Source organism: Gelidibacter pelagius (assembly GCF_017581925.1).
In the GTDB taxonomy this organism is placed as follows: Bacteria; Bacteroidota; Bacteroidia; order Flavobacteriales; family Flavobacteriaceae; genus Gelidibacter; species Gelidibacter pelagius.
This window is the reverse complement of the sequence record NZ_JAGEVG010000014.1, coordinates 1-57671: the sequence shown is the minus strand read 5'-3', so window position 1 is coordinate 57671 and position 57671 is coordinate 1. Positions and strand designations below refer to the sequence as shown.

52 protein-coding genes (1 of these 52 running past the window's edge) are annotated in these 57671 nt (G+C 37.8%); 24 read left to right on the top strand and 28 right to left on the bottom strand.

What is annotated here, in order from left to right; translation table 11 throughout:
* On the bottom strand, positions 1-256 hold the 5' portion of the coding sequence (locus J4051_RS12590) for a DUF423 domain-containing protein (protein ID WP_208234232.1). Its footprint begins 140 nt before the window's first position; only the first 256 of its 396 coding nucleotides appear in the window; the start codon lies at positions 254-256; the stop codon falls past the left edge of the window.
* A gap of 86 nt (positions 257-342) precedes the next feature.
* Here J4051_RS12590 and J4051_RS12585 point away from each other — a divergent pair, with 86 nt between their 5' ends.
* Positions 343-1707: a saccharopine dehydrogenase family protein gene (locus J4051_RS12585; RefSeq protein ID WP_208234231.1), complete on the top strand. Its 1365-nt coding sequence runs from the start codon at positions 343-345 to the stop codon at positions 1705-1707.
* Positions 1708-1870: 163 nt separating this feature from the next.
* Positions 1871-2341, top strand: a complete 471-nt coding sequence (locus J4051_RS12580; RefSeq protein WP_208234230.1) for an Lrp/AsnC ligand binding domain-containing protein — start codon at positions 1871-1873, stop codon at positions 2339-2341.
* A gap of 68 nt (positions 2342-2409) precedes the next feature.
* On the opposite strand, the gene J4051_RS12575 is transcribed toward J4051_RS12580, so the two are convergent.
* Positions 2410-3132, bottom strand: a complete 723-nt coding sequence (locus tag J4051_RS12575; protein WP_208234229.1) for a Bax inhibitor-1/YccA family protein — start codon at positions 3130-3132, stop codon at positions 2410-2412.
* A 349-nt stretch (positions 3133-3481) separates the two neighbouring features.
* On the opposite strand from J4051_RS12575, the gene J4051_RS12570 reads away from it, so the two are divergent.
* Positions 3482-3997, top strand: coding sequence for a hypothetical protein (locus tag J4051_RS12570; RefSeq protein ID WP_208234228.1), 516 nt, complete (start codon positions 3482-3484; stop codon positions 3995-3997).
* A gap of 89 nt (positions 3998-4086) precedes the next feature.
* Here J4051_RS12570 and J4051_RS12565 read toward each other — a convergent pair whose 3' ends face one another.
* Complete coding sequence (locus J4051_RS12565) at positions 4087-4794, bottom strand: zinc metallopeptidase (protein ID WP_236027421.1); 708 nt, start codon at positions 4792-4794, stop codon at positions 4087-4089.
* Between the two features lie 171 nt (positions 4795-4965).
* Entirely contained in the window at positions 4966-8025 is a 3060-nt protein-coding gene (locus J4051_RS12560; RefSeq protein WP_208234227.1) for a leucine--tRNA ligase, read from the bottom strand.
* 137 nt (positions 8026-8162) lie between these two features.
* Here J4051_RS12560 and J4051_RS12555 point away from each other — a divergent pair, with 137 nt between their 5' ends.
* From J4051_RS12555 to J4051_RS12525, 7 genes are all read left to right on the top strand, one after another.
* Positions 8163-9041 (top strand): cell division protein FtsX, encoded by an 879-nt coding sequence (locus J4051_RS12555; protein ID WP_208234226.1) that lies wholly within the window; start codon positions 8163-8165, stop codon positions 9039-9041.
* A 204-nt stretch (positions 9042-9245) separates the two neighbouring features.
* On the top strand, positions 9246-9761 hold the full coding sequence (locus J4051_RS12550; protein ID WP_208234225.1) for a hypothetical protein: 516 nt from the start codon (positions 9246-9248) through the stop codon (positions 9759-9761).
* Positions 9762-9871: 110 nt separating this feature from the next.
* On the top strand, positions 9872-10141 hold the full coding sequence (locus J4051_RS12545) for a DUF3098 domain-containing protein (protein ID WP_208234305.1): 270 nt from the start codon (positions 9872-9874) through the stop codon (positions 10139-10141).
* 86 nt (positions 10142-10227) lie between these two features.
* Entirely contained in the window at positions 10228-11040 is an 813-nt protein-coding gene (locus J4051_RS12540; protein WP_208234224.1) for an undecaprenyl-diphosphate phosphatase, read from the top strand.
* Positions 11041-11736 carry a tRNA pseudouridine(55) synthase TruB gene (gene truB, locus J4051_RS12535; RefSeq protein WP_208234223.1) on the top strand — a complete coding sequence of 232 codons (696 nt, stop codon included), beginning with the start codon at positions 11041-11043 and terminating at the stop codon, positions 11734-11736.
* A 34-nt stretch (positions 11737-11770) separates the two neighbouring features.
* The gene (locus J4051_RS12530; protein ID WP_208234222.1) at positions 11771-12313 is read left to right on the top strand and encodes a hypothetical protein; all 543 of its coding nucleotides are present in this window, start codon (positions 11771-11773) and stop codon (positions 12311-12313) included.
* Positions 12314-12382: 69 nt separating this feature from the next.
* Positions 12383-13168, top strand: coding sequence for an energy transducer TonB family protein (locus J4051_RS12525; RefSeq protein ID WP_208234221.1), 786 nt, complete (start codon positions 12383-12385; stop codon positions 13166-13168).
* A 101-nt stretch (positions 13169-13269) separates the two neighbouring features.
* On the opposite strand, the gene J4051_RS12520 is transcribed toward J4051_RS12525, so the two are convergent.
* Complete coding sequence (locus J4051_RS12520) at positions 13270-13893, bottom strand: thioredoxin family protein (protein WP_208234220.1); 624 nt, start codon at positions 13891-13893, stop codon at positions 13270-13272.
* An 87-nt stretch (positions 13894-13980) separates the two neighbouring features.
* Here J4051_RS12520 and J4051_RS12515 point away from each other — a divergent pair, with 87 nt between their 5' ends.
* Positions 13981-14547, top strand: coding sequence for a DNA-3-methyladenine glycosylase I (locus J4051_RS12515; RefSeq protein ID WP_208234219.1), 567 nt, complete (start codon positions 13981-13983; stop codon positions 14545-14547).
* 335 nt (positions 14548-14882) lie between these two features.
* On the opposite strand, the gene aat is transcribed toward J4051_RS12515, so the two are convergent.
* The 3 genes from aat to J4051_RS12500 all read right to left on the bottom strand — a co-directional run bounded on the left by aat (position 14883) and on the right by J4051_RS12500 (position 16996).
* A complete protein-coding gene (aat, locus tag J4051_RS12510; protein WP_208234218.1) occupies positions 14883-15518 on the bottom strand; it encodes a leucyl/phenylalanyl-tRNA--protein transferase in 636 nt (211 codons plus the stop codon).
* A 134-nt stretch (positions 15519-15652) separates the two neighbouring features.
* A complete protein-coding gene (locus J4051_RS12505) occupies positions 15653-16027 on the bottom strand; it encodes a DUF3127 domain-containing protein (protein WP_208234217.1) in 375 nt (124 codons plus the stop codon).
* 99 nt (positions 16028-16126) lie between these two features.
* A complete protein-coding gene (locus J4051_RS12500; RefSeq protein ID WP_208234216.1) occupies positions 16127-16996 on the bottom strand; it encodes a flavin reductase family protein in 870 nt (289 codons plus the stop codon).
* Positions 16997-17177: 181 nt separating this feature from the next.
* On the opposite strand from J4051_RS12500, the gene J4051_RS12495 reads away from it, so the two are divergent.
* The gene (locus J4051_RS12495) at positions 17178-18329 is read left to right on the top strand and encodes a sensor histidine kinase (RefSeq protein ID WP_208234304.1); all 1152 of its coding nucleotides are present in this window, start codon (positions 17178-17180) and stop codon (positions 18327-18329) included.
* Positions 18330-18338: 9 nt separating this feature from the next.
* Positions 18339-18686 (top strand): hypothetical protein, encoded by a 348-nt coding sequence (locus J4051_RS12490; RefSeq protein WP_208234215.1) that lies wholly within the window; start codon positions 18339-18341, stop codon positions 18684-18686.
* 141 nt (positions 18687-18827) lie between these two features.
* Here the strand turns inward: J4051_RS12490 and J4051_RS12485 are convergent, their stop codons facing one another.
* Positions 18828-19217 (bottom strand): HIT family protein, encoded by a 390-nt coding sequence (locus J4051_RS12485; protein WP_208234214.1) that lies wholly within the window; start codon positions 19215-19217, stop codon positions 18828-18830.
* A gap of 271 nt (positions 19218-19488) precedes the next feature.
* The gene (gene greA, locus J4051_RS12480; RefSeq protein ID WP_208234213.1) at positions 19489-19962 is read right to left on the bottom strand and encodes a transcription elongation factor GreA; all 474 of its coding nucleotides are present in this window, start codon (positions 19960-19962) and stop codon (positions 19489-19491) included.
* A 151-nt stretch (positions 19963-20113) separates the two neighbouring features.
* On the opposite strand from greA, the gene J4051_RS12475 reads away from it, so the two are divergent.
* Complete coding sequence (locus J4051_RS12475) at positions 20114-20536, top strand: Rieske (2Fe-2S) protein (protein ID WP_208234212.1); 423 nt, start codon at positions 20114-20116, stop codon at positions 20534-20536.
* On the opposite strand, the gene J4051_RS12470 is transcribed toward J4051_RS12475, so the two are convergent.
* From J4051_RS12470 to J4051_RS12435, 8 genes are all read right to left on the bottom strand, one after another.
* Positions 20533-22998 carry a TonB-dependent receptor gene (locus J4051_RS12470; RefSeq protein WP_208234211.1) on the bottom strand — a complete coding sequence of 822 codons (2466 nt, stop codon included), beginning with the start codon at positions 22996-22998 and terminating at the stop codon, positions 20533-20535. The two genes, J4051_RS12475 and J4051_RS12470, sit on opposite strands and share 4 nt — an antisense overlap.
* Positions 22999-23782: 784 nt before the next feature.
* Positions 23783-24187 carry an alternative ribosome rescue aminoacyl-tRNA hydrolase ArfB gene (gene arfB / locus J4051_RS12465; RefSeq protein ID WP_208234210.1) on the bottom strand — a complete coding sequence of 135 codons (405 nt, stop codon included), beginning with the start codon at positions 24185-24187 and terminating at the stop codon, positions 23783-23785.
* A gap of 100 nt (positions 24188-24287) precedes the next feature.
* Complete coding sequence (locus J4051_RS12460; RefSeq protein ID WP_208234209.1) at positions 24288-25841, bottom strand: DUF4301 family protein; 1554 nt, start codon at positions 25839-25841, stop codon at positions 24288-24290.
* Complete coding sequence (locus J4051_RS12455) at positions 25838-26404, bottom strand: AAA family ATPase (protein ID WP_208234208.1); 567 nt, start codon at positions 26402-26404, stop codon at positions 25838-25840. The genes J4051_RS12460 and J4051_RS12455 overlap by 4 nt, the downstream gene beginning before the upstream one ends.
* Positions 26365-26997 (bottom strand): nicotinamide riboside transporter PnuC, encoded by a 633-nt coding sequence (gene pnuC, locus J4051_RS12450; protein ID WP_208234207.1) that lies wholly within the window; start codon positions 26995-26997, stop codon positions 26365-26367. The genes J4051_RS12455 and pnuC overlap by 40 nt, the downstream gene beginning before the upstream one ends.
* Complete coding sequence (locus J4051_RS12445) at positions 26981-27241, bottom strand: hypothetical protein (RefSeq protein ID WP_208234206.1); 261 nt, start codon at positions 27239-27241, stop codon at positions 26981-26983. Before J4051_RS12445 ends, pnuC begins: the two co-directional genes overlap by 17 nt.
* A gap of 68 nt (positions 27242-27309) precedes the next feature.
* Complete coding sequence (locus J4051_RS12440) at positions 27310-28080, bottom strand: geranylgeranylglyceryl/heptaprenylglyceryl phosphate synthase (RefSeq protein ID WP_208234205.1); 771 nt, start codon at positions 28078-28080, stop codon at positions 27310-27312.
* 190 nt (positions 28081-28270) lie between these two features.
* Complete coding sequence (locus tag J4051_RS12435; protein ID WP_208234204.1) at positions 28271-28894, bottom strand: 4'-phosphopantetheinyl transferase family protein; 624 nt, start codon at positions 28892-28894, stop codon at positions 28271-28273.
* 157 nt (positions 28895-29051) lie between these two features.
* On the opposite strand from J4051_RS12435, the gene ahcY reads away from it, so the two are divergent.
* Together ahcY and J4051_RS12425 are read left to right on the top strand one after the other, a co-directional pair.
* On the top strand, positions 29052-30368 hold the full coding sequence (gene ahcY / locus J4051_RS12430; protein ID WP_208234203.1) for an adenosylhomocysteinase: 1317 nt from the start codon (positions 29052-29054) through the stop codon (positions 30366-30368).
* A gap of 198 nt (positions 30369-30566) precedes the next feature.
* Positions 30567-31037, top strand: coding sequence for a very short patch repair endonuclease (locus J4051_RS12425; protein ID WP_208234202.1), 471 nt, complete (start codon positions 30567-30569; stop codon positions 31035-31037).
* Between the two features lie 70 nt (positions 31038-31107).
* On the opposite strand, the gene J4051_RS12420 is transcribed toward J4051_RS12425, so the two are convergent.
* The gene (locus J4051_RS12420) at positions 31108-33240 is read right to left on the bottom strand and encodes a S46 family peptidase (RefSeq protein ID WP_208234201.1); all 2133 of its coding nucleotides are present in this window, start codon (positions 33238-33240) and stop codon (positions 31108-31110) included.
* Positions 33241-33638: 398 nt separating this feature from the next.
* Between J4051_RS12420 and J4051_RS12415 the strand changes: the two genes are divergently transcribed.
* The 3 genes from J4051_RS12415 to J4051_RS12405 all read left to right on the top strand — a co-directional run bounded on the left by J4051_RS12415 (position 33639) and on the right by J4051_RS12405 (position 36134).
* On the top strand, positions 33639-34781 hold the full coding sequence (locus J4051_RS12415; RefSeq protein WP_208234200.1) for a methionine aminotransferase: 1143 nt from the start codon (positions 33639-33641) through the stop codon (positions 34779-34781).
* 136 nt (positions 34782-34917) lie between these two features.
* Positions 34918-35355, top strand: a complete 438-nt coding sequence (locus J4051_RS12410) for a hypothetical protein (protein ID WP_208234199.1) — start codon at positions 34918-34920, stop codon at positions 35353-35355.
* Positions 35355-36134: an amidohydrolase gene (locus tag J4051_RS12405; RefSeq protein ID WP_208234198.1), complete on the top strand. Its 780-nt coding sequence runs from the start codon at positions 35355-35357 to the stop codon at positions 36132-36134. Before J4051_RS12410 ends, J4051_RS12405 begins: the two co-directional genes overlap by 1 nt.
* Here the strand turns inward: J4051_RS12405 and J4051_RS12400 are convergent.
* Positions 36094-37677: an Ig-like domain-containing protein gene (locus J4051_RS12400; protein WP_236027419.1), complete on the bottom strand. Its 1584-nt coding sequence runs from the start codon at positions 37675-37677 to the stop codon at positions 36094-36096. The genes J4051_RS12405 and J4051_RS12400 overlap by 41 nt on opposite strands.
* A 101-nt stretch (positions 37678-37778) precedes the next feature.
* Complete coding sequence (locus J4051_RS12395) at positions 37779-38459, bottom strand: ComF family protein (protein WP_208234196.1); 681 nt, start codon at positions 38457-38459, stop codon at positions 37779-37781.
* 89 nt (positions 38460-38548) lie between these two features.
* Between J4051_RS12395 and J4051_RS12390 the strand changes: the two genes are divergently transcribed.
* Together J4051_RS12390 and J4051_RS12385 are read left to right on the top strand one after the other, a co-directional pair.
* Positions 38549-39430: a hypothetical protein gene (locus tag J4051_RS12390; protein ID WP_208234195.1), complete on the top strand. Its 882-nt coding sequence runs from the start codon at positions 38549-38551 to the stop codon at positions 39428-39430.
* A gap of 62 nt (positions 39431-39492) precedes the next feature.
* Positions 39493-41034: a glycine--tRNA ligase gene (locus J4051_RS12385; RefSeq protein ID WP_208234194.1), complete on the top strand. Its 1542-nt coding sequence runs from the start codon at positions 39493-39495 to the stop codon at positions 41032-41034.
* A gap of 80 nt (positions 41035-41114) precedes the next feature.
* On the opposite strand, the gene J4051_RS12380 is transcribed toward J4051_RS12385, so the two are convergent.
* From J4051_RS12380 to J4051_RS12355, 6 genes are all read right to left on the bottom strand, one after another.
* Positions 41115-41672: a DUF3575 domain-containing protein gene (locus tag J4051_RS12380; RefSeq protein ID WP_208234193.1), complete on the bottom strand. Its 558-nt coding sequence runs from the start codon at positions 41670-41672 to the stop codon at positions 41115-41117.
* Positions 41673-41816: 144 nt separating this feature from the next.
* The gene (locus tag J4051_RS12375; protein WP_208234192.1) at positions 41817-43796 is read right to left on the bottom strand and encodes a heavy metal translocating P-type ATPase; all 1980 of its coding nucleotides are present in this window, start codon (positions 43794-43796) and stop codon (positions 41817-41819) included.
* A gap of 9 nt (positions 43797-43805) precedes the next feature.
* The gene (locus tag J4051_RS12370) at positions 43806-44951 is read right to left on the bottom strand and encodes an efflux RND transporter periplasmic adaptor subunit (RefSeq protein WP_208234191.1); all 1146 of its coding nucleotides are present in this window, start codon (positions 44949-44951) and stop codon (positions 43806-43808) included.
* The gene (locus J4051_RS12365) at positions 44951-49261 is read right to left on the bottom strand and encodes a CusA/CzcA family heavy metal efflux RND transporter (protein ID WP_208234190.1); all 4311 of its coding nucleotides are present in this window, start codon (positions 49259-49261) and stop codon (positions 44951-44953) included. The genes J4051_RS12370 and J4051_RS12365 overlap by 1 nt, the downstream gene beginning before the upstream one ends.
* Before the next feature lie 69 nt (positions 49262-49330).
* On the bottom strand, positions 49331-49720 hold the full coding sequence (locus J4051_RS12360; RefSeq protein ID WP_208234189.1) for a hypothetical protein: 390 nt from the start codon (positions 49718-49720) through the stop codon (positions 49331-49333).
* A 52-nt stretch (positions 49721-49772) separates the two neighbouring features.
* Positions 49773-53183, bottom strand: a complete 3411-nt coding sequence (locus J4051_RS12355) for a hypothetical protein (RefSeq protein WP_208234188.1) — start codon at positions 53181-53183, stop codon at positions 49773-49775.
* Positions 53184-53323: 140 nt separating this feature from the next.
* On the opposite strand from J4051_RS12355, the gene J4051_RS12350 reads away from it, so the two are divergent.
* The 3 genes from J4051_RS12350 to J4051_RS12340 all read left to right on the top strand — a co-directional run bounded on the left by J4051_RS12350 (position 53324) and on the right by J4051_RS12340 (position 56275).
* The gene (locus tag J4051_RS12350) at positions 53324-54088 is read left to right on the top strand and encodes an exodeoxyribonuclease III (RefSeq protein ID WP_208234187.1); all 765 of its coding nucleotides are present in this window, start codon (positions 53324-53326) and stop codon (positions 54086-54088) included.
* 89 nt (positions 54089-54177) lie between these two features.
* The gene (locus tag J4051_RS12345) at positions 54178-55134 is read left to right on the top strand and encodes an OmpA/MotB family protein (protein ID WP_208234186.1); all 957 of its coding nucleotides are present in this window, start codon (positions 54178-54180) and stop codon (positions 55132-55134) included.
* Between the two features lie 106 nt (positions 55135-55240).
* Positions 55241-56275: an aldo/keto reductase gene (locus J4051_RS12340; RefSeq protein WP_208234185.1), complete on the top strand. Its 1035-nt coding sequence runs from the start codon at positions 55241-55243 to the stop codon at positions 56273-56275.
* 70 nt (positions 56276-56345) lie between these two features.
* Here the strand turns inward: J4051_RS12340 and J4051_RS12335 are convergent, their stop codons facing one another.
* Positions 56346-56882, bottom strand: coding sequence for a DUF5004 domain-containing protein (locus tag J4051_RS12335; RefSeq protein ID WP_208234184.1), 537 nt, complete (start codon positions 56880-56882; stop codon positions 56346-56348).
* Between the last annotated feature and the right edge of the window lie 789 nt (positions 56883-57671).

Below are 57671 nucleotides of genomic sequence, written 5' to 3'. Positions count from 1 at the left end.
ATATGGAACCTGAAAAAAATACGACTCCTATAAGAACTAAATAATAAATCGTTTTCTTTGATTTAACGCTTAAAAACGTCGTCCCTCCAACAAACAACAGCATGATGGCATGATACATTTGATACCGTACTCCTGTTTCAAAGGTTTGCTGTGCTTCAATGGAGAGCACCTCTTTTAAACCATGTGCAGCAAAAGCGCCTAACGCGATGGCAATGATTCCTAAGACTGCTGCTGTAATCAATATAGTTCTATTCATTATATTTATATTTTTGGCTTCAATAACCGAGAGTTATTTAGTAAATTCGTCCTTACAAAAAACAAAATTACTCAACAATTCCCATTATGCGAAAGATTCTAGTCATAGGTTCAGGAAAATCATCATCTTATCTAATTAAATATTTATTGGACAAATCAATAGAAGAAGATCTACACATTATTGTTGGTGATATTGACATTCGAAATGCCCAAAAGCTCATCAATAATCATGAGCATGGACATGCTATTACCTTGGATGTTTTCAATCATCACTCCCGTAAAGAGGCCATAGAAAATGCTGATATAGTTGTGTCCATGCTTCCTGCCCGATATCATATTGAAGTGGCCAGAGACTGTATCACTCTTGGGAAAAACATGGTTACTGCTTCTTATGTGAGCAAAGAGATGGAAGACCTCGATACTGCAGCAAAAAACAAGGGATTGGTCTTTATGAATGAGATAGGTGTGGATCCAGGTATTGACCACATGAGCGCCATGAAAGTTATTGACAGCATTAGGGCAAAAGGAGGCAAGATGATATTGTTTGAATCTTTTGCTGGCGGCTTGGTAGCTCCGGAAAGTGATAACAATTTGTGGAATTACAAATTCACGTGGAACCCGCGAAATGTGGTGGTTGCCGGACAAGGAAGTGCTGCAAAATTCATTCAGGAAGGCAATTATAAGTACATCCCGTATCACCGATTATTCAGAAGAACAGAATTTTTGGAAGTAGATGGCTATGGACGCTTTGAGGCTTATGCCAACAGAGATTCGCTAAAATACCAGAGTGCTTATGGCTTGGACCAAATTAAAACATTATATCGAGGTACCATGCGCAGGGTTGGCTTTAGTAGAGCGTGGAATATCTTCGTTCAATTAGGAATGACAGATGACAGTTATACTATTGATGACAGCGAAAACATGAGCTACCGCGATTTTGTAAATGCTTTTTTACCTTACAGCCATACCGATTCTGTAGAACTTAAATTTAGATTGTCACTCAAAATTGATCAGGACGATATAGTTTGGGAAAAGCTCGAGGAATTGGATCTTTTCAATAGCAATAAAATGGTTGGACTCAAAAAAGCGACACCTGCCGAAATACTTCAAAAAATATTGATGGACAGCTGGATGCTTGAAGAGCATGAGAAAGATATGATCGTCATGTACCATAAATTTGGTTATAAACTGAATGACAAAATGCACCAAATTGAGTCCACCATGGTGACCCTTGGCGAAGATCAAACCTATACGGCAATGGCAAAAACAGTTGGACTTCCGGTAGCTATTGCGACATTAGCCATTTTAAATGAAAAAATAACAACCCCTGGGGTCCAAATCCCAATAACTAAAGAAGTCTATGGCCCGATTTTAAAAGAATTGGAAGATTTTGACATTATCTTTACTGAAAAAGAAGTACCTTATTTGGGATATAATCCATTGAACGTATAAGGTCAATTTCAAAATTCCAAAAATATAAAAACTTCTAAAGGATCAGAATAAAACGGTATACCGCACAACAAGTAAGTACAAAAGCTTGATGTTGAAAGTTGGTAATCTGATTTTGAGTATCAATATAAAGTCTAAGAGATTCCCGCTTTCGCGGGAAGTAAACATGAAAATAGTCAATCAAAATATTCAAATTGATGGTATCGATAAAAAGATACTTCGCGCATTAATGGCAGATGCCAGAACGCCCATTCTGGAAATTGCCAGAAATGTAGGTATTTCGGGAGCTGCAATCCATCAACGGTTAAGAAAATTAGAGAAATCAGGTTTAATATCTGGTTCAAAATTTATCATTAACCCGAAAGTTCTGGGCTATAGTACGATGGCTTTTGTTGGTATTTATTTGGACAAGGCCATGAGCAACCCTGAAGCGGTTAAGCAGCTCCAAAAAATCCCTGAAGTATTGGAGTGCCATTACACTACGGGAAATTGGAGTATCCTCATAAAAATCCTATGTAAGGACAATGAACATTTGATGCACTTGCTGAATAAGGAAATTCAATCCATCGCCGGGGTGTCTCGAACGGAGACCTTCATCTCCCTAAATCAACAGATTGATAGACAGATTCAGATTTAAGAACAACATATTTCCAAACAAAAAAACTCCTGAAATTATCAGGAGTTTTTTTATATCATTTGCTGATGTTAATCGCGAGACATAAAGATCTGAAGCACATACCAGAACAATAGCATTAAGGATGCGAATAATCCTAATGCTGCCGGAATATAATCCTCAGTTGAATATTTGTTCACTAAGTTGGACGTCTGGTACAAAATAGAGCCACCCGCCAAAAGGCACATGCCTACGGAAAACCATAGGCCCAAGTTAAATCCGAATAAAATCCCGGCTACAATCAGTCCAATGGCAATAAAAAACCCAACGGTCAAACCTGTCCTAAGGAATGAGAAATCCTTTTTGGTTAAAAATACTACGGCAGATAATCCCGTAAACAAAGCCAAAGTCACAATAGCAGCTTGATTCAAAATCTCAGGACCGGAATCCATATAATATGCCGCTATATAAATTAATGGCACAAAAATAAAAGCTTGGGCCAAAATATAAAGCCCAAAAGCGAAATACTGTTTATTCTTATCCGGAGACTTCATGGTCATCCTTTCCGCATAACTGGTTATAAACATAAAGCCGCCCAACATGATCAGCCATTTGTAACCTTCAGTCATTGACAAGGCAAAATTGACAACGGTTTCACTTTGCAGCAATAAGTATTCAAAAACGATAAAGACCAAAACACCGCCGGCAACGTGGCCATAGGTTTTTTTATAAAAATCAACACGCTCCGCATCAGAGGTGTGGGCCAATAGTTTAGCATCAAAACTATTAAAAGGGCTATCAGTAGGTTGTTCCATAAAATAGATGGGTTAAGTTTAGAGGTTAAAAATAAGGAAAATAATATACCAAACAACGGCTTGATAATTTATAAGCCATTTTTCCAAAAACTGGAACATTCGCTTTCATTATGTTTGAATAAATTCTTCTAAAAACTTTGAATTGGTATGTTGAACGTGAATTCCACGTTCAAAGACTATTATATATCCAAGCCAAAAAAAACATCAATTATTAAAGTTTTATGAAAATTCACTATTTTAGCCCTGATTCTCAAGCACTGAAGCTTCAGAATACACCCAAATCAACCTATAGAAAACATTGCCCTTACTGTAAAGAGGCGACGTTTTTGCTGAACTAAAAACCTACATTATGAAAAACCTACGCCTTATTTACATTCTATTCTTCTCATTGTCATTTATGTCCTGCAGCAGTGATGATGCTATTAATGATCCTTCTGAAGGTCCTCAATTTCAAGCCACAATCAATGGTGGCACATTTTCCAATTACAGTTTCAAACTTGGAGCTTATGAAGCGGTAAAGGGTTCCAATGGCAACACCCTAAGAATTACTATGGCCGATAAAAGCGGCAAACAGATTACTTTGTTCTTAAACAATACCGGAGGTTTCAACAAAGGTACTGTGAAACAGATGGGAGATGTTGATTCGGATAAGTTTAGAACTTATGTGGAGATTAAAGACAACCAACCATCAGCGCAGTATTTTTCACAAAGTGGCAACTTGAAAATCACTAACAACAGAGAACACACATCAAATTCACAAAAAAGTTTGATTTCTGGGGAGTTCGATATTGTAGCATCTACAATCGACGGCACTATTTCCGTAACGATGAAGGGTTCATTTAGTGATCTTGAATTTGTGAAATAAACCTATCAATAATGCGTTAATAACAAAAAACCGAATTTCACCTGATTATGGTAAAATTCGGTTTTGATATTTTTAGAATGGTCTTAAGCTTAATCTCTTCCGCCAAAGACTTGCATTGCCCAGTATAACAACGAAGCCAAAGCGCCAATGGCAGCAACCAAATAGGTTCTTGCAGCCCATTTCAGCGCATCTTCCGATCCTTTGTATTCTTCTGGAGTCAGCATATTTTTTCCTTTTAACCAAGCCAAGGCTCTATTACTTGCATCATATTCCACTGGTAAGGTAATAAAGCTGAATAGTGTTGCAAAACCCATGAACACCAACCCAGCGATAGCAATATAATAGCCAAATCCGGCACCTGCAGCGGCACCAAGAATCAGACCACCAATCACTAACCATTGTGACATTCCAGACGTCACACTCACCACGGGTACCAATGCCGAACGCATTTTCAAGGCACTATAAGCTTGCGCATGTTGCACGGCATGACCACATTCGTGGGCCGCAACCGCTGCGGCAGCTGCGTTACGTTGTGCATACACCGATTCACTCAAGTTAACAGTTTTATTTGCCGGATTGTAATGGTCTGTCAATTGCCCTTTTACGGAAATAACTTCCACATCAGTAATGCCATTATCGGCCAACATTTTCTCAGCAATTTCTTTCCCGCTCATCCCATTTCTTAAATGGACTTGCGAGTATTTTTTAAACTTTTGTTTTAATTGGTTGCTTACTAGCCAACTTACTAGCGCGATTCCACCAATTAAAATCCAATAGCCCATACCTATTCCTCCCATGTTTATTCTTTTTTTAAATTCTAATTAAATATAACAAAAAGTAAGCCAACTTAACAACAGGAAATTTTGTCAGTTCTTTCTCTAACTCCTTCGTAACTTTACGTTCAAAAGGCTACTAATTTCTCATATTACCTATCGGCGTATTCTCCTTTCAAAAACAGTAAAACCTGCTTATCCAACAATATTCACAATCTTCCCAGGAACTACAATCACTTTTTTAGGCGTACGTCCTTCCAATTGTGCTATGGTTTTCTCATGTGCCATCACTGCTTTTTCGATGTCATCCTTAGACATGTCCGTTGGCAGTTCCAATGTGAATTTTACTTTCCCATTGAAGGAAATTGGATACTTCTTACTGCTTTCTACCAAATGCTTCGCATCAAATTCTGGAAATGCTGCAGTAGATATGGATTCGTTATGTCCTAACTGATTCCATAATTCTTCAGAAATATGTGGCGCATAAGGCGATAATAGAATCAACAGAGGCTCCAAAATTTCTTTACTGGTACATTTTTGAGCCGTCAATTCGTTGACAGCAATCATAAATGTAGAAACAGAAGTATTAAATGAGAAGCTTTCGATATCCTCTTCTACCTTCTTAATGGTTTTATGAAGGGTTTTTAGAGCCTCCCCTAACCCCTCCGAAGGAGGGGAACTGTTGACGTAAAAACTGCCGTTCTCTCCTTGATGATACAATTTCCACAGTTTTTTTAAAAAACCATTGACACCTGAAATTCCCGCGGTGTTCCATGGTTTTGCTTGTTCCAATGGGCCGAGGAACATTTCGTACATACGAAGACTGTCAGCACCATATTGCTCACAAATGGCATCTGGATTAACGACATTCAACTTTGATTTTGACATTTTCTCTACTTCGCGGCCAACTTTAAAGGCCTCTCCTAAATCCTCTCCAAATGAGAGGACTTTGCCACTCTCTCCTATAAAAATACCGTCTTTAAAATCTTCACCAAATTCATTGTCATTTTTCAAACCCTGAATGTCTAATTCATCTGAAGCGTTTACATATTGAACTTTAACATGAATTGGAACAAGCCCAAATGACAAATCTTGACTGTCAAAACCTGAACTTTTCAAATCTTGAATTTTCATTATAACTGTTTGATAGAAACTGTTATCTTCCAATTTTCTATTCATTGAGCCAACTTCAATTACATGTGATTCGATATCATTTTTAACACCTTCACTTAAATATAATCCGAAAGGAAAATCTAAAACTTCTTGAGTCGATTTTGAGAAAGGTGTTACTCTATACACAAAAGCACTCGTCCCCAAAATCATCCCTTGATTGATCAGCTTTTTAAAAGGCTCTTCAATGTTGACAAAACCTCTATCTTTCATAAATTTCACCCAAAAACGAGAGTAAAGCAAATGGCCTGTGGCGTGTTCACTGCCACCAATGTACAAATCGACGTCTTTCCAATACTCTAAAGCTTCTTCACTGGCAAAAACCTCATCATTCTGGGCATCCATATATCTAAAGAAGTACCAAGAACTTCCCGCCCAACCCGGCATGGTGTTCAATTCAAGTGGAAAAACATTCACATGGTCAATATCTTCATTTTTCACCACCTCACCCTTTAGCGTGTCCCACGCCCAAACATCGGCGCGTCCTAAAGGCGGCTCACCCGTTTCGGTGGGTAAATATTTTTCTACTTCCGGCAAACGGATCGGCAAATATTTTTTGTCAATCATTTGTGGCATGCCGTTCACGTAATACACTGGGAAAGGTTCACCCCAATAGCGCTGACGGGAGAACACCGCATCACGTAATCGGTAATTTATTTTCCCTTCGCCTTGACCTAATTTTTCAAGTTCTGAAATGACTTTTTTAGTGGCTTCTTTATAAGGTAATCCGTTTAAAAAATCAGAATTGGCAATGACCACATTATCTTTTGACGCATACGCTTCTTCCGAGACATCAATTCCCTCAAAAATATTAGGAATGGGAATATTGAAGTGCTTCGCAAAATCGTAATCTCGTTGGTCGCCACAAGGTACAGACATCACTGCCCCTGTTCCGTAGCCCGCCAATACATAATCGCCAATCCAAATGGGAATGGGCTCTTTTGAAAATGGATGTTCGGCATAGGCGCCTGTAAACGCCCCCGTGATGGTTTTGACATCAGACATACGGTCGCGTTCGCTTCGTTTGGCAGTCGTTTTTATATAAGCCTCAATTTCCGATTTCTGATCATCCGTTACAATTTTCTCTACAAGTTCATGTTCCGGAGCCAGTGTCATAAAACTCACACCAAAGATAGTATCAGGTCTGGTCGTAAACACAGGAATCTTGAACTCTGAATTCTGAATATTAAACTCCACTTGGGCCCCAATGGATTTCCCAATCCAATTGCGCTGGCTTTCTTTTAGTGATTCTGTCCAATCAATATCATTTAAACCTTGAAGCAAGCGTTCGGCATAGGCTGAAATCCGCATGCTCCATTGGGTCATTTTTTTTCTAACTACAGAATGTCCACCACGTTCTGAAACGCCGTTGACAATTTCGTCATTGGCCAATACGGTTCCTAAAGCAGGACACCAATTCACTTCAGTTTCTGCCAAATAGGTCAGCCTGTATTTTAAAAGGATCTCTTGTTGTTTTTCTGGGGAGAAAGCATTCCATTCTGAAGAAGAGAATGCTTCAACATTATCATCGCATACAGCTTCTACTGCTTGGTTTCCTTCTTTAGAAAATACCTCAACTAATTCTGAAATCGGAAATGCTTTGTCAGCATGTCTACAATACCAAGATTCGAACAATTGGATGAAAATCCATTGCGTCCATTTATAATATGACGGATCAGAAGTTCGCACTTCCCTACTCCAATCGAATGAAAAGCCAATTTGATCCAACTGTCGGCGATAGGTTTTGATGTTTTCTTCGGTAGTAACTGCTGGATGTTGTCCAGTTTGAATCGCATACTGTTCCGCAGGCAGTCCAAAACTATCATAACCTTGAGGATGCAATACGTTGAAACCTTTATGGCGTTTATAACGCGCATAAATATCGCTGGCAATATATCCCAACGGATGTCCCACATGGAGTCCCGCACCACTTGGGTAGGGAAACATGTCCAAAACATAATAAGCCTCCCCCAACCCCTCCGAAGGAGGGGAGTTTTTGGTATCTGGATTTTTTGCCTGAAAAGTTTTATGGTCTTTCCAATATTTTTGCCATTTGGCCTCTATCTCGTTAAAATTATAAGTCATAAATCGTAGTATCGTTGTTCTCTCACATTATTCAGCCCGCAAATTTAAACTTATTATAACAATGTTGAAAGTTTAAACGTTGTAAACCTTAACAGATTAGATTTGTTTCATATTTTTACAGCTTCAATCAAAATTCTATGAGTTCATCTTTTGACAGATATCAAAAACGAAAGTTAATTTCGTCTTACTTTTCTGTGGTTATCAGTATTGCTTTAGTCCTTTTCCTATTGGGCTGTTTGGGGCTTTTGGTTTTAAATGCCAAAAAAGTTGCCGACCACTTTAAGGAGCAGGTTGTAGTGACCATTTATTTAAACGATTCTGCAAAAGAAGTTGAAGTCAAGCAGCTTGAAAAAAGTCTGGCCATGGCAGAATACACCAAAAGCACGGAATATGTTTCCAAAGAAGCGGCTGCCGAATCGATGAAAGCAGAAACAGGAGAGGATTTTATGGATTTTGTAGGTTATAATCCGCTGCAAAACTCCATTGATGTGCATTTGAAAGCCGATTTCGTTACCACAGAAACTCTGGCTTCCATCACCGAAGAATTGGCTACGAAAAAGTTTATTGAAGAAATCCGCTATGATAATGATTTGGTGGAATTGATGAATGATAACGTCAAAAAGATCACCTTTTGGGTCTTGATCATCAGCGCTATTTTTACGTTGATTGCAGTTTTATTAATCAACAGTTCTATCCGATTGGCAGTGTACTCCAAACGATTTATTATTAAAACCATGCAGATGGTGGGCGCGACCAAAACTTTTATCCGCAGGCCTTTTGTTTATAAAAGTGTGCAATTGGGAGTGATTGGGGCCATTATCGCTTTGATTGGAATGGGTGTAGTCCTATATTATCTCAATGAAACTTTTGTGGAACTACAACTCCTATCCAATCCCATATTGATTGGTGGTTTATTTCTTGCGATTTTCCTATTGGGGATTCTAATTACATGGATCAGTACTTTTATTGCTACGCAACGTTTCCTGAACTTGAAAACGGATGCGCTATATTACTAATAGATGATTTTGACATAAGAGTCAAGAGCGCTTCATTTTTAGAATATTGACGTTGAACTCATTTACGCTTATGCATACAGTCAGCACAAAAATTTACCCGCAAGGAACGTAAGATTTAAAAGTGAAAACAACAACGTATTGTGAACATTGCGGTAAAATACAGAGTCATTCCCTTTTAAGTCATTAATTATAGGCCTTTGTAACATGCACAGAAAAAAAGAGATATATTGGTTTATCGGAACAATTGTTCTGGTATTAATTTTGAACTTTGCCTTTTTTGGAAGTGATGCGTTTAGTGCAGATACAACTGTCGATTTAAATATCCATGATACTTATTTTGTAATTGCAAATATCCATTTTGTTTTACTTCTTTCCGTTTTCCTATTTTTTGGGATTTATCTTATAAGAACACTGCGCAGGAATTTTAAAAACTTGACTGCAAATATCATTTTGATGATTTCAATCATCCTTCTGATTTTGTTTTTTACAGCCACAAACTCAGTTATTGCTGTATTGATTCAACAAAGTGCTGGATGGACCATATATCCACCTTTAAGTGCTGGAGCTATTGAACATGAAATTGAGCCCGATGAGAGTTATTTAGGAGTTCTAAAAAATGTGATTTATGGGATCCAGATCTTACTTCTGATTTTACTGACTTTCTGCGGATTTAAGACTGGACGAAATTATAAGCAGAGCGAACCCAACCAATCGAACTAACTTTTCCCAAAACCATTCAAATCATCGCTTAATCCCAAGTATTTAGATACTATTAACGAAAAGGTTTAAATAAATCCGTTAATTTGCAGCCTAATATTATTGTAATCGTCATGGGAGAGAAAAAACGCAAAGAAAGCGCCAACAACAATTTTATTTTCGGCAAAAAAAACTACAAATTTATGCTCATTGGCTTGGGCATTATCGCACTGGGATTCATTTTAATGTCGGGTGGCGGTAGTGATGACCCAAATGTTTTCAATCCTGAAATCTTTAATTGGAGACGCATACGCTTGGCACCTACATTAGTGCTGATTGGTTTTGGTGTTCAGGTTTATGCCATTTTGTTAAATCCAGATAAAAGTAAAAACTCCAAATCTTAAGTTCCCTGCCTGACATCGGGCTGGCAAATTCCACTTTCACTCATTCTGTCATTCTTGGAATTTGAATCTTGATAATTAATTACCTTATGAATTTAATTGACGCCATTATTTTAGCCATTATTGAAGGCATTACAGAGTATTTACCAGTTTCTTCAACAGGCCACATGATCATCGCTTCTTCATTTATGAAAATTGCATCTGATGATTTTACAAAATTATTCACGATCGCAATCCAATTAGGTGCCATTTTAGCTGTTGTCGTATTGTATTGGAAACGCTTTTTTCAAAGTTTAGACTTTTACTTCAAACTATTGGTAGCTCTTCTTCCTGCGGTTGTTTTAGGTTTACTTTTAAGTGATATTATTGATGATCTTTTAGAAAGTCCTGTCACCGTAGCTATTTCACTAATTATAGGTGGTTTTATTTTATTGAAAGTTGACGAATGGTTTAAATCGAATGAAGTCTATGACGAAGCAAACCCGGAAGCACATACTAAAGTCAGCTATGCAACGGCCTTAAAAATTGGTTTTTTTCAATGTTTGGCAATGATACCTGGAACCTCACGAAGTGGTGCTTCCATTGTTGGTGGGATGACCCAAAAGTTAAATCGTAAAACGGCGGCCGAATTCTCATTTTTCCTTGCTGTTCCTACAATGTTCGGTGCAACGGCCAAAAAATCTTATGACTATTTTAAAGCAGGATTTGAATTGAGCAGTGATCAAGTCAATTATCTTATTATTGGTAATGTCATTGCTTTTATTGTGGCATTTATTGCTATTAAATCATTTATTGATTACTTGAGTAAACGTGGCTTCAAGATTTTCGGTTATTACAGAATCTTAATAGGAATTGCACTTTTAATCATCCATTATTTCATTTATCCATTAACAACAATCTAAATGCTTTCAGGCGACGATTATCTATCTGGTCAAGTTCTTTTAATTGACAAACCTTTGCATTGGACCTCCTTTCAGGTGGTGAACAAATTGCGTTGGGAAATACGTCGCGCCTTCAAGATCAAAAAGATTAAAGTAGGTCATGCCGGAACTTTAGATCCTTTGGCTACAGGTTTACTCGTCATCTGCACCGGAAAAATGACCAAAAATATTGATAGTTTTCAAGCACAAATCAAAGAATATACGGGCACCTTCGTTTTAGGAAGCTCAACACCATCTTACGATTTAGAAACTGAAATTGACCACACCTATCCTACTGAACATATTACCGAGGAATTAATTCGAGATGCCACACAGCAATTTATTGGTGAAATTGCTCAATTCCCTCCAGTATTTTCAGCTCTTAAAAAAGACGGTAAGCGACTGTACGAATTTGCAAGAGCCGGAGAAGCAGTAGACATTCCTTCAAGAAAAGTCCATATTTCAGAATTTGAAATCACACGGATCGACAAGTTAGAAGTCGATTTCAGGGTGATTTGCAGTAAAGGCACCTACATCCGATCCTTAGCCAACGATTTTGGGAAAGCCCTTAATTCTGGCGCGCATTTATCGGCTTTAAGACGGACTAAAATTGGCGATTTCGATGTTGACAATGCGGTAAGCATCGAAGACTTTATAAAAGCACTTCCTTCGGAATAGTTTTTGATAAAGTAATAGTTCCTAATACTGCTTTATGAAATCAATTGTGCTGAGTTGTGTTTTGTGCTGTTCTCTGTTAACACTATTTGCACAAGAAGATATCAAAACCAATGGCCTGTATTATAAGATTTCAGTAGCCACCACCTTGACCACCAATGAAGAATATACGCTCTTTAATGACGACGACGAGAGTTTTCTTGCGTTTAACGCTGTGTTTATAAACAATTCCATAGGCTATCAATTCGATAACCGCGCCAGTATTGATCTTAATGGTGAATACGATCATCACAGCCGAAAAAACTTGAATTTCTTACCCGTTTTTTTGGGGTTCAATTACAATATCCTTGACTTCGACGATGTTCTTTTTATACGAGGCGGTTATGGAAGACTCCTTAAGGCTGGAAAAAATTTTGAAAAGGGCACCATGTATAAAGTGGGGATTGGGTACAGAACCTTTGATGGGAATTTTAAAAACTCATGGTTGATAGGGCTCGATTTTAATAGAAAACGCTTCGGATACAAGCAGCAAGAGAAACTTTCAAGTGTGTCTGTTTTTCTTGAATTTATGGTATTTTAAACTATTTTACTTACTTTGACGTATATATTGATGCATAACGCCATTGGAAATCATTGAAAAAACAGATTTTTGGAATTTATAGATAAACATAAAGCCTTAATAATTACCACTTTAATCAGTGGCACATTGGTGCTTGCTATGTTTGCCATTGGTATCAAGCAGCAAACTGAAGTAATGGCGGAAAGCTATTATGAATTGCCGCCACCTCTAACACCAGAGGAACAGAAAATACTTGAGGAATTGGCATTGAGTGATCCCAACATTTCAGAAACCAATAAAGCCTACAACTCTGAAAATGAGTTTAAGGAGATTATGAAGAATTTCAAGACGGTTAATTCTGACGATCTTAACGAAAACGCAAAAAAAACAGAGACCGAAAACACTGAAACTCCAGAAGAAGTCACGGATGTAGAAAACCAACCTACAGCTGAAGATTATTCTCTTAATGAGAACGAATTGTCTTCCTATAGTAAAATCAACAACGTCATCGCGATGCGTTCAGCTGAAAAACGTCAATCCTCAATCTCAAACGGCAATAACTCTACCAATAACTTAGCTAATAATTCTGCATTGAACACTAATAGTAGCGTTTCTTATAGCTTGGTCAACAGAAAGGACAAACATTTGCCTCCTCCGGTATATCTCTGCGAAGAAAGCGGTAAAATAGTGATAAACATTACAGTGAATAATTTGGGAGAAGTCACTAATGCTTATGTCAACACCTCTTCCACTTCAAAAAACGTCTGTTTGATTGAAAGTGCGTTGCAATATGCCAATGAGGCACGCTTTAGCCCTGATGCTTCCAAGGCCAAGCAAATTGGCTCTATCACTTATCATTTTAAAGGGAAGAACTAATAGTAGCCCCTCCCTTTAATATAATAAAATACGTCTGATTTTTTTTAAGTGAAGGCTAACTCGTTTAAATGCGCCATCCCAGAATTTATGTGTTGAATCCTTTAGGAAAGTCCGATAAGATTCAACAAGTCAGCTATCGTATTTTGACCTTTATCTTTATTATACCACACCTGCATGTTTTCCTTCAAACCTTCCGTAACAACCCCGTGCTCCGCTAAGTAATCTTCAACCAATTTCGTAGCTCCAGCCGGTCTTGGACCAAAGGTGCCAAGAACTTCTCCAGAGGTATTATCTATCATAATCAACTTAGGAATTGATTTACCACCATTGGTTAAGAATTGCTGCATAAGTGCATCGTTCTCATCACGCAACACCAATTTCAAATCGATGTTAGCGTTCAATTCTGCTGCTTTATTGATAACAGGAATTACGTGTGCCGCATCACCACACCAACTTTCGGTAAGCACCAACCAGGTGATATTCCCTTTGAATGACGTGATTTTTTCTTGGGCTTCTTCTGAAACCTTAACCGTCTTGTCCCAACGTTTCATGCGCTGCTCATTCAAAACGGTATAAGCAACCATATCGACGCTTTTGTCCATTCCCGTTGTGGATTGGTTTTTAACCAATTCAGCCATTAACAGTCTGTATTCTTTATAGGACATACTTTTGTTCAAGCTTTCCTTAATTATTTTTTTTATTTCGTTGTGTGTGATTGTATCCATAAATATATTTTTCACAAATTTAATCCTATTTTATGTATTATTGGGTAACCCTAGTTACATTAGTAGTTCAGATCAAATTAGCAAAAAATGGAAAAACAAAGATGTGGTTGGTGTAAAGGTGATGCACTTTATGAACAGTATCACGATAGAGAATGGGGTGTTCCGGTAAAAGATGACGACACGCTTTTTGAGTTTTTAGTTTTAGAAACCTTTCAGGCAGGATTGAGCTGGATTACCATCTTGCGCAAGCGCGAGAATTTCAGAACTGCTTTTGATGGATTTGACTATAAGACAATAGCAAAGTACAAACAAAATAAAATTGACAGTCTGCTTCAAGATCCTGGTATTGTCAGAAACAAACTAAAAGCTCATGCAACGGTTACCAATGCGCAACTCTTCATGAAAGTTCAGGAGGAATTCGGTTCCTTTTCCAAATATATTTGGGGGTTTGTAGATGGTAAACCGATCAAAAACAACGTCAAGAACTATAAAGAAGCACCTCCAACTACAGCCCAAAGTGATGCTTTGAGCAAAGATTTAAAAAAGCGCGGCTTTAAGTTTGTGGGTTCTACAGTCATGTATGCCTATATGCAAGCGGTGGGCATGGTTAATGATCATGAGGTGGATTGTTTTAGATACGAGGAGATTCAATAATGCCGAGGGTGCTTTTTGATTGAAGATTTTGGATTAACCGTTTTTTGTACAGACGGTTTAACAATTTAGGAAAATAAAACAGCTGTTCCACAAAGGTCTCAATAAGTTAGATGACGAGTTAAGACTGACACTCCGGAGCGATAACTGAGGATTGAAACTGAGAACTGAAGACTAAAAACAGCTGTTCTACAAAGGTGCACAAAGAAGCACGAACTTTTACAAAGGTCGGAATAAGATAAATAGCGATTTACAATTAACGCAATTCTGGAATGTGGTATTTGGTATCTAAAATTAGAAAATTAGAACTTGGAACTCGAAACCAGAAACTTTAAAATCTAATCCTCTTTCAAATATTCCAAAAACTCACTTCGTTCTATCTCTTCAGCACCCAAACTTGCCAAATGATTGGTGTACACCTGACAATCGATAAGTTTATAGTTTGTGTTCTGAATAAAAGTGATGAAAGCCACTTTACTCGCGTTACTGACTTTAGCGAACATACTCTCACCGCAAAACACGCCATTGCCCAGATCAACACCATACAAACCACCTACCAACATCTCATTCTGCCATACTTCAACAGAGGTTGCATAACCCAAATAGTGAAGTTTTGTATAGGCTTTGATCATCTCATATGTGATCCAAGTACCAGCCTGTCCTTGACGTTTGGCTTTTGAACACTCCAAAATCACTGATTCAAAATCCTGATTAATGGTGACCGTAAAACCTTTATTTCGAAGTACCTGAGTCATGCTTTTAGAGACTTTCAAACGTTCAGGAAACAGAACAAATCGCGGATTTGGTGACCACCACAAGATGAAGGTATTATCGTCGTTGAACCATGGAAAAACACCGCTTTTATAGGCTAAAAGCAATCGCTTCACAGACAGATCGCCACCAACAGCCAACAGGCCATCGGGGTCGGCTTGAGTTGGGTCAGGAAATTCGATTTTATCTGTTAAAAGAATCATGAAATAGGTCTTTTTATCATTGTTAAATATCACAAAAAAACCTCAATGCTAGATACATTGAGGCTCTTTTATAAGATTCTCACTTCTGAACATTTCGACAAGCTCCATGTTCCAAAGCCGAAAATTCTGTTTACTTAAAACGGGAGATCATCGTGATCATCCTCTTTTAAATCGTTTGCTGGTTGAAACGCTTCAGCAGGAGCAGCAGGAGGCATACCTCCAGAAGATGCTTCTTGTAAATTCTCAATACGCCATCCTTGGATAGAGTTGAAGTATTTAGTTTCGCCTTGTGGATTCACCCATTCTCTTCCTCTCAAATTGATACTGATTTTCACATTTTGACCAACTTGATAATTATTTAACAAATCGGTCTTGTCCTGTACGAACTCAACCATAATATGCTGAGGGTATTGATCTTCTGTAGTCACTACCACTTCTCTTTTCCTAAACCCACCACTTCCGACAGTTTGAGTTTCTCCTACCATTTTGATTTTTCCTTGTACTTCCATTTGACTAATTTTTATTATTCCTATTTATTATTATTCTCTATTCTTTATTGATATTCGTTATTGCCGTGAATTTCAAGTTTTTAATCTTAAACTCAAAAATTAAGAAAGCAACAATTTCCAGGCACTGTCAACATCGCCATAGCTCAGATAATTCCTTGCCATTTTGTGCTTTTCGCGATGTGTCATTTCTTTGATATCGGCGTGATGTTCACCAACACTCTTTACAAAATCCGCAATCGCTTCATCTGTTGGGAACGCCTCGATATTGCCCAACATTCCTAAGTCATTTCCTGTAAAAATCATACTGTTTTTAATTGCTTCTGGCATTGCGTCAATACCAATACCCATCGTGCGCAAAGGTTTTGGTACTTTAAAAAAACCGCTCTTAGCACGGCTATAATGATCGCCACCTGCTCTAGCTACCAAATCCAACTTTTCTTGATCGATCATTTCGTTGTCATCCAAAACTTCCTTTGAAATATGAAGTTTTACCACCTCACAAATGACCAAATTACCCGCTCCGCCTTCTGTGCCCAATTTTATAATTTCCTTGACCTTACATTCTAATTGTATTGGCGATTCTGCCACCCTAAAGGGTTTTACAATATCTGATTTAAGCATGGTCAAACCGGCTTTATCAAATTCATTGATTCCTTTTTCGTATTCCGTACTGCTCAATGACGCTTGGTGTACCAGATCATAATTGACAACATTTATCACAACTTCCATCGTGGCTTCCACATTCTCTAAGGTATGTTTCACGGTATTATTCCTTACGCGTCTTGCAGGCGAAAAAACGAGTATTGGCGGATTCGCACTAAACACATTAAAGAAACTAAAAGGCGATAAGTTAGGATTCCCATCAACATCCACAGTACTCGCAAAAGCAATTGGTCGCGGTGCCACAGCACTTAACAAATAACCATGTAATTTGCCTGTAGACAGGTCTTTAGAATCAAAACTTACCATTTAAAAAAATTGTTAGTTGCAAATGTAACCATATTGTTAAACCTATAAAAATGAATTAGAACAAGAATCAAACAATAATATCAACATAATTGCATTAGTTAAGTAGTGCTTAAAAATTATCGGTATAAAGATTTTCTATTTGCTGTTTTCTTTAAGTATATTTAAAATCACAAATGTATTGATGCCTTACTCTATGAACCGAAATATTTTGCGGTGGATCATTATTGCTTCGTCTTTTATAATTATCTCTTTAATTTTATGGAATACGTATATTTTCTTTCAGAATTTCAAAGCTGAAGAGCGCATCAAAATGCAAAACTGGTCATTTGCCCAATCCGAACTCCTAAAATCTGACGCTGACGAGAATGTGGAACTTACGCTTAAGATTTTAGAAAGCAATCATACTACGCCTATGTTGGCCATTAATAAAGATGGAAGTTTAGGCACTTTCAAAAATATTGATAAAAAGAAAGTTGATAATCCCGCCTCAGTCCAAAATCTTATAGCAGCATTTGAAAGTGAAAACAAACCTATTGAGGTGTATTATGACAATGAAATTTATTACACCATTTATTATGGCAACTCACCGTTAATCAACAAACTCAAATACTATCCATTAGCATTACTCCTCATTATTGTGCTTTTTGCTGCCGTGGTTTACTTTTTCTATCGCAGTTCAAAAATTGCCGCACAGAACAAACTCTGGACGGGAATGGCAAAGGAAACTGCTCACCAAATTGGTACACCTCTATCTTCTTTAATAGGATGGACAGAAATTTTACGTTCTGAAGATATTAACCCATCTTATCTCATGGAAATTGAAAAGGACATCACACGTTTACAAACCATTACCGATCGTTTTAGTAAGATTGGTTCGATGCCAACTTTAAAAAGGTCGGATATCGTCAAAGAAACCGTCGATTCCTATGAATATCTGAAAGCGCGTTCCAGCAAATTAATAGGTTTTGAAATTGAAGCGCCAGATCATCCCATTTATGTCAATTTGAATCAGCAACTCTACAGTTGGACGATTGAAAATTTAGTGAAAAATGCCATAGATGCCATGCGAGGTAAAGGCCATTTAAAAGTGACCATCATTGAGGGTGAGAAGGATGTTAAAATTACAGTTACAGATTCTGGCAAGGGCCTTCCCAAAAGTTTGTTCAACCAGATCTTTGAACCAGGTTTTACCAGTAAGAAACGTGGTTGGGGCTTAGGACTTTCATTGGCAAAACGGATTGTAGAAGATTACCACGATGGAAAAATTAAAGTGCTTCATTCAGAAATTGACAAAGGAACTACCATGCAGATGTCATTAAAATTAATTCCGTAAATTTAGCTCATGGATAACAAGTATTTTACTTTAAGTGAAGTCGAATTAAATAATAACTGTCCTGAATGTTATTCAAGAGACGGACTGCAATTGACATTCAAGCAACGCTTTGTCGAAAACTTTTTTTACAAAGCCATTTCATCAGAGACCGTTCATTCATTATTTTGTAAGGTTTGTGAGACCATGATCTTCCCTGCACGGTGGACCGACGATATTGATAGAGTTTTTGAATATCAGCAACGTGCATCACCACCAAAACCAACGTCGTTCAAATTGAAAACTTCATCTTGGATTTTAATTCTAGTACTGGTATCACTATTAGTCGCAACTATACTCTTCTTTTTGGGAGTTTTTTAGGTATAGAATAAAAATTTGATTGTAACAAAATGATAACACCTATTATTTAAACAAGATGTTATTTTAAAAACAGCCTAACATCCTTCTCTTTAAATGGTTTGTTAACTTTTTATTATTCTACCGGACACTAATAAAATAGAATTATAGTCGGTCTGAGATCCGTTGAGCTATGGCTTCAAACTCTTCCTTTTCCAAGCTCACCTTATTTATAAACCGAATATCATCCATGCTATGGAGCGGAATCAAATGGACGTGTACATGAGGGACTTCCAATCCAACAACAGACATCCCGACACGTTTACATGGCACTGCCTTTTTTAATGCAATAGCAACACTTCTAGAAAACTCCATTAATCCTACATAGGTAGTTTCATCTAAATCAAAAAGTTGATCAACTTCAATTTTGGGAATACAAAGCGTGTGACCTTCTGTATTGGGGTTCACATCTAAAAAGGCCAAAAAATCTTTCGTTTCAGCAACTTTGTAACATGGAATTTCACCATTGACTATTTTAGTAAATATCGATGCCATTTTTTTCTTGTTTCTTATTTCCCGCCTCCGCAAAAGCTACGGACGGACAGGCTTGTTTCCCGCCTCCGCAAAAGCTGCGGACGGGCAAGCTTGTTTCTTGTTTCTTGTTTCTTGTTTCTTGTTTCTTGTTTCTTGTTTCTTGTTTCTTGTTTCTTAGAAAGTACTGTTTTTCTTGAAACTCTGAACTCTATAAATATAAAAAGAAAATTCCTGTTAGAATTGATCTTAACAGGAATGTTGTGTTTTTTAATTTAAAAAAATCTAAATCTGATTATCTGGAAATTTCCAAAATATCAAATTTCAAAATACCGTTGGGTACTTGAATGTCCGCAACCTCACCTACAGTCTTGCCTAAAAGGCCTCTTCCGATAGGGGAGTTGACCGAAATTTTACCTGAAGCTAAATCAGCTTCACCATCAGCCACCAAGGTATAGGTCACCTCCATGCCATTCGTTTGGTTTTTTATTTTCACTTTAGAAAGCACCAAAACTTTGGAACTATCCAATTGTGATTCATCAATCAAGCGGGCATTTGATAAGGTTTCCTCCAATTTGGAGATCTTCATTTCCAACATGCCCTGTGCCTCTTTGGCTGCATCATATTCGGCGTTCTCACTCAAATCACCCTTATCCCTCGCCTCACCAATCGCCCGAGAGGCATTTGGGCGCTCCACGTCTTTTAACTGACTGAGTTCTTCCCTTAACTTCTTTAAACCTTCAGCGGTATAATAAGATACTTTACTCATAATTCTTCGTTTTACTATATATAAAATATGCTGAAACCCCGTTTTGGAGAACAGCATAAAAAAATCCCGCTAGCACGAGATATGAAACAAATATACAAAATATTTACCACAACTTTGAGATTGTTGTAAATTGCATCATAATTTAAATCTGATGAAACAGTTTTTTTTACTTGTTAGCCTTATTTTTTTAACTGCTTGTAGCAGAAACAATAGCGATGAGAATTGCAAGTTCCTGGTCAATGCTTCTGTGAATGCTACTGTCAACATGAATTTGCCACAGTACAACCAGTTGCAATTTACCAGCAATTCAGTATATATCGCCAACCAAGGCAATAAAGGCATTATCGTAATAAATGTTGGTAGCGGTTTTCGTGCATGGGATGCTGCAGATCCCAACCACGAACAGACGTCCTGCTCTTTACTTACAATTACTGGCGCCAACGCGATTTGTGGTTGCGTTGACGCCAATACTTATAGCTTATTTACTGGAGGTTCCATCGGGACCCAATTACCTTGTGGACTCAAAGAATACCGCGTGTCCGTGTCTGGAAACTCCCTCCTTATTACCAATTAAAATTTTAAAGTCGCCCCAACCAGAAAATTAGTAGTGGCTTGAGGAAAATAACCAGCACCTTCTATGGTCGTTACTCGATTTGGATCGGTCCAGTTATCGTCATAGGTGTAATAAAACCCATTGGATATATATTTCTTATTGAAAATATTATTCACCAACCCAGAAAACAAAACCGATTTGAGAAAAGGTTTCTTCTGAGAGTCTTCTTTCGATTTTAAATGCCATTCGTAAGTGATGTTTAAATCATTCACAAAATAAGCGTCCAGTTTAGAAGCTGGAGAATCGGTGTTGCCCATAAACTGTTCCCCTACGTATTTGCTCAACAAGCTCATTTGAAAATGTTCTTTAGGTTGGAACACTAGCGCGTTTGACGCTACAAGTTCAGGAGAAAATGAAATATTCGTTTTACCCAAATCCACTAACTCACCATCACGCTCTATGACCGAATTTTTGGTTTTATTTGAACTCACGGTCACACTTGGCTGTAAACTCCATTGGGAAGTCAGCCTCACCGCCGCCTCAATTTCCAAACCTAAACGGTAGCTATCTCCACTGTTGGTCCGGATTGGATTCCCAGTAGTGTCAAGTTCACCTGTTAACACCAATTGCTCATTATACAACATATAATAAGCATTGGCATTGATACGAACCGCTGGATCATCAAATCTCCATCCCAACTCAAAATCATTAAGTTGCTCGGGCTTGACATCGGTATTATTTTGAAAATCCTTTCGACTTGGTTCTCTATTGGCTCTTGCATAAGAAAAGTACAAGGCATTTGCTGCGTTGAACTGATAGGTCAATCCTGCTTTGGGATTAAAGAAATTAAAAGTCTCGTCAATTTCCATGAGGTCCATATCTGAGTTGGTGCCGGTAGTTGAATAGGCCACATTACGAAATTGTAAATCGCCATAGAAACTCAGTTGTTCATCAAACTGATAGGTAGCTTTTACGAACGAATTGGCGTCGGTTTTCTTCCCGTTACCATCATAATAACGATGTCCTTTGGGTGAGTTCCCGGCATATTGGGCCCAAATCACCTCTCCATAATGATCGCCACTATACGTACTATATGATGTTCCAAATGAAAGATCCAAATCGTTCTTTTTATAATTGGCGTTGGCATTTACCACATAGAAATGGTTATCTAACCAGCGACGGCGCACCAAATCACTGCGAGTGATGCTTTCACCTCCCAATTCGATGTTTTCCATCCCATATTGAACCAATTTTTGATCTTCCTTATACTGCTCAAAAAACCCTAAACCACGTGTGTAGTTTAACCCCATAGTTGTGGACCAATTGTTGTTGATGCGCTCATTCCAATGCAGTTGGTAATGATCTTGCTTATAATCGTCAATTTCATTATCGTAAAACTGAATGTTTCCATCAACATCAGTATACATTCCGGCCGTATTAAAGGTTCTATCGTTCTTTAATACATCCAAGTCTTCCAATCCGTTCCACGCCTGATACGTGATTTCTTGACCTCCAAAAACAACTGCCTTTATCAATCTATTGGTATCAACATAAGCACCTTGCAAGAAGTACGATTTTAAATCAGAAGACGCACGATCAATATAGCCATCCGACTTAATATTTGACAGACGCCCTGAAATTTCGAAGTGGTCATTTAAGCGTCCAGTACTAAACTTAAGCGTGTGTTTGTGGGTATTATAACTCCCGAAACTATTGGCAATTTCAGCACTTGCTTCATTAGATACTCCTTCAGTAAGCACATTAATACTTGCACCAAATGCACCAGCGCCATTTGTTGAAGTTCCGACGCCACGTTGCAATTGCATACTTTCGGTTGACGAGGCAAAATCGCTCAGATTTACCCAGAAGGTTCCCATGGACTCCGCATCGTTATAAGGAATGCCATTAATGGTAATGTTGGTGGATTGCGCATTAATCCCACGCACCCGAATACCTGTATAGCCAACACCTGCTCCTGCATCAGTGGTCGTTACAACTGATGGCAAAAAGTTAAGAAGCATAGGAATGTCTTGGCCTAAATTGCGCTTTTCCAGATCTTCCTTTGAGATATTGGAGTGTGTAATTGGCGAACTTGACCCGACACGTACCGCATTGACCAATACCTCATCCAAAACTTCTGCAGTTTCATTAATGACGATATCCAGCACTAAATCCGAATTAAGGTCAAAAGTTCTTTCGATAGGCTTTGCTGTGAGATAACGAATTTCTAAAGTGTGTTTTCCTTTAGGCAAGTCCAAAGTGTAGTCTCCGTTAAGATCTGTTTGGGTCCAGATCGCGCTATGCTTCAATTGAATGCTCACACCTGCGAGCGGTTCAGAATTTTGTTGGGTAACGTGACCGGATACACGATAGTTTTGCGCAAAAGCAGTAACGCTTGAAAAAAGCAAAACATAAATAAAAATAAGTTTGAGAGATGGTTTGAATCGGCTCCTAACCGATAAATTTGAAAATAATGATTTCATTCGAATAAATAAATTTAGACGAATAAAAAGAGGTAATTATTCTTAGTTAAAAATTAAATGATTTTGTTAAGCTTTAAAACTTAGCGGTATCTTAATAAGATTTTTGCCGGCAACCGTTAATTAAGTCTTTAGACCTATTTTAAAACTTATATCCCTAAACGGCATTATCCGTTCTAGGTTCAATGGGTATGATCTCAGCCGATTTGATTGTTGATTTTTGATCTTTGATTTCTGATTTTTGAATCCTATTAATTCAACAATCATCAATCTCCAATCTTCGACCTTCAATCTATCAGGCACCCCTTTTTTGAGAACGGTGCAAAGATATAAAGGATTTACGATTTTTGAAGTATGAATTGCGATTAAATTTATTTTCGCTATAATTCAAAAAAACACTCTACATCTCTCGCAGATTATACAGAAAACATTTGCCTAAAAAATCAGTGAAATTCATAAGAAATCTGTGTGATCAGCGTTCCAAAAAGATCAAATTTCCGAATTATTTAAGCGAAAAATTATCTTGTAAATGGCAATTTGGAATTAGTGAAATTTCAAAATCCGTGATAATTTGAGTAATTCGTGTCTAAAAAAATAGGAAACCTAAATTCATTGAGTGGGCTGATACGCAGAGACGCGGAGACGCAGAGATAATAATTAATCGTAATAGTAATGGTTAAAAAATGATGTCAGAGGTATTGCGATGGAGACTGCCGACTGAGGACTGCCGACTGAGGACTGCCTACTGAGGACTACCTACTGAGGACTGAACACTGCCTTCTGAGCCCTATTCTATTTCCGGTGGTCTTCTACCCGCTTTTTTATCCGAAGTTTTTCGCTTTGCCTTCAATCGTTTTCTAACTACCGATCTTGGTGTTTTGGTGGGAATGCGTTTTTTTGGAATGATCAATCCTTCTTTGATAAGATCGAAAAAACGTTGCACCACAAGCGTTTTGTTTTTATGCTGACTCCTACTCTCTTCACATTGAAGCAAGAGGACATTTTCTTTGGTAAGTCGGGTCCTAAGGTTTTGTTTCAATAAAGCTTTTTCATCGTCAGTCAGTCCGTTTGAAGCTTCCAAATCAAAAATGAGTTCCACTTTTGAGGCCACTTTATTGACATTCTGCCCTCCAGCACCTGAACTTCTCACCGCTTTAAATTGCAATTCCGATTGTAGAATGTCTTTGTTCATGGTATTATTTTAAAAAAACTGTCCGAAGACTGCTGACCCGCCCGGATGCATTTTTTTCTAACCATACACACACAGGCCAATCGTACGGGCAGGCTGCTCACTACTCAATTTGATGCGTCGGTTTCAATAAATCAGTGACCGTTTTTACAGGATTAAAAGTTATTAATGGCACTTCAACAAAAATCGTATTCCAACTTGCCATACTGCCGTTCCAAAGTCCCGGCAATTCCAAAGCCATCAAATCCTTTCCGGCTTTAGTTTTCTTGGTGATAAAAGCGGTTTTTGGATCCACAAATTCTTGAAGGTTAAAAACTTCTCCTTTGAAATTTTTGATGCCACAAACCAAATCGACAGGATTGAAATGTGTAGCGTTCATTAAAATTTCATTTTGCTTTTTATTGTCTGTATCAATTTGTGCCGACTCCACAATTTGTAGCGAGATTTGCCCTTTTTCGTCCTTTACCCAAAATGGACCACCTCCAGGTTCGCCTTCGTTTTTAACCATCCCGCAGATTCGGATGGGCCTGTTCAATCTGTCAAATAAATATTCAATTTGATGTTTTGTGGAATATTTCTCGAACTCAGAGCTAATAACGACATTCAATTTATTAACTAAAAAATCAGAAATATTGAGAATATCCTCTTCTGAAACCTCTCCATTTTCAAGATGCTTCAAATGTTGAAATACCTCCTGCTGAATCTCGAGCAACATACCGCCCAACATTTTTTTGTACTCAGCCACCTCATCCTCATATTTATAGACCACGACATTATCAATATTCTTTATAAAAATGACATCTGAGTCCAATTGGTTCAAATTCTCCAACAGCGCACCATGTCCTGAGGGTCTAAAAGTTAATTGTCCATCGTCTTCCCGGAAAAGTTCGTTTTCGGGAGTGACAGCAATCGTATCGGTTGATTCCTTTTGATAAGAGAAAGAAATATTGAATTTGGTATTTGTTTTATGCTCTACGATGTCCTGAATGCGTGTAAATTCGTCATCAAACATTTCTTTATAGACTTCTGAGATTGTAAAATGTAGAAAAGCTATGTTGTTTGTGGATGCATATAACGATGCTTCAAATAGATGCTCTTCAAAGGCCGTAGCCAAATGATCTTTATACTCATGAAAGGGCAACAGTCCTTTTGGGTAGAACCCATAATTCATCTTATCCTCGTCCATCATCGTTTTGACGAATACCAGTTTTTGCCTATCCTTAGAAAATGAGGTGTAATCTGGATAAAAAGCTTTTAATTGCTCAAGGACCCTATCATAAAAAGGCAACTTTTCCATACCCACAAAAAACAAGGACAAATCAGCATCTTTATGTTTATTGACAAAAGAATTTATGGTTTCATCTTCTGGGACGTATTCATCAATAAACCGAAACAAGGTTTTGAACATTCGGGTAGCGGCACCAGATGCAGGAACAAATTTGGCGATGGAAAATCCATTTCTTTTGGCATCAAAATAATTGATATAGTGCGTTTTTGAAGCATCAGAACATTTTACAATACCATTATCTATAGTTGCTGCCGAATTAAGATTCACAAATGGCACCCCTGTTTCAAAAAGTTCAAGTTGCGAATGGATCTGAGCTAAAGTCAAGCCTTTTTTATCAATTTGTTGGATATCTTTTTCTGTAAATTTCACGCTTTCATTTTTATAAGTTCATCAATTTGATCTACCGCCAGCTTAAATCGCTCCTCAATAGATCCTTTCAATAAAATGTAGGGTTTGCTATATGTCTTTAACGCATTTTCAAAGGCCTCAAACATAGCTTCCCGGTCATGGGGGCGGTCTCTTAAATCGTCAGCTACCCATGGCATATCAATATAAGTCAAAAAGTAGAGATCGTAGGTGTTTTGTATGGCATATTTTTCCAGAACCGGATCACAGATCCCATCATAATAGGATTCTGAATAGACTTTGGTTTCCAATAAATCGGTGTCGCAAATAAGCACAGTGTTTGCTTTTGGAGCCAGTTCGTTTTCGAGTCGCATTTGACCTTCTGCAATTGGCAGCACATCATTTAAGGTCAATATTTTTCCGAAGCGTAGCTTCTCTTCAGCATAAATCCGGGAGTACTCAGGCACATAAACTGTGTTATAATGTTCGGCCAATTGCATCGCTAAAGTACTTTTCCCAGTTGACTCAGGGCCAAACAAGACTACTTTTATGCAATCTGAAGGGTCTTGTTTAAGCTTTTCTTCCATGCTATATATCCATAAATCGCTATAAAGGTAAATCCAAAATATTGAATGCTGGTAAAGGTAAAACCTTTATAGAAATAAAGTGGAATAGAAATTAGATCTCCAATAATCCAATAAATCCAATTCTCTACTTTACGTCTTGCCATAAGCCACATGCCCACAAAGAATATGGCCGTCGTAATCGTATCAACATAAGCCACCCAACTGGTCCATTTATCAAAGGTTTGATAAACGATGAAGACAAAGCCTAAGGTTACCATAAAAATGACGGCACTCATTTTATGCTCCCATGATGTCGTTCTTGAAATTGGAGTGACATGTGTGCTATCGACCTTTCTGGTCCAAATATACCATCCATAAATACTCATAATGAAATAGTACCCATTGATCATCATGTCTCCCAAAAGCTCCCACTTTAAGAGCAGATACACAAAAATCCCCGTACTGATCATTCCGGTAGGAAACACCCAAATATTATTTTCTTTAGAGCTCCAAACTGAAAGAAATCCGAAGATAACAGCTACAATTTCTAAAACAATATCTATGGTATCATAACCTGAATATTGGCCGAAAAGGAAATCAAAAATGTGACTCATAGTCGTGTCTATCAGATTTGACAATTTTCATATAGATCAAACCGCGTTCTATTAAGGTAAACGCCTCTTTTATCTCGGTCATCAAAAGCGGCATGACGGCATCATAATCGCCATAAACCTGCGTGCTTAAAGGGTTTTCCAAAACCGTAAGCCCTGAAGCTCTTAACTTTTTTATAAAATGAATGATGCTTGGTTCATAGTCATCATGCAAAGGCGTAAAGGTTAATTCTACTGATATTTTCATAACTCTTCCTGCGAAAGCAGGAATCTCTATTTAGTTAAACTTATTTTTTACTTAATACGAATGGTCATTTATTTTTCTTCGTTGCTCAAATGTTCAAATTCTATTGAAGCCTTTATCTCCTCAAAAAACAGTTCATTTTCTTCAAATGCCGTTCCAATTACCACCAAATCTGCCCCAGACTCATAAGCAGCATCCAGTTGTTTTTTAGATTTTATACCGCCCCCAACGATTAACGGAATTTGTAATTCCTGTTTTACAGCATGAATAATTTCAGAATTGACAGGATCAATCGCTCCACTTCCGGCTTCGAGATAAATACATTTCATTCCTAAAAGTTCCGCTGCTTTTGCGGTATCGACAATAGCCTGAATATTTAGTCTATTTAAAGGTTGGGTGTTGGTTACGCGTTGTACTGCCGTTTCCTTTCCATTTTCAATTAACAGGTAACCCGTTGGAATAATTTCAAGTTGCATAGTCCTCAACACTGGAACCGCTTCAACCTGTTTACCGATCAAATAATCAGGATTTCTACCCGAAACCAATGACAAAAACAACAAGCCATCGGCGTGGGATGATAATTGAGAGACATCTCCGGGGAAAATTAGGATTGGCAAATTGGTCCATCGTTTTAATTCCTGAATCAAAAGATCGGTTTGATTTTCTTCAACCGTACTTCCACCAACAAAAATATGAGTGGCCAGTGAGGCATTCAATTTGATCATAAAATCTGGAACTTTTTCCCATTTCATTTTGTCAGGATCAATCAAGACTGCCAGCAACCTTTCCTTTCGAGAAATAGCAGTTAATACATCTTGATATAAATTCTTCTTTTTAGCCACGAATACACGAATGTTTTTCTATAAATCTATTTGAAATTTTGATGTCAATATTTTTTTAGCCACGTCCCGATGGCTATCGAAGGTTTCTGTATATTTTCGTTTGAAATTTTCTGCCAATCGTGTACACTAAATCTCAACTACTATTCCCTCATACCTCATCCCTATTTACGTCTCGCCTAATCCCTCATGCCTAATAAACATAAGCACAGGTAAAACCTTCAAACTCAAAAAAATGGGTGTTATATCTGTATTTTCTATCTTCATAATCAATCCAAGCCACCGTCTCTTCATCTTTCACCATGAAGGGAATGACCAAAAAATGGTGTCTAAACATCATGCCTGGCGTGGCAAACAATTTGTACAAAGATTCTTTGATACACCAGATGACGGTCAATTTATTGATATAATCATCGGCAGTAGCCACTAAATAATCGAATTCATAACCAATAAATTTATGCGCGATTACCGCTATTTTCTCACGTTGTTTTTCAATGTCTATCCCAACTTCATGATCACTAACAATAACTCCTGAAAATGTAAAAGAATGGGTGATTGAGATGTACTTACCGTCTTTAAGGTGAGGTTTTCCATTTTCGTCATAATACAAATCATGGTCGGTGTAACCAAATTCTGCCAAGAGATGGCGCACGCTTAAAAATCCGCGTTGATGGAGTTCACTTTTCATCCCCAAAACACGTGTCATGCATTCATCTCTTAAGGTGATGGGCTGCATGAGCTCTTCGTAGGATTCCGTTATCTGCCAGATTTTAACAGTAGTTTGTGAATTTGGGGTAATGGTTTTATATAATGGCATTTAAGTTTCTCGAAGTTATTAATTATCTTTGCAGTCGCATAATAAATTATAGAAACAAATATACAATTATGTAATTCGCTACACAACATCGCTTGTTTAGAAAACATATTATTACAGGATTGTATAAATTCTATTGAAAACAATTAAAACATAACAGATGAATACTAAAACATTGCCTTACGTACCTTATAAAGTAAAAGACATATCGCTTGCGGAATGGGGAAGAAAAGAAATCGAACTGGCTGAAGCTGAAATGCCGGGATTAATGAGCCTTCGTGAAGAATATGGAGACTCGCAACCACTGAAAGGCGCTCGTATTGCAGGATGTTTACACATGACCATTCAAACGGCTGTGTTGATAGAAACTTTAATCGCTCTTGGTGCAGATGTAACTTGGAGCTCTTGTAATATTTTCTCAACACAGGATCAAGCTGCTGCTGCAATTGCCGCTGCTGGAATTCCGGTGTACGCATGGAAAGGAATGACCGAAGAGGAATTTAATTGGTGTATTGAACAAACCTTATTTTTTGGTGAAGACAGACAACCATTAAACATGATTTTGGACGATGGTGGCGATTTGACCAATATGGTTTTTGATCAATATCCAGAGTTAATGGCTGGAATCAACGGACTTTCTGAAGAAACAACTACAGGTGTCCACAGACTTTACGAGCGTATGAAAAACGGCACCTTATCTATGCCTGCAATCAACGTCAATGATTCTGTAACAAAATCGAAATTTGACAACAAATACGGCTGTAAAGAAAGTGCTGTTGATGCTGTACGTCGTGCAACTGACTTGATGCTGGCTGGAAAACGTGTGGTGGTTTGTGGTTATGGTGATGTTGGTAAAGGTACGGCAGCGTCCTTTAAAGGTGCTGGGAGTATTGTAACCGTTACCGAAATCGATCCAATTTGTGCATTACAAGCCGCAATGGATGGTTTTGAAGTTAAACGTCTTGAAACTGTTGTTGCCAATGCTGATATTGTAATTACAACTACTGGAAACAAGGATATCGTTCGTGCTGAACATTTTGAAGCAATGAAAGACAAAGCAGTAGTCTGTAACATCGGTCACTTTGATAACGAAATTCAAATGGATTGGTTAAATAAAAACCATGGTGCGTCAAAAGTCGAAATCAAACCTCAGGTTGACAAATACACGATTGATGGTAAGGATATTATTGTTTTAGCCGAAGGCCGATTGGTAAACTTAGGTTGCGCTACTGGGCACCCAAGTTTTGTAATGAGTAATTCATTCACCAACCAAACTTTAGCACAAATCGAATTGTGGACCAACAGAGACGCTTACAAAAATGAAGTATATATGTTGCCAAAACATTTAGATGAAAAAGTAGCCTTTTTACACTTATCTAAAATTGGTGTGGAATTGACTGAACTAAAAGACGATCAAGCTGAATATATTGGTGTTGCGGTTGAAGGGCCTTACAAACCGGAATATTACAGATATTAAAGTTCCAAGAATTAAATTCCAAATCCCAAGCAGTAATGTTTGGGATTTTTTTGTTTCTGAATACAGCCTAAAAATTATTATTGCGAATATCTACTTCAAAATAAAAGGTTAGGAAACCGTGAATCACTCCTCAAACTTTTGTTAAACCTCTAAATATCTTTCAATATAAACTTGAAATTCTCTAATTTAGAGAGTATCATGACTTACGAAGAACCCAACATAATCGTCCCAAGATTTAACGAAGCGTCAGGTTTTTACACCACCAAGAAACGCTCAAAAATGATGAGCAAGATCCGTGGAAAGAACACCAAACCTGAACTTTTGTTTAGAAAGGCCTTATGGCGTAAAAACGTCCGCTATCGGGTCGACAGCAGACAATTGCCCGGAAAACCTGATATCTCCATCAAAAAATACAATCTCGCGATTTTTATCGACGGCGAGTTTTGGCATGGCTATAATTGGGATGAACGAAAAGATGCTATAAAAAGTAATCGCAAATTCTGGCTTCCTAAGATTGAACGCAATATGCAACGGGACAGACAAGTCAATCAGGAACTTTCTGAAAAAGGCTTTACGGTTTTCAGGTTTTGGTCCAAAGAAATTCTGAATGATTTGGATCGATGTATTAATGACGTGCTGATGTTTATATCGACAGGGGAAAACACATAAATTAAACCTAGTCACAAAAAAACCCTTTCAAAATTAAATGAAAGGGCTTCGTCTTAGACTATTGATCTTATTATTTTTTGACTTTAGCTTTCTTAACTTTCTTGGTTTGCTTGTTTCCCGATTTCGGACGCACCAAGCTCATTTCATCAATTAAATGTTGGGCACCCGCATATTTATCAATAATGAAAAGTATGTAGCGCGCATCAACCATAATATTTCTACAAATTTCAGGATCATAATAGATGTCACTCATAGTACCTTCCCAGACACGATCAAAATTCAGTCCTACTAAGTTCCCATAGGCATCAATAGCTGGACTTCCTGAATTGCCTCCTGTGGTGTGATTGGTTCCTAAGAAACATACAGGTACTTTTCCGGTGGCATCTGTATATTGCCCGTAATCTTTGTTAGCGTACAACTCTTGTAACTTTTCGGGTACATCAAACTCATAATCTCCTGGGATGTATTTTTCCATCACCCCGTCCAAATAGGTCAAAGGTTCGTAGTAAACCGCATCTCTTGGCTCATATCCTTTTACTTTACCATAGGTGACACGCAAGGTACCATTCGCATCTGGGAAATAACGTTGATCTGGCAACACTTCCATTAAAGCCGTCATATATTGTTGCTCAAGGCTATTAATCTGAGGATTCAATTCTTGAAATTTAGGTTCTACCTCAGTATAAAATGCAATGATAAAAGGTTTGATGTATTGGTAGGCGGCATCGTTATTCAATTTTTCCAAGACCTCACTTGAATTGCCTTCTAATACTTTTAAGGCACTTTCCAAATTCGTAAAGGCCGTTTTATCATATATAGAAGCATCAACATGATCTGTATACAATGGCATCACCGCTTCAAAAACCCCTTTATCTACCTTGGCATTATAATTTTTATAAACCCCTTTCATTCGACCAATATTAGCATCTCTTTGTTTTTCAAAAGCCTCTTCACTGTTTGCTGCAGCGCCTTCTAATTGCGCAAGGCCAAAGATCATCGGTGTCAATTCATTGGTTCTTAAAAAGACTTCCATAAAACTGGTACGCTTTACGTTGACCTCCTCTATTTCATTATAAAGTCGCTCAAGTTCCGGTAAAACTTTTCCGTATTTACTTTCCAGTCCTCTAGCTTTTAACTGTTTTGTAAATTCAGCTTCTTGCGCTTTTTTTATGCCGATGGCACCACTTTTTTCAATACCTAAATTCTCACCCTGCCATTTTTTCCAGGCATTGGCAATACGTGCCTGTTTGGAGGCATATTGAATTCTGATTTCATCATTTGTTTTCATACTCGCATCAATGACTTTCAATGCTGCTTCCCTAATCGCAATGGCTCGTGGGTTGATTTTCTCAACGGTTTGTGCTATGGCAACTGCAGGGAGATATTCATCGGTAGTACCCGGAAAACCAAATACCATGGTAAAATCATCTTCGCTCACGCCATCTAAAGAAACTGGCAAGAAGTGTCGTGGTGTAAACGGAACGTTATCTTCCGAATAAGCAGCAGGACGATTATTCTTATCGGCATAAATTCTGAATAAGGCAAAATCGCCCGTATGGCGTGGCCAGACCCAATTGTCGGTATCGCTACCAAACTTTCCAATACTGGAAGGAGGCGCACCAACCAATCTTATGTCGTTATAACGTTCAGTCACAAAAAGAAAATATTGATTGCCTTTATAAAACGCTTTGATCTTCGTATCCTGCCAATCCTCTTTTTTGGCCGCTTTTTCAATGGCCGTACTGTTACGTCCTCTTATGGCTTGTTGCTCCCTGTCTGACATCGTATCATTAACACCTTCCAAAACTTGTTTAGTGACATCTTCTATTCGGACAATAAACTCAATATATAGACTATTATTAGGCAACTCCTCCTTAAGATTTTTTGCCCAGAACCCGTCTTTCAAATAGTCGTTTTCCAAAGAAGAATGCGACTGGATTTGACCAAATCCACAGTGATGATTGGTTAAAACCAACCCTTTATCGGAAATCACCTCAGAGGTACAGCCACCATTAAAATGTCCAATGGCATCCTTTAAACTCGAATTATTGACATCATAAATGTCCTTTGCTGATAGTTTACTACCAAGACTTTGCATTTCGTCTTCATTCATGCCCTGCAGAAGTGACGGAATCCACATACCGCCTTGCTGAGCAGATACTTGAAATGCAATAAAAAGAAATAAAATTCTGAAAATTTTCATATCTAAAGTTGTTTTTAAAAAGTTCCCAAATATAAGAAAGCCACCACTAAGATTAAACTATTTATTGATGTATATCGGTTAAAAAAGAATCAAACCCGCTTCGCTTTTAGAATCATGAACAAAGACTTGAAGCGTTAAAATTCGAAAATTGTATTCACAATCAAAATAGAAAACAAATTAAACAGTCTTGTAAATAACTTTAAAACATAAAATGTACATAACCTTGAAAAACTTAATTGACTGGATAGATGAAAGATGAAATCAGCATAAATTGGTTGATAATAAAATCTATGGCTAAATTATCATTTAATCAACTATTACATGCCAAGCAAAAGTCGATTAAAGCAGTCAAAAAAAAATTGTTTATCTTATCTTTCATAAAATTAAAGAACTTGAGAATGCATCATAATTCAAAACTTCCCCATGTGGGTACCACAATTTTTACTGTCATGAGCACCTTGGCACAACAACACAATGCTCTCAATTTATCCCAGGGTTTTCCAAATTTCAAAAGTGATCAAAAATTAATTGATTTAGTCACCAATGCCATGAACTCCGGTTACAATCAATATGCACCAATGGCAGGAAATTTAGAACTACGTGTTGCCATCACCAATAAATTCGAGAAACTCTACAACATCTCTTACCATCCAGATTCAGAAATAACGGTTACCTCAGGTGCCACTCAGGCGATTTTCACCATCATCTCCGCTTTCATTAAACCTGAAGATGAAGTCCTGATTTTCAGACCAGCTTATGATTGCTATGAGCCCGCAATAGCATTGAATGGCGGAAAAACAATTTCCGTACAACTGGAAGCACCGCATTATCAAGTAGACTGGACAGCAGTTGCGAAAAAAGTTAATTCCAAAACCAAGATGATGATCATCAATACGCCTCAAAATCCAAGCGGGACGATATTTTCTGAAGAGGACATGCTCAAGTTGCAAGATTTGCTAAAAGGCACCGACATTATTTTGTTGAGCGATGAAGTTTATGAACATATTATTTTTGATGATAAAAATCATCAAAGCGTTTGTATGTTCCCCGATCTTAAATCGCGAAGTTTTGTAGTGGCTTCATTCGGGAAAACTTTTCACAATACAGGTTGGAAATTAGGCTACTGCTGTGCCCCAAAAGAATTGATGGCCGAGTTTCAGAAAGTACATCAATTTAATGTGTTCTGCGTGAACCATCCAATGCAAAAAGCCTTGGCCGATTATTTACAAGATCCTAATCATTATTTGCAACTATCCACCTTTTATCAACGTAAACGCGATTTATTTTTAAGTTTGATCAAAGATTCCCGATTTAAATTCACCCCGGCAGAAGGTGCTTACTTTCAGATATTGGACTATTCAAATATCACCATGGAAAACGATGTGGATTTTGCCAAACGACTGACTATTGACCATAAAATAGCAGCGATCCCTCTTTCTGTATTCAATACTGATAATTTGGATAATAAAGTGCTAAGATTCTGTTTTGCCAAAACCGATGACACCTTAAAACAGGCCGCTGATATTTTAAATTCTATTTAAAAAAGGAATGACCCAATACCTTGTTAAAAGTTTAATTTTGATCTTAAAAATCGCTACTTTTGCATTACCAAAAACGATAGAGTCACACTGACTTTCAAGAGGTTTTTAGGGATATTAAAAAACAAAAAATAATGTTATGAAAAACTGGATGTTTATATTTTTTATGAGCCTTGGAATCATGGCCAATGCTCAACACGTGATAAGCGAAGGAGTAGCTTATGAAGTTAAGGGGAAATCTGTTTTTAAAGAGGGTATTGATATCACACACACCCTTGACAAAAGCAAAAAAGACCAAATTATCAAGACCCATAAGAATAAATTAAGGGCGGATAAAAGAGCTGAAAAAGCAAGAAAAAAACAAGAAAAAGCCCGTAAAAAAGCTGCAAAAGACTTAAAAAGAAAACAAAAAGCGCAAGACAGATATCTTAAGGCCACGAAAAGATTGGAACAGAATCAAGCAAAGTACGACAGACTTAAGGAAAGAGGAAGAATCTCTCCTAAAGACGACGAAAAATGGCTGAAGAAATTAGACCGCTTTAAAACGAATGTAGAAAAAAGAAGAAAGAAGTTATAGTGTCTGAAGTTTTAAATATCGCTTTAATACAAACCGAGTTGGCTTGGGAGCATCCTGAACGAAACAGAGTTGATCTTTTAAAAAAAATAGACTCCATAGCGGATCCTGTGGATATTATTGTGTTGCCTGAGATGTTTACTTCTGGTTTTACCATGAATCCTTCCCATGTTGCCGAAACCATGCAAGGCGACACCGTCTCTTGGTTAAAGTCAGTTGCCGCCAATAAACAAGCGGCAATTACAGGTAGCATGGTCATCAAAGAAGATGATCATTACTATAACCGTATGGTCTTTGTGCATCCTAATGGAACGATTGATCATTATGACAAACGCCACACCTTTACTTTTGCAGGTGAAGACAAGGTTTATACACCTGGCACCAAAAAGATCATTGTAGATTATAAAGGATGGCAAGTCTGTCCGTTAATTTGCTATGATCTCAGATTTCCTGTTTGGGCAAGAAATACTGAAGCTTATGATGTGCTAATCTATGTCGCCAATTGGCCAGCCTCGCGCATGGTTGCCTGGGACACCTTATTGAAAGCACGTGCCATTGAAAACATGAGCTATTGCGTGGGGGTCAACCGAGTTGGCAAAGATGATAACAATCATGACTACTCAGGACACTCCGCTGTGTATGATGTATTAGGAAATAGGATAGACAATATTCCTTTTGATATAGAAGCTGTAGAAATTGTGAGCCTCAAAAAAGAGCATATTCAACGCAATAGGTCCAAATTTAATTTTTTGGCGGATCAGGATCAGTTTTCAATAAGGTAAATTCCTCCACCATATCCCATCCCGTTCTGGCATCTATCACTTTCGAATAATAGCTTACCCGTTCAGGTTGAATCTTCTTGAGATAATTACCCGTGTCCCATTTTCTATTCCCATTGGTATCATAAATAACTCTCAAATAATAAGTACCGGGATTGATATGTCTAAAATCAAACATGCGCGGTGCATCTGCAAACTGTTCGTATTTAACCTTGCCGCTATTATCTGTCAATTGTACGATCAAAGGATATTCGGCATCAATTAAACTAACACGAACGTCGGAAAGGTCTGAGAATTTCTTGGTCTTGATGGTATAGTTCAAAGTATCATTGACTTTCCCGAAAAAATCAGTTACCGCTTCCGGCAATAATTGAATTTGATAAGAATTGTCCTCGGTTTTATCAAACTTAAATCGATAAGTATTTCTTAGTGTGTCAAATTCTGTTCTGAAATCTACATTTAAAGAATCTTTGTCTATTATAGAAATTCTATCGAGATCAAGTTTATCAAAAGGCACATTGCCTTCAATTGAAAAGTCTGAATCAAAATCAATGGTACCCGTTCCTGAAGGTTTAATAATAAGTGAATCAACTTTCAGGTCTCGAAAACGGTGTCTTAAGGTATCCACATAGGTTTTATTCTTGACCGCAAATAATGTGGTGTCCAACTCAACATTCGGTTTATACCAATAGTATAAAGTATCCCTTTGGGCATCTTTCACAATACGATGTTCAAATCCTTCGGGTTTATCTCCCAACATTTCAATGTTCAGGTCTCTATTATCACCTCGATAACCGAATTGTATTTTATGTTTGGCAACCTGTATCGGGCGTTCCACATGAAAATCTGCCACTTCCTTAAACAGTTTTATTTCGTAAAATGAGTCGGTAGGCACCGTGATTTCTTTATCGTAAAATCCAATTTTGTCAGATTTTTGCTCATAGGTATAATTGGCATTTTCATCTTTTAATGCTACCAAACGGTATTTCCCAGCCTTGATATTATCAATACTAAACGTGCTGACACTATCTAAAGTATTGGTCACATATTTAGGTCTGGATTTATATATTGTCGAATCGGTATAGGTAGAATCTACCTCATACAACATGACTGAAACAAACTTTTCCGGCTCCCGTTTTTCAGCATCAATAATAGCTCCCTTTACAGAAAGAGAATCAATATAAGTACCTGTAGAAAAGATATACTTATAGTAAGAGAAAGGATTTTCCTCATTGTTGTCGACAATACTTTGCCCAAAATTAAAAGCATATGTCGTGTTGGGCTGTAGGGTGTCATTGATTTTAATGGTGATATACTTGCTTGCACTACCCAACGGTGTGATGTCTGGAGCAGGAACCATTGGCGGGGAAATGATCAGCTGTTTTTGGGCGTTTTTTATTTTGACATACTCATCAAAATAAATCTTGATCTCGTTGCTTTTGAAATTTGTAGTGAAATTATCCGGTGTAGAATATCTAATTTTTGGAGGTTCAATATCCTTTTCTCCACCTGAAGGCATCCCTCTGTTGGCACAGTTGACAAGCATTGTAAGAATACCAAAAAAAAGAAAGAGTTTATAATAGGATTTAAACATCACCACACACAAATTTCAGCAAATTAACGATATATTTAACTGAAACGAAAAATTTATTCCGCAATTGCCATCGTGGCGACACTTATTGTGACACCCTCAATTTTGGAAAGCGCATTCGCACAGGTTTCGATTGTTGCACCTGTTGTAATAATATCGTCCACCAAAAGAATATGTTTTCCTTTTAAAGTCTCAAATTCGGTTACCATAAACAAAGCGTCATCGTTAATCCATCTCATGATCCGATCTTTGAAAACCTGAGTTGTTGTAGCTTTAGTTTTTTGTAAAACTTCCGTATTAAAATCACACTCTAAAGCATCAGCGAGTTGTTTTCCAAATTTATGGACTTGATTGAAGCCGCGTTGTTTTAAACGTTTGGAATGCAGTGGCACAGGAATAACCACATCCACGGTTTTAAATTCGTTGCGTTTGCTTAGTTCCTCACCAAGCCACTTCCCCAAAAACTCCCCAATTTCTTCATGTCCTTTGTATTTTAGATTATGAAGTAAGTGCTGCACCAAACCTTTTTTTGAAAACCATAAAAGCGATGAAGCATTTCTCAACAAGACACGTCCATAAAGCTTTTTAGTCAGCGCATTATTAGTTGTGCTTTCAAAATTTGTCAAAGGCAATTCATGTCTGCAAACTGTACAAACATATAGTTCATTTACTTCCAATGGGTTGTCACACGACAGACAAACCTGCGGAAAAAACAAGTTTAACAAATTTATTATCATTTTATCGATTAAAAACAGCTAAGACAAACTTAATATATATTTTCGCTTCAATTTATTAAATAATCCCTATCCCCTCTTAATAGTTAATTATGATAGTTAACCCTCAATTTTTTAACTACAGAATTATTATTGGTTCTTTGATTGTTGGCATGACTGCTTTGGGCGTTTTTAGCTATAACAGCTACGAATCAAATAAAGCACATCAACGCTTCTTGGATCAAGAGAAAAAACTTGTTGAAAGTGAATTATCTCAAATGATTTTAAGATATGATGACTTAAGCGTCACTAACGAACTCATATCTGAACAACTTGATAGCGCCAAGACAACGGCCAAATCAGCCTTAGAAGAATTAAGGTTAATGAATAGCGATTTTTCGGTTTTATCACGGTTTAAATCTGAAGTTGCTGTTATTAAAGCTAAAAACACCTCTCTTTTTAAAATAGTAGATTCCATCAACTTGTTGAACGAGCGTTTAGAAAGTGAAAAGCATCAGGCTTATACTGAATTAAACGAACAACAAAAAGTTAACACTTCGCTCATAAAAATCAATAACTCCTTAAATAATAAGATTGAAGAAGGAGCTTTATTAACCGCGAATTCCTTTACAGCCAAAGCTTATAAGTCAGGTGTCAATGCCTCCACAACTACTAAAGCTGCGCAAACTAATCGGATTGACGTATGCTTTACATTAGCTGAAAATACGCTGACTAAAAAAGGGATGAAGGATATCTACATCCAAATATTGAATCCGTTAAACAATGTCATTGGAAAAAAAGGCGCCGTTGAATTTGGACAATTTTTACTTTTTTATAGTCACAAACAACGCATCAACTACAATAACGATGTCATCAATGTTTGCAGCTCCGTACTGGCTCAAGAAAATGATAAGCCGTTCACCGAAGGCACCTATTATGTCTCGGTTTTCCATAAGGAGAGAAAGCTTGGAAGCACACAAATTGAATTAAATTAAGCCCATAAAATTTATTTATACAAACCGTTCCTTTAGTTGGAAGGGTTTTCTATTTTTGCAGCATGACAAATCAGGACGACCAATTTAAGAAAGTTATATCTCACGCTAAGGAATATGGATACGTATTCCAAAGTAGTGAAATATATGATGGCCTAAGTGCAGTTTATGACTATGCACAAAATGGTGCCGAATTAAAGAAAAATATTCGAAACTACTGGTGGACAGCCATGGTACAAATACATGAAAATATTGTAGGCATTGACTCCTCAATCTTTATGCATCCCACCACTTGGAAGGCATCCGGCCACGTAGATGCCTTTAATGATCCCTTAATTGATAATAAGGATTCTAAAAAACGCTATCGTGCCGATGTTTTAATTGAAGACTACTGCGCCAAGATTGAAGCTAAGATTGACAAAGAAATCAGCAAAGCGGAAAAACGTTTTGGAGATGCGTTCAACAAAGAAGAATTCATAACGACCAACCCAAGAGTTGTTGGCTATTATGAAACCATAAAAACCATCCTATCGCGCATGGGTAAATCTTTGGAAAAGGAAGATTTAGCTGATGTGAAGGCATTGATTGAAGAATTAGAAATTGCTGACCCAGTGACAGGAAGCAGAAATTGGACTGAAGTAAAACAGTTCAACTTGATGTTCGGCACCAAATTAGGAGCTTCAGCAGAAAGCGCGATGGATTTGTACCTTCGTCCGGAAACGGCACAAGGTATATTCGTGAACTTCCTCAATGTTCAAAAATCGGGACGTTTAAAAATTCCGTTTGGAATTGCCCAAACCGGAAAAGCGTTTAGAAATGAGATTGTTGCAAGACAGTTCATTTTCAGAATGCGCGAGTTTGAACAAATGGAAATGCAGTTTTTCATCAAACCAGGCACTCAAAAGAAATGGTTTGAACATTGGAAAGAAGAACGCTTAAAATGGCATTTATCTTTAGGGATGGGTGAGGAAAACTACCGTTTCCATGACCATGAGAAGATGGCACATTATGCAGATGCCGCAACGGATATAGAATTCAAATTCCCATTTGGTTTCAAAGAATTGGAAGGCATCCATTCAAGAACAGATTTCGATTTAAAGCAGCACGAAGAATTTTCAGGTAAAAAACTTCAATATTTTGACCACGAAACGAAGGAAAGCTACACGCCTTATGTATTAGAAACCTCAATTGGCCTGGACCGCATGTTTTTGGCCGTTTTCTCCAATTCATTGGTAGAAGAAGAATTGGACAACAACACAACTAGAACGGTCTTAAAATTACCTTCAGTATTAGCTCCTGTGAAAGCGGCCATTTTACCATTGGTTAAAAAAGATGGCCTACCGGAAATTGCACGTCAAATTCAGGAAGATTTGAAATGGGATTTCAACGTGGTTTATGACGACAAAGATGCGGTAGGAAGACGCTATAGAAGACAAGATGCCAACGGAACACCAATTTGTATTACTGTGGATCATGATACTTTAGAAGACAATACAGTAACCATCAGACATAGAGATACCATGGAACAGACCCGCGTCAAAATTGAAGATTTAAGCGAGATCATCAAGAAAGAAGTGGATATAAAATCCTGGTTGATGAAAATGTAAAATTTGAAATACCAAAAAGAATAAATCCCAAATTTCAATAACGCAACATTGGAATTTGGGATTTTTTTTTTGGAACCTTTTTAAAACCTGAAACCTAAGTTGAAACCAAATTTCCCGACTATGGGTGAATAATCATAATAGTCTGAGTCATTGGTATTGAACAAATTTCTACCAATACCCCCAGAGACTTCAAAAACAAATCCGCCTCGTGTCATCCATTTTCCGCCTAATCCAAAGCCTAAGGCAAAATCAGTAACATCTTTTTCCCAATAGTTATAATTTCCACCTTGCGATGGATTATAATACTCATGTTCAATAGAGTTAACCATCGCAAATCCTTCGAGGAAAAAACCTGCAGCGTATTTCTGACCAAAGAAAATTCGGTAATAAGGAGATATATAGTAATTAATATTTGTATCAAAATTATCGTCGTCAAACGGAACAAACAACGACATACCGACAGAAGAACTTTCCGACAGATTGTATTCATAGCTCGGTTCAAAAGCACCAAACAAGAGCATAATTGCGTTTAATTTGACCTCGTTTTTACGAAAATTATTTTTTTGAATGCTGTCAGTTTGAGCCTGGGAACCCATCACCGCAAAGAGCGTTAAAAATGCAAAAACACAATTTCTCATAGAAGAGTTATTTAAAAAAACAGAGGTCAATATTTTTTAAGATGCAATAATATACAAATGGTTGCGTAGGAAAAAATTTATTTTCACTTTCTAAACTCCTAGCCTTATCAACTTTAAACAAAAAAAATGCTCTTATGATTACTATTATTTTTCCTTATAAGCTAACAGTCTCAACGCATTAAGAACAACCACTAAAGTTGACCCTTCATGAAAGACAACTGCCAATCCTATACCGGTAAAACCAAATATGGTTGCTGGCACCAATAAAGCCACAACGCCCATACTGATCCAAATATTTTGGGTAATAATACGTTTGGACGCTCTACTCAGACCAATGGCAAAGGGCAACATTTCAATTTTATCAGACATCAAAGCCACATCTGCGGTTTCCAAAGCCACATCACTACCCGCAGCGCCCATGGCCACACTAACCGTGCTATAGGCCATTGCCGGTGCATCGTTGACCCCATCACCTACCATAGCGATTTTCCCATCGCGCTCCATGAGTTTCTTAATCGCTTCTACCTTATCTTCGGGCAACAAATTGCCTCTTGCTTCTGTCAATCCAATTTGTTTGGCAATAGCATCTCCAACATTTTGATGATCGCCGGTAAGCATTACCATTCGTTTGATACCAATCGCCTTCAATCGTTTCAAGGTCTCAACCGCTGTTTTTCTTGGGACATCCATGACGCTCATTAGCCCAATAACCTTATTATTATGAGCTACCAACATTGCCGTGTGCCCTTCTTGCAGCAAGCCATCCATTTTTGTACGCAATTCAGGTGCAATGGACATTCCTTCATCGGTCATTAGCTTTTCATTACCTATAAAAACGGTTTTACCCTGATATGTTGCACTGATGCCTTTACCTTGAATGGCGTTGACATTGGAAGCCAGATTTTTATGTAGTATTCCATATTTAGATTCAACATCTTTAGTAATGGCCCTTGCCAGGGGATGGTTGCTTAAACTTTCTACTTCCAAAACCAACCGCGCCAAATCTTCTTCTGAATAATCATGATGCGGAATCATATTGGTGAGCTTTGGCTTGCCTTCTGTTAAGGTTCCTGTTTTATCAAAAGCGATGGTTCTGATAGAGCCCAAATCTTCTAAAGCTTTTCCACCTTTTATCAACACCCCTTTTTGAGCCGCTCTTGCGATCCCACTCAAAACAGCACTCGGCGTGGAAATTGCCAAGGCACATGGACTCGCAGCTACCAACACCGTAATAGCGCGATACAAACTTTCATTGAAAGACTCGTCAACCACCAGATATGCAAAACACAGCGCAAAGACTACTAAAATAACAATGGGCACGTAGCGTTCTTCAAACTTCTTGGTCATCCGCTGGGTAGGTGATTTTTGTGTTTCCACATCACTTACCATTTTGATCAGTCGCGCAACCGTAGAATCTTTACTCAATTTTAAAACCAGAACTTCAATACTTCCATCACCATTTAGAGTTCCTGTATATACCACATGAGAGGCATCAATATCATTGAAATTCGGCAGGTTGTCAACAGAGGAAATCGCGGTTTTATCGATAGGCATACTTTCTCCAGTAATGGGCGCCTGATCAATGGCACTGCTTCCTTTGATGATCACCCCATCTGCTGCAATTTTAGAGTTTGGTTTTACCACAATGACATCATTGATTTTCAGATCGTCAACGCTAACTTCTTCAATTTTGCCGTTTCTTTTAATCAATGCCGTTTTAGGCGTTAACTCTCCTAAAGCCTCAATAGATTTCTTGGCCTTGTCCATGGCATAAGTTTCCAAAGCATGCCCTAAACTAAACAAGAACAGCAATAACGCTCCCTCTGTCCAACTCCCAATATAGGCTGCACCGATAGCAGCTGCAATCATCAAAAAGTCAATCTCAAATTCACCTTTTTTAATCTTTGCAAAAGCTTCAATGGTGATATAGTAGCCCCCAAATCCGTAGGCAATTAAAAATGGAACAAGATACATCCATACAGATTGGGTATCAGGTCCTAAAATATTAATTAAGAAACCTATTAATAGAAAAACACCGCATAGCAATGAAAAATACAACTCCGTACGTGAGCCGAATATACCATCATGGTCGTGATGATGCTCTTCTTTATGTTGATCTGTCATAGTTTAATTTTAATGTGAATGCCCGCCACCTTCTGCTTCATTCAGTAACATATAGGTGCCATTCACTACTATTTTTTTATTCTTTAAAGATACTGCGTTTAAAACTTCAACAACATCTTCAGTTTGCAATCCGATGTCTAATTTTACTTTTGTAAAAAAATACTCATCGGAAGTTTCCTTATCCAAAACCAACGCAAAATAATCATTTTCTACCTGAATTATCCCTGTTTTAGGCAATGCAATTCCATTTAAAGCACCTACGATAATCTCAGCTTCAGCAAACATCCCGACAATAAATGCCGTATGGTCATTCTCAATGTGACCATGAACCACAACTCTTCTGTTTGTAGGATCTATAGTGGTACCAACCAAATGCACCTCGGCCTTATAAACACTATCAGAAGCTTCTGGAATTCTAAAATCAATTTCTTGACCTTTCTTTACTTTGAGAATATCCTTTTCAAACACTGACAACTCCAAATGGATGTGGTCCGTATCAATAATTTCCAAAATAACATCTGCAGGAGACACATAAGTACCATTGCTAACATTCACCTTGGTTACAAATCCGGCTATAGGCGCATACAAATTAATGGTGGAAGTGATAGTCCCGTTTTCTACAGTTGTAGGATTAATATTAAGCATCTGTAGCTTCTTTTTAAGTCCATTATAATGCGCCAAACCACTCTTATATTCGCTTTCTGCTTTCAGAAAATTCTTTTGAGAACTTATATTTTCATCATATAACGTCCTTTGACGTGTAAACTCAGATTTCAAGAAATTCAGCTGTTGAGCAATTTCCAAATAGCGTTGTTGGATTTCAACAAATTCTGTGCTTTCCAAGGTAACTAAAAATTGTCCCTTCTTCACCTCATCTCCAATAAGCAATGGGCTTTTAGTGACGTAACCTCCAAGAAAAGTGCTTACACTGGACTGGTTTTGGGTGGGCACTTCAATCTGTCCACTCACCTTCACAATACTATTAAAATCGTGTTCAGAAAGAGTCCCAAACTCCATTTTTTCACTTTGAAACTGCTCTTTGGAAACGACTAGTTCGTCTGTTTCCTGCTGAGTTTCTTCGGTTTGTTCTTCCTTTTTATCATTTCCACAAGCTACCAAAAGCATGAAAATAAATACTATATATAACTGTTTCATTAGTCTAAAATTAAATAATTGATTGTAATAATAGTTTGATTGTAAGCATTAAGATTATCGAGATAGGTCATTTCAATATCCTTTGAGGTCTCAATGCTTTGAATGTATTGGAAAAAATCAATTTCTCCTTCCTTGAGTGTGCGTTCTGCAGTTTTTATGATTTCTTCCGAAAGATGCTTTCCTTGTGTTTCATAATAAATAACTGCCTCATCATATTGCTCCAGTTTGGCGAATAAAGCTTCTTTTTCAGCTTGCCATTTTGACTCGTAATCTTGTTGCCTTTCATCTACAATTTCCTGTGCGATTTTTGATGCCTTTATTTTAGAAGAATTGCCTCCGAATAACAAGGGAATCTTCAGACCCAATTGGTAGCCCACAAAATCCTTGCTCAGGCCATCATTAACACCATGAAGATATTCCACACTTATATCAGGCATTAAACTCTGATTTTCTTGCCGCAATTTGGCATCATAAAAAGATTTGGACTGTTCAAAATAGAGCATTCCAACGTTTTCATTAATAGATTCTGAACGGATTGACAACCTCCGTAACGGCTCATCTGCAACCTCTATAGCTTCAACCTGAACAATTTTTTTCAGAAGTGATTGATACATGACCACCTCCTGTTGCGCCTGTTTATAAAGTGTTTCCAATTGTTTTTGCTTGGATTGCGCAGTGATCATTTCCAAATAATTGGTCTCTCCCAATTCAAATCGTCGTCTGGCAGATTGTGCAAAGTTTTGGTATAAGCTATCTAAAAAATGATAAGATTTTTCCTTGTTTTTGGCATAACTCAAGTTGTAATAAGCCGAATACACTTCTTTTTTCAGGGCTTGAAGTCCAATAGCATGTGCAGATTCCTGCAATCCGACTTTCGCTCTGTTGACATTTCTATCCGCGATATAGGCCGTTGGAAATTTAAAATCTTGAGAAATTCCAAAAACCTTTAAAGGGTCGACATCATTGGCGTTATTTTCATACTTGTAATAAACAGACGTTTTATCAAAACTGAAAGCACTTCCTATTAAAGCATCGGCTTCGTCAATTTGAAGTGAAGACGCTTTTAATCCAGAATTATTTTCAATAGCCAAATTAATAGTCTCTTCTATAGTCAATGGTTTTACCTGTGCGCTCATATGAAATGACAACATGATAAAAACCATAGTAACAATTCCCGTTTTGTTCATTTTTAATGCTCTTTTCCTTTCTACCCAAGCGTATAGCACCGGCAATACCACCAAGGTTAATATGGTAGCACTGATCAACCCACCAATAACCACGGTGGCCAATGGTCGTTGCACCTCAGCACCGGCATTGGTTGAAATAGCCATAGGCAAAAATCCTAAAGCAGCTGCTGAAGCTGTTAACAACACAGGTCTTAAGCGCTCTTGTGTACCACGTTTGATGCGTTCTTCTATATTCATAACACCTTGGCTTTTAAGTTCTTTAAAATGTTCTATCAACACAATTCCGTTGAGGACTGCAATTCCGAAGAGCGCAATAAAACCAACACCTGCTGAAATACTGAATGGCAAATCTCGAATCCATAAAAACAGAATCCCACCAACAGCTGACAGCGGAATAGCAGAGTAGATTAACAAAGCATCGCTGACCGAATGAAACGCGAAGTACAATAGGATGAAAATCAGCACCAACGCTACAGGAACAGCAACCATTAATCGCGCCTTGGCACTTTCTAAATTCTCAAATTGCCCACCATACGTAATGCTATATCCCGCGGACAACTTCAAATTGTTTTCAATAAGGTTTTGAACCTCATCCACCACCGATTGCAAATCACGATTTCTAACATTAACACCAACGACTATCCGACGTTTCGTATCATCTCGTGATATTTGTGCTGGTCCAGTGGTATAAGTAATATCCGCCAATTCACTCAACGGAATCTTTCCGCCGCTTGGAATATCCACATATAGGTTTTTTAGACTTTCAATATTCTGTCGCTGTGACTCTTGAAGTCTGATGACTAAATCAAATCGTTTTTCACCCTCAAAAACGCTCCCAACCGTCCGGCCGGCAAACCCTGCAGAAATCAAATCGTTCAAATCTGCTATATTGACACCATATCGGGCTATTTTACTTCGATTGAAATTGACACTCATTTGTGGTAAACCCTCTACTTTTTCAACAATTATATCAGAAGCACCCTCAACGTTTTGAATCAAGTTTTTAATTTCATCCGCTTTTTGCGACAAGATTGATAAATCTTCACCAAAAATCTTAATGGCAAGATCTGCTCTAACACCTGTTATCAATTCATTAAAACGCATTTCTATGGGCTGTGTGAATTCCACTTCCATTCCTGGGATGACTCGTAGTGCTTCTTCAAACTTATCCGCCAATTCATTTTTTGACGAGGCAGATGTCCACTCTTTCTTTGGTTTCAGTTTGATGATGACATCACTTTCTTCCATTGACATTGGATCAGTTGGCACTTCTGCGGCACCAATCCGAGTCACCACTTGGTCCACCTCAGGAAAATTGTCCAATAGTATTTGTTCAATTTTAGTCGTAATTTCTATCGTTTTGCTCAAGGACGTTCCCGTTTTCAGGACGGGTTGGATCACAAAATCACCCTCATCAAGTGTAGGCACAAACTCACCTCCCATTCGGCTAAAGATCCAACCACTTAAGAGCAACAAGACTACTGAAACTCCAACAACGAGGCGCGTATTCAGTAACGCCCAATTGATTACTGGTCGATATTGCCTGTTTAAGAATCGCATTAAACGTACTGAAATATTGGAATCCTTCGGCTTGGTTGCTTTCAGGAACATTGAGGAAGCCACCGGTACATAAGTGAGACAAAAAATCATGGCACCAATTAAGGCAAAACTAAACGTCATCGCCATTGGTTTGAACATCTTACCTTCTACCCCGCTCAAAGAGAGAATTGGTATAAAAACGATTAGAATAATGAGTTGTCCGAAAATGGCTGAATTCATCATTTTAGAGGCACTTTTTAAAGTGATCTGATCGATTTCAGTTTGCCGATCAACCTTTGAAAGCGATTTAATTTTGGCACTTTGGGTCACAATCTGATAGGCGATAAACTCCACGATAATGACTGAACCATCAATGATAATTCCAAAATCGATAGCGCCCAGACTCATCAAATTGGCATCAACACCAAAAATATTCATCATTGAAATGGCAAACAGCAAACTCAGCGGAATCACAGATGCCACTACCAAACCAGAACGCCAATTCCCCAATAATAAAACCACTACAAAAATGACAATCAAAGAGCCCAAAATGAGATTCTCAGCCACAGTGAATGTCGTCTTGTCGATAAGTTCGGTCCGCTCTAAAAAAGCATTAATATAGACGCCTTCAGGCAAGGTTTGTTCTATGGAAGCCACACGTTCCTTGACAGCATTAATGATTTTTTTGGAGTTTCCATCCTTAATCATCATAATCTGCCCGAGCACCTTCTCACCCTCACCATTCCCTGTAATGGCTCCAAAACGGGTCGCGCTACCAAAGCCAACTTTAGCAATGTCCTTTACATAAATAGGCACACCATCATTTCTGACAACAATATTTTCAATGTCCTGAAGTGATTCCACCAACCCTTCTCCACGTATAAAAAATGCTTGATTGGCTTTTTCAATGTATCCACCACCAGCTATACTATTGTTTTTTTCGAGCGCCTCATAGATCTCCAGAATGGAAATATTCATGGCATTCAACTGTTGCGGATTGATGGCCACTTCGTATTGCTTTAAAAAACCACCCCAAGTATTGACCTCAACCACACCAGGAATCCCTGATAATTGACGCTTTACGATCCAATCTTGAATAGTTCGCAATTCAGTAATGCTATACTTGTCCTCATACCCAGGTTTGACATCAAGGATATACTGATAGATTTCGCCTAAACCTGTTGTAATAGGACCCATTTCTGGGGTTCCGAAATTCTCGGGAATTTTTTCTGATGCCGATTTGATTTTTTCAGCAATGAGCTGTCGTGGTAAATATGTTCCCATTGCATCTTCAAACACAATAGTGACAACGGAAAGTCCAAATTTTGAAGTCGAACGGATCTCAATAACTCCTGGCAAATTGGCCATTTCCAACTCCACAGGATAGGTTATAAACTGTTCGACGTCTTGTGTTGAAAGGTTACGCGACGTGGTAATAACCTGAACTTGATTATTGGTAATATCCGGAACGGCACCAATGGGGATTCTTGTTAAGGAATAAATCCCGAAACCGACCACAAATCCCATAAATAAGAGAATAATAAGTTTATTCCTTAAACTGAATTTTATAATATTTTCTAACATAATTCATATGTAAAGCGTTGCAAGCCGTTTAATAAACGACCGATTTAAAATAACTTAAACTAAAATGAATTATGCGAATTGAGGAGGTTGAAACACAGACGGTTTCTCAAATAAGGAGAAGGATTCTTTATAGTGAAAATTCAGAGGAATTTCAATAAAAGCCTCGTAAGAATCTATAAACTCAGTGTTTTGAAGTGTAAAAGAGGTGTTTATATGACAACAATTGTGATCACTATGTTTGAAGGGTAAATCTTGATGTTCTGAATGATCACTTTCATGCTGCACAGAAGCTTCACCATAATGCTCAGAAAGAAAATCAAAAAAAGAATCGCCGTAGGTTTCCTGATGATAGGATGCATGTTCCATAAGCGCACTGAATTTTGACAAGTCTTCAAAGCTGATATTCAGACTTTGAAAAAGAATCAATACCGTATAAAATATGGCGACTAACTTTGACATGTTAGCAAAGCTACGAAAAAATCTTTATACGTTATGTGACATAAGTCACCTTCTAAAAATAAGCCTTCAATTGAATCGTTCCTGTATGAATAGTTTTGGAAGTTTCTGTCTTACGTCCAAAATAATTCAGGTTTAAGTCTAAAAATGCCGTCAGCTTCCGCTGTGCCAATAAGGTCCATGTGAAATTTTTTCCAGGCTGTAAACCTTCCAGCATTTGATACGATACTGGCGTGTTTGCATTGCCTTCAAAACTATTGTCATAAAAATTAATTTCGCCAGTAAGCGCTACTTTCTGGGCCTTATTGTAGGTGAATGATAATCCGAAATTATTTTGAAGCAAGGTCTCCATATTACCGATGGTATTATCTTTAGAAGTGTATTGGTAAAAGATATCAAAGCGAGCATTTTCATTGAACAAATAAGACAATTTAGGTTGTAGACGAGTTTCGTCTATTTTATAATTTCGAGTCGCAAAATTCTCGCTCAAACTTTGATTTTCTTCTAAACTGGTTTTTAAATTCAAAAGCCAACTTTCGGCGAACTTGTGATTAAAATTGAGTTGATGGCTGTTTAGTTTGCTCTCTTGAAATCCGATGGAAAGTAAAGTCTTCGCTGCATTGGTTAAAAATGTGTAGGACGTGGTGAAGTGTTGTTTCCCTCTATTAAAAAACAGGACGTTTCTAACACTCTTATTCAATGCCAATTGATTCTCATCGCTATCAGCAAACGGATTGAGATCAAAGGCACTGTCTTCTCTTTTTAACTTCCGATCAACCAAATATGAGGTTTGATTATAAAAATGCGACCAAAATTTCTTGCTGCCGCTTCCACTCACCGCCCATTGCTGTGGATTGATGGTCACAGTCTGACTCAATCTGTTTTGATGCGTTTTGACAAATACTTGATTAGGCAACAGCACCCTGATAAATTCGCCTTGATCCTGAAATTGTGCAATTTCAAATTCGTTGAGTTCTTGGATTCCGTTGTTATTATAGTCAATCCAAGTGTAGGCACCTTGACCTGGCTCCACCTTGACATAAGTAAAATCCTGTTGAGGCAGACTTCCGGCATTGGTCTCAAAAACCGTATTCCATAACACTATTTGGGAAAACAATTGTTGGCTAAACGTCACTCTTGAATTTAAGGATTTTTCATTTTCAATAGCTTTATCCACCGATTTTAACGTGCGATAATTGATATAAACCCCTAAATCTGTCGAGGCATTCTGAATGATTTTAGATTTGATATAATAGGTATTGGAACTGCTTACTTTCTCAACACTGTTCATGCGTAAACTGTCGTTCACACGATGTCGATAACCTACCTCGGCAAAAACATTCGTGCTGTCGCCAATCCCATAAAACACTTCAGCCGATTTAAAGCGTTGACTTAATGTCGTTAGTTGGTTGGTGGCAATTTCGCGTTGATCATTATCTTCTGCAGCCAATTTAGTTCCCACCCATTGGTTTTTGAAGTTATAGGTGAATCTATTAAAAGTCCGTAAAAACGTCGATTCCGAGATATCACTTTCACTGTTCAAGATACTGGAATTGGTAAACAGCTGCCATTTACCAAATTTCAAACTGGCAAACGCAATATGTCTATTGCCATTGAAATTTTCAGAATAATTAAGATGCTCAAATTTGTAACTGGCGATACCGTTTTTTGGATGAAACAGATCAAGGCCAGCAGCCAGTAAGTTTTGATTCCCGAGTGGCATCTCCAAATTCCAATCCCGATTGAACTCTGCATAATACAAACGTTGAATGGACTTAAAATCCTTCTGAATTATATCCGCATCAAGTATTGCTGACAAATTCCAAAGACTATCACTTTTTATGACCTCTTGCCGTACGCGAAGTTTTCCAGCGAATCCGTCATTATTATCGTCATCCAAATTTGAAAAGAGGTTCAAATCGTTTTTACTGCCGGCAGCTTCAAAATAAATATCCGTTCTCTCGGTAGGTTTATAGCTTCCATTAACCACTGCAACTTGCAATTTGGTAGGCGCAATCAATTGGACAATCGCTGCATAATTCCCTTGAGGAACACCTGAAACTGGCGACACATACTCATATATATTAGAAACTGCGTTGCTATTGATCAGCACATAATCCCCTTGATTATCGCCAACCAATCGGAATTTCACACTGTATAATTCATCTTCAGAATTATTTGAAAACACATAAATTTCTGCACCATCAACAAGTTCCTTTTTATATAAGATACGATTTTCATTATAAGGTTCAGGCACACCAGAAGGCGCTACCATCAACGATTGATCATCGCCGGCATTGGCCAAAATTTGAACCTGTTCCGGAGATAGATTTTGTTGTAAAGGCTGGTTTTTGGAATCGACTTCTGAATAGACGGAAGCTCCGATTTTAAACTTTTCAGTTTCGACACTTCCACCGCCGAATACTGTAAACCGTGAAAAATTTCGTTCACTAAATTGATAGTCTACAGTTATGCGCATTTCAGAAGTCATCGGGAAGGTCGAGTTGAAAATAATTTCACCAGCATTATAATCGATGATATAATCTTGATTTTCACCACGTTTAATGGGCGTTCCATTCACATAGACCGTTTCACTTCCAGAAACGACCAACACATACAGCTCATTATTTGGACCTCTCAGTTTGTAAGGGCCTTGGTTGCCTTCTTGCGCCCTAAATTGGCTGGTCGTAAATTGGCCTCGTACCAAAGCTCCCGCCGCAAATAAATTGGTTTTGGTAGTGTCGTTGCCCAAATCTACATCCACATTCAAGCCTTGAACGCGTTTGGTGAAACTGGCAAAATACGAGTCATTGTTTTGCAAATCAATATCTCCTGCCCTGATGCGCCAATTATCACTGAACAATTCAATAAACACCTGATCGAATTCATCCAAACGTTGGGAATACCCACTTTCCTGCAAAGGAATATTGGCATCTTGAATAGACGCTCGCAAAGACACCTTATCACTCAACTTTCCAGAAATTTGAAGATCAAGTTCGCTGTTCAATACCGAATTTTGATTGTTGCCAATGGTCACACCTCTTGAAATACTTCCTGAAGTGGTCAATCCATCAAAAGGCGTGTAATTTCTGGTCAAGGTAGATTGCTGCATCTTGTAGAGTTGCTGCATATTATTGGTATTGTCAACGATGATCTTATCGTCAAGCTGAAAATATTTCCGAGTAATAAAGTTTGGATACCTGAGATAATCGATGATTACAGAGTCCGTTCCAACTGGTTTTTTAAAAGTCAGAAGCGCTTTCGAAAAATCGACTTTGTAATAAGAAGTGTCAATTAACACGTTCTTTTTAGTTTTAAGACTGAATTGACTGGAATTGATACTCACAGAGTCAATTTGAACGGAATCTTTCACCGCCATCTTCTTTATCCTATAATTGGACGTTGGTTGCTGCGCATACACACAACAACACGTTAAAAAAAAGATAAGAAGAACAGCAATTTTCATCTAATACATTAACTTCTAAAGACGGATATTATTTTATCGTTAAAATGCCTTTAAAATTATCGTATAAAAGTACAGTATTATTTAAGTTTGTACGAAATCAAGTTTTAACTTAAAGATTCCCATTTTCATGGGAAATGAATATGAAAATCATCTCCTACAACGTCAACGGCATTCGTGCAGCACTCAATAAAGGTTTTATAGAGTGGTTGAAAAGTGCCAATCCAGACGTCATTTGCCTGCAAGAAATCAAAGCGATGGAAGAACAATTGGACGTGTCCGTCTTTGAAGAAGCCGGCTATCCATATCATTATTGGTTCAGTGCGCAAAAGAAAGGCTACAGTGGCGTGGCCATACTCTGCAAAACCAAACCCAACCACATAGAATATGGCACAGGAATTGCTTCAATGGACTATGAAGGACGAAACCTAAGAGTAGACTTTGACAACGTGTCTATTATGAGCCTGTATTTACCATCAGGTACCAACGACGCCCGTTTGCAACATAAATTTGATTATATGGATATGTTTCAAGTATATATTGATGAACTTAAAACAAGAATTCCAAATCTGATTATTTTAGGCGATTACAACATCTGTCATGAAGAAATAGACATTCATAATCCGAAAGGGCTTTCCAACGTTTCGGGCTTTTTACCTGTGGAACGCGAATGGATTGGAAACTTTATGGGTCGTGGATTTATAGATTCTTTCAGACATTTTAATAAAGAACCTGAGAATTATACTTGGTGGAGCTACAGAGCCAATTCAAGAGCAAGAAACAAGGGTTGGCGATTGGATTATGCATTAGTGAGTGTTCCATTACAAGAAAAACTAAAACGCAGCGTTATCTTGTCAGACGCCGTGCATAGCGATCATTGTCCGATATTGCTGGAAATTGAGGGGTGATGATGGGTGAGACCGATGACTGAAGACTGAAGACTGCTGACTGCTGACTGCCGACTAATAACTGAACCTAACAATAAACACTTATAAACATGATTAAAAAATTGTCCCTAATTGCATTAACGCTTGTATTGACCACATCTTGCGTCTCTAAAAAAATCTATACAGATTTAGAAAGCAAATACGCTACTTTAAGGAAAGAAAAGCGAGAAATCGCTGATGAAAATGCTAATCTAAAGAAGGATTTGATCCTGGCACAGAACAGATTGTCACAATTGCAAAAAGATTACGACGATACCACCACCAAACGCAATCAGCTTCAAAAGGATTATGATGTCACGAGTACCAATCTTAGAAATTTGCAAGAATCTTATCAGGCTTTAGAAAAAAACAGTTCTTCTGCAATTGCCGAAAATTCCAGAAAGAACAGAGAGCTATTGGCACAATTGGATGCAAAAGAACAAGCTTTAGCCAATGAAAACTCGCGTTTGCAAAAATTAAAAGAAGATATGGAAGCCCGTTCACAGCGGATTGCAGAGCTTGAAAGCGTGATTGCCGCGAAAGATGCTGCCATGAACAAACTCAAGAATGCGATTTCTACCGCATTGACCAATTTTGAAGGTAAAGGTCTGACCGTTGAACAGCGTGATGGCAAAGTCTATGTCTCCATGGAAAATAAGTTGTTGTTTCAATCAGGCAGTTGGGCCGTGGGCGCCAATGGAAGAGAAGCCGTAAAACAATTGGGAAGCGTATTAGCGCAAAATCCAGAGATTGCTATTCTGATAGAAGGCCATACGGACACCGATCCATATAATGGCACTGGGCCAATGAATAGCAACTGGGATTTATCCACTAAACGTGCTACCGCTATTGTTCAAATTTTAAAAGAAAATCCAGCTATCAATCCAGAGAACTTGACTGCAGCCGGTCGTGGTGAATATGCGCCAATCGCATCGAATGAGACCGCTGAAGGCAAAGCCAAAAACAGACGTATTGAGGTCATTTTAACACCTAAATTGGATGAGATTTCAAGATTGTTGAATGATTAAGTAGCTTCAGACCTGTCAGGTTTTCAAAAACCTGACAGGTCTTTGTATAATCAAAAATGGAAAAGTTTAACTAACAAGGATATCTCCGCTTTTGCAGGGAATACATATGAAATACACTACACTCCCCCACACCAATATAAAAGTTAGCAAACTGTGTTTGGGCACCATGACTTGGGGACGCCAAAACACCCAAGCTGAAGCTTTTGATCAAATGGATTATGCCTTGGACCAAGGCATTAATTTTTTTGATACTGCCGAACTTTATCCCGTTCCGTCAGAACCAAAAACCTATGCAGACACTGAGCGCATTATTGGCAACTGGTTTGAAAAAACAGGACATAGGGACAAGGTGATATTGGCTTCTAAAATTTCTGGACCAGGAGAGTACACGGCTCACATCCGAACCACTGGCTTTAGCACGGAAGCTTTAAAAAGTGCTGTCAACAATAGTTTAAAACGACTGAAGACCGATTATATAGATTTATACCAACTCCACTGGCCAGAACGGAATACCAATACTTTGGGCCAACGCGACTATAAACATGAAGATGACCAATGGCAGGATAATTTCAATGAAATCCTCCACACTCTAGATGGCATTATCGCTTCTGGAAAAATTAGACATATAGGGATTTCCAATGAAAAGGCGTGGGGAACGATGCGCTTTTTAGAAGAGTCCAAATTGCACAATTTACCGCGAATGCTTACTATACAAAATGCCTATTCTTTGATCAATCGGATTTTTGAAGGTGATATGGCAGAAATCGCTATGAGAGAAAATATTGGACTTTTGGCTTATTCACCAATGGCCTGTGGTGTTTTGTCAGGAAAATATATCAAAGGTGAGGATACCGAAAACTCAAGATTAAATCTTCTTACAAGATTTGCGAGATATAGCAGTCCACAATGTACTGAGGCGACCAAAAAATATCTTGCCATAGCAGACCAACACAATTTATCTTTGGCACAGATGTCTTTAGCGTTTGTGAGCCAACAACCATTTGTAACCAGTAATATTATTGGAGCCACTAATTTAAGTCAACTTAAAGAAAATATTGATAGCATAAACTTGAATTTGAGTACGGAGGTCTTAGATGCTATTGAAGAAATTCATAAGGAAATTCCAAATCCATCTGCATAATCAAAATGGGCTTAAACATAAAAAGCGGATCGTGTACGATCCGCTTTTTATATTTCATAGAGTTCTGGAATTATACTGGCTGTACATCCACCGTCTTTTCAAATGTAAATTTCACCTTGCTTGTCTTTTGCGCTCCATTTACATCTCGAAATTGTAAAGTGACGTCATAGGAATATTGGTCTCCCTCTGCATTTGTCTCAATCGTGATTCTTTGAGACGCACAATTAGCTACTAACGTCAAATCATTTCCGATCAAATTCCATGTTCCGGCAAAAGTTAGTTTGTTGGTACAATCATCAGCCGTATATCCTTGTCTAAATTCTAAATTTCTGTCATTCATAAAGTCATACACCAAATCACGGTCACACGCTTCATATTGAGCAAAAACATCGGTAATAGGGTTATCGGTATTGTCGTCCGTAAGATCTATAGCCTCATCTGCTTCCATAGCAACAAGTTTCCAAGTACCAGAAAATTCAGCTTCAGTTGCACTTAATTCACCTGTTAAGGCTTCAGGACAGTCAAATCCATCATCAGAATTACAACTAAAAATAGAAAGGGCACCGATGACGAATAAAGATTTGATAATTAAAATTGATTTTTTCATGTTTTTTGTAGTTTTTGAGTTCATTAAGTAAGATGCTGGAAACACGAAAAGGTTGCTTCTGAAAAGTGGAAATAATTATTTGAATGACGAAGAACTCAGAATAAAACTGTGGAGCTTCTCGATATCAAAGCGATAGAGTTCAATAAAAATAAAGAAAATAACGGGACCTTATTAAAAAGAAAGAACCGAGGTCCCTCAACCTCGGTTCTCCTAATTTGCGTTTTTTATATTGCGTAGATTTAGGGTCACTAAGTCAACAACATATGCAAATATTAATTAATTAATCCATTGAACTAAAACCAAAGTTTCAGTACACTTCAAATGTAATATTATTATTTAAATAATCTGTTTAAATACACATTAAATCGATGAACGACACTAAACTTTAACATTTAACGACTAAAAGATGCATTTTAACGACAAAATGCACTGCAGAATTATACAAATTTATTCATTGAGACTATCATTTTTTAGATATTTGAACGTTAGTTATTAAAATTAAATTGCGAGATGTATCTTCGTAACGTTAAAACTAAACTACTATGGCTGGAAACCATAGGTTTATATCGGTAGACTGAAACATTGCTTCGTGAAATAGCTGGTAAAGAATATTAAAAAATGCAATTATTCGTCTTTCCAATAGCTGTCGGGACGTGGCTAAAACATCCATTGAAACTAAAATAGATATAATGAATCCCGATAGCTCCTTGAATCCGCAAGTCTTCCAAAAAAAATGCCGCAAAACCTTATTGGATAAAGCTTTGCAGCTGTGTAATATTCACTTAAATT

What these genes read in the sequence shown, in the direction of transcription:
- J4051_RS12585 (WP_208234231.1), top strand. Translation starts at nt 343, where the DNA reads ATGCGAAAGATTCTAGTCATAGGTTCAGGAAAATCATCATCTTATCTA.
- J4051_RS12580 (WP_208234230.1), top strand. Translation starts at nt 1,871, where the DNA reads ATGAAAATAGTCAATCAAAATATTCAAATTGATGGTATCGATAAAAAG.
- J4051_RS12575 (WP_208234229.1), bottom strand. Translation starts at nt 3,132, where the DNA reads ATGGAACAACCTACTGATAGCCCTTTTAATAGTTTTGATGCTAAACTA.
- J4051_RS12570 (WP_208234228.1), top strand. Translation starts at nt 3,482, where the DNA reads ATGAAAAACCTACGCCTTATTTACATTCTATTCTTCTCATTGTCATTT.
- J4051_RS12565 (WP_236027421.1), bottom strand. Translation starts at nt 4,794, where the DNA reads ATGGGAGGAATAGGTATGGGCTATTGGATTTTAATTGGTGGAATCGCG.
- J4051_RS12560 (WP_208234227.1), bottom strand. Translation starts at nt 8,025, where the DNA reads ATGACTTATAATTTTAACGAGATAGAGGCCAAATGGCAAAAATATTGG.
- J4051_RS12555 (WP_208234226.1), top strand. Translation starts at nt 8,163, where the DNA reads ATGAGTTCATCTTTTGACAGATATCAAAAACGAAAGTTAATTTCGTCT.
- J4051_RS12550 (WP_208234225.1), top strand. Translation starts at nt 9,246, where the DNA reads ATGCACAGAAAAAAAGAGATATATTGGTTTATCGGAACAATTGTTCTG.
- J4051_RS12545 (WP_208234305.1), top strand. Translation starts at nt 9,872, where the DNA reads ATGGGAGAGAAAAAACGCAAAGAAAGCGCCAACAACAATTTTATTTTC.
- J4051_RS12540 (WP_208234224.1), top strand. Translation starts at nt 10,228, where the DNA reads ATGAATTTAATTGACGCCATTATTTTAGCCATTATTGAAGGCATTACA.
- truB (WP_208234223.1), top strand. Translation starts at nt 11,041, where the DNA reads ATGCTTTCAGGCGACGATTATCTATCTGGTCAAGTTCTTTTAATTGAC.
- J4051_RS12530 (WP_208234222.1), top strand. Translation starts at nt 11,771, where the DNA reads ATGAAATCAATTGTGCTGAGTTGTGTTTTGTGCTGTTCTCTGTTAACA.
- J4051_RS12520 (WP_208234220.1), bottom strand. Translation starts at nt 13,893, where the DNA reads ATGGATACAATCACACACAACGAAATAAAAAAAATAATTAAGGAAAGC.
- J4051_RS12515 (WP_208234219.1), top strand. Translation starts at nt 13,981, where the DNA reads ATGGAAAAACAAAGATGTGGTTGGTGTAAAGGTGATGCACTTTATGAA.
- aat (WP_208234218.1), bottom strand. Translation starts at nt 15,518, where the DNA reads ATGATTCTTTTAACAGATAAAATCGAATTTCCTGACCCAACTCAAGCC.
- J4051_RS12505 (WP_208234217.1), bottom strand. Translation starts at nt 16,027, where the DNA reads ATGGAAGTACAAGGAAAAATCAAAATGGTAGGAGAAACTCAAACTGTC.
- J4051_RS12500 (WP_208234216.1), bottom strand. Translation starts at nt 16,996, where the DNA reads ATGGTAAGTTTTGATTCTAAAGACCTGTCTACAGGCAAATTACATGGT.
- J4051_RS12495 (WP_208234304.1), top strand. Translation starts at nt 17,178, where the DNA reads ATGCCTTACTCTATGAACCGAAATATTTTGCGGTGGATCATTATTGCT.
- J4051_RS12490 (WP_208234215.1), top strand. Translation starts at nt 18,339, where the DNA reads ATGGATAACAAGTATTTTACTTTAAGTGAAGTCGAATTAAATAATAAC.
- J4051_RS12485 (WP_208234214.1), bottom strand. Translation starts at nt 19,217, where the DNA reads ATGGCATCGATATTTACTAAAATAGTCAATGGTGAAATTCCATGTTAC.
- greA (WP_208234213.1), bottom strand. Translation starts at nt 19,962, where the DNA reads ATGAGTAAAGTATCTTATTATACCGCTGAAGGTTTAAAGAAGTTAAGG.
- J4051_RS12475 (WP_208234212.1), top strand. Translation starts at nt 20,114, where the DNA reads ATGAAACAGTTTTTTTTACTTGTTAGCCTTATTTTTTTAACTGCTTGT.
- J4051_RS12470 (WP_208234211.1), bottom strand. Translation starts at nt 22,998, where the DNA reads ATGAAATCATTATTTTCAAATTTATCGGTTAGGAGCCGATTCAAACCA.
- arfB (WP_208234210.1), bottom strand. Translation starts at nt 24,187, where the DNA reads ATGAACAAAGACATTCTACAATCGGAATTGCAATTTAAAGCGGTGAGA.
- J4051_RS12455 (WP_208234208.1), bottom strand. Translation starts at nt 26,404, where the DNA reads ATGGAAGAAAAGCTTAAACAAGACCCTTCAGATTGCATAAAAGTAGTC.
- pnuC (WP_208234207.1), bottom strand. Translation starts at nt 26,997, where the DNA reads ATGAGTCACATTTTTGATTTCCTTTTCGGCCAATATTCAGGTTATGAT.
- J4051_RS12445 (WP_208234206.1), bottom strand. Translation starts at nt 27,241, where the DNA reads ATGAAAATATCAGTAGAATTAACCTTTACGCCTTTGCATGATGACTAT.
- J4051_RS12435 (WP_208234204.1), bottom strand. Translation starts at nt 28,894, where the DNA reads ATGCCATTATATAAAACCATTACCCCAAATTCACAAACTACTGTTAAA.
- ahcY (WP_208234203.1), top strand. Translation starts at nt 29,052, where the DNA reads ATGAATACTAAAACATTGCCTTACGTACCTTATAAAGTAAAAGACATA.
- J4051_RS12425 (WP_208234202.1), top strand. Translation starts at nt 30,567, where the DNA reads ATGACTTACGAAGAACCCAACATAATCGTCCCAAGATTTAACGAAGCG.
- J4051_RS12420 (WP_208234201.1), bottom strand. Translation starts at nt 33,240, where the DNA reads ATGAAAATTTTCAGAATTTTATTTCTTTTTATTGCATTTCAAGTATCT.
- J4051_RS12415 (WP_208234200.1), top strand. Translation starts at nt 33,639, where the DNA reads ATGCATCATAATTCAAAACTTCCCCATGTGGGTACCACAATTTTTACT.
- J4051_RS12410 (WP_208234199.1), top strand. Translation starts at nt 34,918, where the DNA reads ATGAAAAACTGGATGTTTATATTTTTTATGAGCCTTGGAATCATGGCC.
- J4051_RS12400 (WP_236027419.1), bottom strand. Translation starts at nt 37,677, where the DNA reads ATGCTTGTCAACTGTGCCAACAGAGGGATGCCTTCAGGTGGAGAAAAG.
- J4051_RS12395 (WP_208234196.1), bottom strand. Translation starts at nt 38,459, where the DNA reads ATGATAATAAATTTGTTAAACTTGTTTTTTCCGCAGGTTTGTCTGTCG.
- J4051_RS12390 (WP_208234195.1), top strand. Translation starts at nt 38,549, where the DNA reads ATGATAGTTAACCCTCAATTTTTTAACTACAGAATTATTATTGGTTCT.
- J4051_RS12385 (WP_208234194.1), top strand. Translation starts at nt 39,493, where the DNA reads ATGACAAATCAGGACGACCAATTTAAGAAAGTTATATCTCACGCTAAG.
- J4051_RS12380 (WP_208234193.1), bottom strand. Translation starts at nt 41,672, where the DNA reads ATGAGAAATTGTGTTTTTGCATTTTTAACGCTCTTTGCGGTGATGGGT.
- J4051_RS12375 (WP_208234192.1), bottom strand. Translation starts at nt 43,796, where the DNA reads ATGACAGATCAACATAAAGAAGAGCATCATCACGACCATGATGGTATA.
- J4051_RS12370 (WP_208234191.1), bottom strand. Translation starts at nt 44,951, where the DNA reads ATGAAACAGTTATATATAGTATTTATTTTCATGCTTTTGGTAGCTTGT.
- J4051_RS12365 (WP_208234190.1), bottom strand. Translation starts at nt 49,261, where the DNA reads ATGTTAGAAAATATTATAAAATTCAGTTTAAGGAATAAACTTATTATT.
- J4051_RS12360 (WP_208234189.1), bottom strand. Translation starts at nt 49,720, where the DNA reads ATGTCAAAGTTAGTCGCCATATTTTATACGGTATTGATTCTTTTTCAA.
- J4051_RS12355 (WP_208234188.1), bottom strand. Translation starts at nt 53,183, where the DNA reads ATGAAAATTGCTGTTCTTCTTATCTTTTTTTTAACGTGTTGTTGTGTG.
- J4051_RS12350 (WP_208234187.1), top strand. Translation starts at nt 53,324, where the DNA reads ATGAAAATCATCTCCTACAACGTCAACGGCATTCGTGCAGCACTCAAT.
- J4051_RS12345 (WP_208234186.1), top strand. Translation starts at nt 54,178, where the DNA reads ATGATTAAAAAATTGTCCCTAATTGCATTAACGCTTGTATTGACCACA.
- J4051_RS12340 (WP_208234185.1), top strand. Translation starts at nt 55,241, where the DNA reads ATGAAATACACTACACTCCCCCACACCAATATAAAAGTTAGCAAACTG.
- J4051_RS12335 (WP_208234184.1), bottom strand. Translation starts at nt 56,882, where the DNA reads ATGAAAAAATCAATTTTAATTATCAAATCTTTATTCGTCATCGGTGCC.